Raw genomic sequence first — 57671 nt, 5'->3', positions numbered from 1 at the left:
TGCCAGCTCTGCGCGGCGCCCCCGGACACCAGGGTCCAGTCGACACCGCCCGGATGCAGCTTGCCGACCAGTATCAGGCCGGTCTTGTAGCGGGAAGTCAGCTGGGCCATCTCGGCCGGATCCACCGCAGCAACCCGGGACAGGTCCGGCGGCTGCGTCGGATCCGGATAGACCACGCCGTAGCCCTGTGCAGCGGCCGATCTGGCCAGCGCGTCGAGCGAATCACCGTCCAGCAGGCTGCCGTCGGTGCCCTGCACCAGCAACAGCACGGGTGGCTTCACCCCGGCGGCGGGTGCGCCCAACTGGCCGACCAGGTGGTTGATCGCACCGCGGTCGAACGTGATCTGCAACGCGATGCCGTCGCCGGAGCGCTGGTACTGGTACTGGCTGACCAGCCCGCTGGCCGACTTCAGCGCATCGTCGTAGCCGGACTTGCCGCGCAGGTCCTGCCCGCCGGCCACGCGGGCCAGCACCTGGGCCAGCGCACTGGAGAACGTGCTATCCCGCTGGGCCTCGCTGGTGTCGGTCACCGGCATGACGACCGTGTACGGGGAGGAAGTCGCCTGCTGCTGGGCGAGTGCCGGCCGCAACCCGGCCAGACCGAACAGGAACAGGATGCAGATCAGGCGGGACAGGCGCATGGGGAGGGTTTGAAATCCGTTCGAATCGTCCGGGAAGTCTGCCCAATCCGGCCCCCAGCGTCTATCATTGGGCGTTTATCGACGCGGGTCCCTGCCATGTCCGACGCCCTCACCTACCGCGCCGCCGGCGTGGATATCGACGCCGGCAATGCGCTGGTCGAACGCATCAAGCCGCTGGTCAAGCGCACTTCCCGTCCGGAAGTGATGGGCGGACTGGGCGGCTTCGGCGGCCTGTTCAACCTGGGCACCCGCTACAGGGAGCCGGTGCTGGTGTCCGGTACCGACGGCGTCGGCACCAAGCTGAAGCTGGCGCAGACCCTGGGCCGCCACGACACCATCGGCATCGACCTGGTCGGCATGTGCGTCAACGATGTGCTGGTGCAGGGTGCCGAGCCGCTGTTCTTCCTCGACTATTTCGCCACCGGCAAGCTGGACGTGGACACCGCCGCGGCCGTGGTCGGCGGCATTGCGAAGGGCTGCGAACTGGCCGGCTGCGCGCTGATCGGCGGCGAAACGGCCGAAATGCCAGACATGTATCCGCCGGGCGAATACGACCTGGCCGGCTTCACCGTCGGTGCAGTCGAGAAGGCCGAGCTGATGGACGGCAGCGCCATCGTCGCCGGCGACGTGGTGCTGGGCGTGGCTTCGTCCGGGCCGCATTCGAACGGCTATTCGCTGGTCCGCAAGATCCTCGAGCGCGCGGGCAACCCGCTGGACCTCGACCTGGGCGGCACCGCGCTGGCCGACGCGCTGATGGCGCCCACCACCATCTACGTCAAGCCGATGCTGGAACTGCTGCGGACCGCGCCGGTACACGGCATGGCGCACATCACCGGTGGCGGGCTGAAGGAAAACATCATCCGCGTGGTGCCAGAGGGCCTCGGCCTGGCGCTGGACGCCTCGACGATCGTGCTGCCGCCGGTATTCGACTGGCTGATGCGCGAGGGCAACGTGGCCCGCGAGGAGATGTGGCGCACCTTCAATTGCGGCGTGGGTTTCACCGTGATCCTGCCGCGCCAGGCCGTGCCCGCCGCCTCCGCCCTGCTCGACAGGCACGGACTGGCCTCGCGCGTGATCGGCGAAGTCGTGCCGGCGCAGGGCGACGAACGCGTGCACATCGGCTGATCCCACGAGCCGGCCAACCTCCGGCCCGCGGAGCAACTTCACCAACATGACGACACCCTTCCGTATTGCCGTGCTCGCCTCCGGGCGCGGCAGCAACCTTGCTGCCCTGCTGGCCGCCCGCGACCGTGGCGAACTGCCGGTGGAGTTCGTGCTGGTTGCCAGCGACAAGGCCGATGCCGGGGCGCTGGCCCTGGCGGGGGAGGCCGGGGTGCCGACCCTCGCTCTCTCGCCCCGCGACTACGCCGACCGCGCCAGCTTCGACCACGCCCTGTTCGAACGGGTCGCCGGGATGAAGCCGGACCTGCTGGTACTGGCGGGCTTCATGAGGATCATCGACGGCGCCGCACTGACGCCCTGGGCCGGACGGATGATCAACGTCCACCCGTCGCTGCTGCCGAAGTACCGCGGCCTGCATACCCATCGCCGTGCACTGGCCGCCGGCGACACGGAGCACGGCGCCAGCGTGCATTTCGTCACCGCCGAACTCGACGGCGGTCCGGTGATCGCGCAGGCGCGCATGCCGATCGAACCGGGCGACGACGAGCAGCGGCTGGCCGAACGGCTGCTGGCGCTGGAACACCGGCTGCTGCCCGCCGTGGTGGCGGACATCGCCGCCGGGCGCATCGCACTGCGCGACGGGCGCGTCTGTCTCGACGGCCAGGCGCTTGCAGCGCCGCTCAACTTGCGTGGCGGCACGCTCGCGCGCTGAACGCCAGCGCCCGGACACTCACCGTCGCAACCGAACGTTCAGGTGCGCCACTTAGACTCTGGCGCATGACTCCTGCCCGCTCCCCTATCGCGACGCGCTTCGCGCGTACCGCCCTCGCCGCCCTCGCGCTCGCCGCCGGCACCGCCGCCGCAGCCACCGCACCAAGGCCCTTCACCGCCACCTACCAGGTTCAGCAGGACGGCCAGACCATCGGCAAGGCCACCGTGACCCTGACAGCCGTGGGCAAGGACGAATACACGTACCGCAATCGCTCCCGGGGCACGGGTGGGCTGGCCGCGCTGATCGGCGCCAACACCGAGGAGACCACCCGGTTCCGCTGGCACGACGATGCTCCCGAGACGGTGACCTACGACTACGCGATGGACTCCTCGTTCAAGCGCAAGCACCGTCATCTGCAGGTCGACTGGGCCAGCAACCAGGTCACTGTGGACGAGGGCAAGGGGCCGATCCATTACGCCGGCACCGCGGGCATGGTCGACCGCAACACCCTGCCGCTGGCCCTGGGCCTGGCGCTGCGCGATGGCGACAAGCAGGTGGTGCTGCCGGTCGGCGTGAAGCAGCGCGTTGAAAAACAGCAGTATGCCGTGCAGGCCACCGAGCGGCTGGCGGTGCCAGCCGGAGAGTTTTCCGCCGAGCGGGTCACCCGCACCGATACGGACAAGCCGTTCGACGCCTGGTACGTGCCGGCGAAATTCCCGGTGCCGGTGAAGCTGGCCCAGGCCGATGGCGGCAACCTGACCCTGCTGCTGGAAAGCTTCCACTCGCCCTGAGGCGTGGCGAGACGAGAAAAAGGCCGGGGCATGCCCGGCCTTTTTCCTGCACAACCCGTTTCGTCAGTTGGGCAGGCGACGGATCCGCGCACCCAGCACACCGAGCTTCTCCTCGATGTTCTCGTAGCCGCGATCGATGTGGTACACGCGGTCCACCGTGGTATCGCCCTCGGCCACCAGTCCGGCCAGCACCAGGCAGGCCGAAGCACGCAGGTCGGTCGCCATGATCGGCGCGCCACTCATCTTGGGCACGCCCTGGATGATCGCCGCATTGCCTTCCAGCCGGATGTCCGCCCCCAGACGCTGCAGCTCGTGCGCGTGCATGAAGCGGTTCTCGAACACCGTCTCGGTGATCACGCCCACGCCCTCGGCCACGCAGTTGAGCGCGGTGAACTGAGCCTGCATGTCGGTGGGAAAAGCCGGGTACGGCGCGGTCACGATATTCACCGCCTTCGGGCGGCGACCACCCATGTCCAGCTCGATCCAGTCCTCACCGGTGCTGATGTGCGCGCCGGCTTCTTCCAGTTTCGACAGCACCGACTCCATCGTGCCGGCGCGGGCACCGCGGGCGCGCACCTTGCCGCCGGTCATCGCCGCACCGACCAGGAAGGTGCCGGTCTCGATGCGGTCGGGCAGCACTTCGTACTCGGCGCCGTGCAGGCGCTCGACGCCGTGGATCACCATGGTGGCGGTGCCGGCACCCTCGATCTGCGCCCCCATGGCGTTGAGGCAGTGGGCCAGGTCCACCACTTCCGGCTCCTGCGCCGCGTTCTCGATGATGGTGGTGCCGCTGGCCAGCGCCGCGGCCATCATCACGTTCTCGGTACCGGTGACGGTGACCATGTCCATCGCGATGCGGGCGCCCTTCAGCCGCTTGGCGCGCGCCTTGATGTAGCCGTTCTCGACGACGATGTCCGCCCCCAGCGCCTGCAGGCCGCGGATGTGCTGGTCGACCGGCCGCGAGCCGATCTGGCAGCCGCCCGGCAGCGACACCTCGGCCTGGCCGAAGCGCGCCACCAGCGGCCCCAGCACCAGGATCGACGCGCGCATGGTCTTCACCAGGTCGTACGGCGCGAAATAGCGGTCGGCCGGACGCGGGTCCACATGGATCTTCATGCGGTCGTCCAGCACCAGTTGCACCCCCATCTGGCCGAGCAGCTCCATCGTGGTGGTGACGTCGTGCAGATGCGGCACGTTGGAGATGGTCACCGGCTCGTCGGCGAGCAGGCAGGAGGCGAGGATCGGCAGTACGGCGTTCTTGGCGCCGGAGATACCGACCTCGCCCTGGAGCGGCTGCCCGCCGCTGATGAGGATCTTGGCCATGAGGTTCCTTGCGAAAATGGTGATGCGGGAGTCGCGCGCCGATCTCCTAGGATCGCGCCGCGGCCTCCTGCGGCGTGAGGGTTTTCAGGGCCAGCGCGTGGATCGCCCCGCCCATCAGGTCGCCCAGCGTGGCGTAGACCAGTCGGTGCCGGGCCAGCGGCAGCTTGCCGGCGAACTGCTCGGCCACCACCGTGGCCTCGAAGTGCACGCCGTCGTCGCCACGCACGTCTGCCCGGGCACCGGGCAAGCCGCTCTCGATCAAAGCCTGGATCCGCTCTGCGTCCATCTGGATTCCACTGTCCGGAGGGCGTCGTCTGGACGGGGGCGCCGGGTCCCGGCGGCGTCCAACGCGCTGTCATAAGAAGGTAAACTGCAAGACGGCCATGGTAATGGAAAGTCGCTGGCGCAGAAATGACGGCATGTCATTCAGCGTGCGGCTGCGAAGCTACACCGTGGACTTTGCCCCGACCCCGCACCCTGGCGCCGCCGCCGAAGGACCCATGAACGCACGCATCGCACCATCTGCCGAGATCTCCGTCGATCCGGACGCCATCGCGCGCAGCGCCCGCACGGTGATCGCCACCGAGGCGGCCGCGATCCGGGCGCTGGAGCCGCGCGTGAATGGCGATTTCGTCCGGGCCTGCCGGCTGATCCTGGGTTGCCAGGGCCGCCTCGTCGTCAGCGGCATGGGCAAGTCGGGCCACATCGGGCGGAAGATCGCCGCCACGCTGGCCTCCACCGGCACCCCGGCCTTCTTCGTCCACCCGGGCGAAGCGAGCCACGGCGACCTGGGCATGATCACCCCCCAGGATGTGGTGCTGGTGCTGTCCAACTCCGGCGAGACCGACGAACTGCTGTTCATCCTGCCGGTGATCAAGCGGCAGAACATCCCGCTGATCGCGATCACCGGCAACCCCCAATCCTCGCTGGCCGGCCAGGCCGACGTGCACCTGGACGCCAGCGTATCCACCGAAGCCTGCCCGCTGGGCTTGGCGCCGACCGCAAGCACCACCGCCGCGCTGGTGATCGGCGACGCGCTGGCGATCGCTCTGCTGGAAGCCCGTGGCTTCACCTCGGAAGACTTCGCCCGCTCGCATCCGGCCGGGAGCCTCGGACGCCGGTTGCTGCTGCACATCAGCGACGTGATGCATACCGGTGACGGCATCCCCCGGGTCGGCCCGGACGCCAACCTCACCCAGGCGCTCATGGAAATGACCCGCAAGCACCTGGGCATGACCGCCGTGGTGGACGCCGACGACCACCTGCTCGGCGTGTTCACCGACGGCGACCTGCGTCGCGCCCTGGACGACGATGGCGTGGACCTGCGCGGCGCTACGGTAGCCGGCCTGATGAGCCGCTCGCCGAAGACCATCGCTGCGGACAAGCTGGCGGTGGAAGCGGCCCAGCTGATGGAGAAGCACCAGATCCACGCCCTGCTGGTGGTCGACGAGCAGCAGCGCGTGGTCGGCGCCCTCAACATCCACGACCTGCTGCGCGCCCGCGTGGTCTGATCCCTGCCAGACAAGCGACGCGCACGTGACCGGATACCTTGCCGACCTGTCCTCCGACCTGCTTGCCCGGGCCGCCCGCATACGCCTGGCCGCCTTCGACGTGGACGGCACACTCACCGACGGCCGACTGCACTACGGCGAGGACGGCCGGGAAACCAAGATCTTCCATGTGCATGACGGCCTCGGCCTGAAGCGTCTGCAGGCCAACGGCATCGAGGTGGCGATCGTGACCGCCCGCATCAGCCACGCAGTCACCCTTCGTGCCGAGGAGCTGGGGATTGCCCATGTCTACCAGGGACAGGGCGACAAGCGGACCTGCCTGGGCGACCTGCTGGACGCGCTGCACCTGCAGCCGGAACAGGCCGCCTTCGTCGGCGACGATCTGCCCGACCTGCCGCCCATGGGCCTGGCGGGCCTTGCCGTGGCAACCGCCAACGCGCACCCGTGGGTCGTCGAGCGCGCACACTGGCAGACCAGCCGCCGCGGAGGCGAGGGTGCCGCGCGCGAGGTCAGCGACCTGCTGCTGCTCGCCCAGGGCAAGGCGGATGCCGAGCGGGAACGCTGGCGATGAGCCCGGGGCGCTGGTTCCGCGACCGTCGCCTGGCGACGGCCATCGTCGTCGTCGGCCTGTTCGCCGGCGCGACCGGCCTGCTGCGCTGGTGGATGGCACCCGAGCCGGCCCCGGACCAGTTCGTGGGACCGCCGCGGTCCGGCTACACGCTCACCGAATTCCAGCTGTCCAGCTATGCCCGTGACGGCCGCCCCGCCTTCAACGTGAAGGCGCCCCGACTGGAACGGCGTGAGGGTGACGAGTCGCTGTATATCAATTCGCCGGTATTCGACCTGCCCTCCAACGAGACCGGGGTACCCGACTGGCGCGGCGAATCGCTGTACGGATGGGTGGACAAGGGGGGCGACCTGCTCAAGCTGCAGGGGCCGGTGCACATGCATCGCGAGGCCTTCGACGACACCCCGGCCGCCCGGCTGGACACCGAGGACGCCACCATCTGGCCCAAGCAGAACCGGATGGAAACCGCCGCCCCGGCGCACATGGCGCAGGGCGACCTTACAATGAGCGGGGTAGGCATGCGCGCCGACCTCAACGACAAGCATCTGGAGTTGCTCAATGACAGCCAAGGGTCATTCCCGCCACGCAAGCGCCGCTAGCCGGTGGCGCCTGCCGGTCGTGCTAGCGGTATCGCTCATGCTGCCGGGAATCGGCCTGGCCAAGCAGAGCGATCGCGACCAGCCGATGAACTACACGGCCGTCTACACCGAGGCCTTCCAGAAGCCCAACTCCGTCAGCACGCTCAAGGGGAAGGTCCAGATCACGCAGGGCACCATGCACCTGAGCGGCGACCTAGCCAAGATCTACCTCGACGGTGACTCGCAGATCTCCCGGGTCGTGGTGACCGGCCATCCGGCACACATCCAGCAACTGGACGACAGCGGCAACCTGATGACCGGCGAAGCGGCGACACTGGACTACGACAACGTGCACGGCATCGCCGTGCTGACCACCGATGCGGTGGTCAAGCAGCAGGGGCGGGGGCAGTTCTCCGGCGACAAGCTGACCTACGACACGCAGACCAGCCAGATCACCGGCGAGTCGAACGGCCAGGGCCTGGTGCACGGCACCTTCCTGCCGAAGCCGCACCCGCCCAAACCGGCTGCCGCGCCCGCTGCCACGGCACCCGCCGCGCCCGCTCCGGGCACCTCCGCCCCCATGCCGGCGGCGGCCGCCAGCAGCAAGCAGCCCTGACCGATGCTGTCCGCAGAAGGCCTACAGAAGCGATTCCGCGCGCGCCAGGTGGTGCGCGATTTCGGGTTCTCCATCCGCCAGGGCGAGGTGGTGGGCCTGCTCGGCCCCAACGGTGCCGGCAAGACCACCTGCTTCTACATGGTGGTCGGCCTGATCGAGGCCGACGGTGGCTCGATCAAGCTCGACGGCAAGGACATCACCGGCCTGCCGATGCACTCGCGTGCCCGGCTGGGCATCGGCTACCTGCCGCAGGAACCCTCCGTGTTCCGGCGCCTGAGCGTGGCCGACAACATCATGGCGGTGCTGGAGCTGCGCGAGGGACTGACCGCGCGCGAACGCGCTGCCCAACAGGAAGGCCTGCTGGAAGAGCTCAAGATCAGCCACATCGCCGACCAGAAGGGCATCAGCCTGTCCGGCGGCGAGCGGCGCCGGGTGGAAATCGCCCGGGCATTGGCCGCGGAGCCCCGCTACATGCTGCTGGACGAACCCTTCGCCGGCGTCGATCCGATCTCGGTGGGCGAGATCCAGCGCATCGTGCGCCACCTGAAGGAGCGCGGTATCGGCGTGCTGATCACCGACCACAACGTGCGCGAGACGCTCGGCATCTGCGACCGGGCCTACATCCTGAACGAGGGTGAGGTCATGTCTCGCGGCACGCCGGCGCATATCCTCGCCGACGAAAAGGTGCGGGACGTCTACCTGGGTCGCGAATTCCGGCTTTGACCGCCGGCCGGGTCGCAGGGAATTGACCTGGGACAGATCGGGGCGCCCCGGCGGCACCTCAAGGCTGTTCGACTCCCCGGGGTGGGGTTAGGATGAAAGCCAGTTCCAAGGCCCCCGGTCGGTATGAAACCCGGACTCCAGTTCCGACTCCATCAGCAGCTGACCCTGACGCCGCAACTGCAGCAGGCGATCCGGTTGCTGCAGCTCTCGCAGCTGGAGCTGGAAGCCGAGCTGCGTCAGATCGCCGAGGGCAACCCGCTGCTGGAATTCGAGGAAGAGTCGACGGAGGAATCCATCGAGTCGGCCGACGAGGACGTTTTCCGCACCGACACCGGGCTGGGCTCCACCAGCGCAAGCAGCGCCTCCAGCGAGGAACACGACTCCGGCGAACCGCCCGACTGGGCCGATGGCGATGGCGCCGGGGAGTCGCCGATGGACTTCTCCTCCGTCGGTTCGGCCAGTGGCAGCGGCAACCGGGACGAGGATTTCGAACCACAGAACGCCGCCGCCGAAACGATGCAGGAACACCTGCTCTGGCAGCTCAACCTGTCCGGGTTCACCCCGCGCGAGCGCGCCATCGCCACGGTCATCATCGACGCGCTGAATCCGGACGGATACGTCGCGGAAACACCCGAAGCCCTTCTGGCCGCCCTTCCCGCCGATCTGCAGGCTACCGCCGAGGAAGTCGAGGCCGTGCGGCGCCGGGTGCAGGATTTCGACCCGGTCGGCGTGGCCAGCCGCGACCTGCGCGACTGTCTCAGGGTGCAGCTGGAGCAGTTCGACGATGGCACCGCGCAGCGCGAACTCGCGCTGCGCATCGTCGACTCGGAGCTCGAGCTGCTTGCCCGCAACGACATCGGTCGACTCGCCCGCAAGCTGCGCGCCGGCGAGGACGAAGTCGCCGCCGCCGCCGCACTGATCCGCAGCCTGGATCCTCGCCCGGGCGCGGCACTGGACACCACGCCGGTCGAGTACGTCGCTCCCGACGTCTACACCTTCAAGGAAGGCGCCCGCTGGAGGGTGAGCCTCAATCCGGAATGCCAGCCGCGGCTGGGCCTGAACCAGCATTACTGCAGCCTGATCGCCAAGGCGCGCGGCGAGGATGCGAGCTGGATGCGCGGCCAGCTGCAGGAAGCGCGGTGGCTGATCAAGAGCCTCGAGTCGCGGGCCGAGACGCTGCTCAAGGTCACCGAGGCGATCGTGCGCAGGCAGAGCGCCTTCCTCGACTACGGCCCGGAGGCCATGCACCCGCTGGTGCTGCGCGAAGTGGCCGAGGAGGTGGGCATGCACGAATCGACCATCTCGCGCGTGACCACGCGCAAGTACATCCACACGCCACGCGGTACCTTCGAGCTCAAGCACTTCTTCTCCAGTGGAGTCTCCACCGAGGACGGCGGCAGCGCATCGTCCACCGCCATCCAGGCGATGCTGCGCAAGCTGGTCGAATCGGAGGATCCCCGCAAACCCCTTTCCGACCAGGCGCTCGCCGAGGAACTGCACCGCAAGGGCATCCAGGTGGCGCGCCGCACGGTTGCCAAATACCGGGAGGCCATGCGCATACCCAGCTCCAGCGAACGTCAGCGCGCCGGCTGAATCCTCGCCGCGCGCTGCGCGGAACCTCGAGGACCTCAAGGCGTCTGAACCACTGGACGATAACGAGATGACTGTGGATGCACCCCGGATGACCGGGCGCCGCATCGATCCACGCCGCGCAAGCGGCCGTACCAAAGGAGGCGCAACATGCAATTCCAACTCAGCGGTCAGCACGTCGAAATCACCGAGGCCATGCGCGCGCATGTCACCGGCCAGCTGGACCGCCTCAATCGCCTCGACGACCGATTGACGAGCATTTCCGTGGTGCTCTCGCTGGACAAGCTGCAGCAGAAGGCCGAAGGCACGCTGCACACCTCTTCCGGCGCCCTGCTCCACGCCGAGGCCTTTGAGCAGGACATGTACGTCTCCATCGACAAGATGTTCGACAAGCTGGTGACCCAGCTGCGCAAGCACCGCGACAAGGTCTGCGACAAACACAAGGCCGAGGCCCGCCGCGACGACCGCATGGTCGGCTGACCCGCGGCACCGCAGTCCCGACCAGGCCCGCCCTGCCAGGGCGGGCCTTTTTGCTGCGTGGCATCCGGTCCGCCTGCGCTGGCGGCCAAGCTGGCACAATAGGCCGCGCACCTGGCCGGCCACCTGAGGCCTTCCTGCCGGGGCAGAGGATCCGACGACGTGGACCGGCTCACCGCCCGACAACTCTACGATGGCGTGCACGAGCGCATGGGACTGCGCTGGGTGTCCGGCATGCGCGGCGAAGGCCGCGTGCTCGAGCGGGGCGTCACGCAGACGCGCCGCCCATCGCTGGTCGGCTATCTCAACGTGATCTACCCGAACAAGATCCAGATCATCGGCACCGAGGAGCTGAAGTACCTCGACGAACTGGACTCCCGCCAGCGCTGGGAGGCGATCAACAAGATCGCGGCCTACCAGCCGGTCGCGCTGATCGTCACCAAGGACCAGACGATCCCCTCCGACCTGCGCGAGGTCGCCGAGGAGACCAACACACCGTTGTGGATCAGCTCCAAGCGCGGCCACGAGCTGCTGACCTGGATGCAGTACCACATGGCGCGCATGCTGGCGCCGCGGATCACCCTGCACGGGGTGTTCCTGGAGGTGTTCTCGATCGGCGTGCTGATCACGGGTGAATCCGGTTCCGGCAAGAGCGAGCTGGCACTCGAGCTGATCAGCCGCGGCCACCGGCTGGTTGCCGACGACGCCACCGAGTTCACCCTGATCGCGCCGGACGTGATCGACGGCACCTGCCCGGAGCTGCTGCAGGACCTGCTGGAAGTGCGCGGCCTGGGCGTGCTGAACATCCGCGAGATGTTCGGACACACAGCGGTCAAGGCCTCGAAGTACCTTCGGCTGGTGATCCACCTCAAGCCGCTGCGCGAAGGCGAGGACACCGACGCGCTCACCCGCCTCACCGGCGACATCGGCCACCGCGAGATCTTCGAGGTACAGGTGCCGATGATCACCATCCCGGTGGCGCCCGGCCGCAACCTGGGCGTGCTGGTGGAGGCGGCCGTGCGCAACCACGCGCTGAAGACCAAGGGACTGGACCCCGCGCAGACCTTCATCGACCGCCAGGCGCACCAGATGCGCCGCCTGCCCCCCTGGTGACCCGTGGATACGAACGAAACCACCGCCATCGCCGAGGCCGGACCGAACGCCGTGCATCTGGTCGTGCTCACCGGCATGTCCGGCGGCGGCAAGACCGTGGCGCTGCGCGCGCTGGAGGACCTCGAGTTCTACTGCGTGGACAATCTGCCGGCGAGCCTGCTGCCGCGACTGGTCAACGCCGTGCTGGAGGACCGTGGCGGACGCCGCATGATGCGCATCGCGGTGGGTGTGGACGCGCGCAACCGCGAACACGACATCGAGATCATGCCGAGCGTGCTCTCCGAGCTGGCGGAGGCCGGTGTGCAGGTGCACCTGCTGTTCCTCGATTGCCGCGACGAGGTGCTGATCAAGCGCTATTCGGAGACCCGCCGGAGGCACCCGCTGGCCATGCGCAACGTGTCGCTGGCCGACGCCATCGCCGCCGAGCGGAGGCTGCTGCGTCCGCTGATGGGCATTGCCGAGAAGGTGATCGACTCCAGCCAGCTCAACGTGCACCAGCTGCGACGACTGGTCGCCACCGACTACGCGCGGGCCACCGAAGGGCTGACGGTGATGTTCCAGTCGTTCGCCTTCAAGCGCGGACTGCCGCTGGACGCCGACTTCGTATTCGACGCCCGCTGCCTGCCGAACCCGCACTGGCAGCCAAAGCTGCGACCGCTGTCCGGCAAGGACGCGCCGGTGCGCGAGTTCCTCGAAGCCGACCCGCTGGTCGCCGAGTACGTGGACGACACCGTACGTTGGCTGGAGGCCTGGCTGCCGCGCTTCGAAGCGGACGACCGCAGCTACGTGACCATCTCGATCGGCTGCACCGGCGGCCGCCACCGTTCGGTCTACCTGGTCGAACGGCTGGCCGAGCATTTCCGGGCCCGCCACCAGGGCGTGCTCACCTTCCATCGCGAACTGGAGTGACGGCGATGAGCGTGGGCGTCCTGCTGATGACGCACGAGGCGGTCGGCCATGCGCTGATCTCCGCGGCCCGGCACGTCATGCCCAGGTTGCCGCTCAAGGTGGACGCCGTGGAGATCCCCGCGGATGCCGACACCGAGGTCATGCGCTCGCTCACCGCCCGTCACGCCCGCGCACTCGACGAGGGCGACGGCGTGCTGGTGCTTGCCGACCTGTACGGTGCCACGCCCTGCAACATCGGGCTTTCGCTGGCCTCGCTCGGGGTCCATCTTCGCTGCGTGTCGGGACTGAACCTGCCGATGCTGCTGCGCGTGCTCAACTATGCGGACAGGCCGCTGGACGAACTGGTGGAAATCGCCGCCAGCGGTGGCCGCGGAGGGATCTTCATCGACCATGCTTGAGAAAGAAATCGTGGTATCCAACCGGCTGGGCCTGCACGCCCGCGCCTCGGCAAAGCTGGTGCAGCTGGTGCAGGGCTTCAAGTCGACCGTCTGGCTGATCAGCAAGGGACGCGAGATCAACGCGCAGAGCATCATGGGCGTGATGATGCTCGCCGCCGGTATCGGCACGACGCTCACCGTGCGCACCGAGGGGCCGGACGAGCAGCAGGCCCTCGATGCCGTGATCGACCTGTTCGACCGCAAATTCGACGAAGGCGGCTGATATGCCCCGACCCCGTACCACACGCAGTGTGCAAGCCCGTCAACACGTCGTTGGCCGGGCTGACACGCGCGTGTCACGGTTCGAACCGGTCATGGACCGACCCACCCAGGGAGGGAGCCAGGCATGAGGCAGAGTCTGCCGGGAACCATCGCCGCCCGGGGCATGTGCCTGGGGCGTGCGCGACTGGTGCAACCGAGCCGCTATGCGGTGGACAACCGCCCCCTGGGGGAGGACGAGGTCGGGGCGGAACTCGACCGCCTGCACCTGGCACTGGAGACCGCCCGCCAGGAGTTGCGCGACCTGCGCACCAAGCTGCATGGAGCACTGGCGCGCGAGGTGAACGAGTTCATCGACGCGCACACCCTGCTGCTGGACGACCCCGAACTGCTGCGCGGGCTGGACGACATGATCCGCATCGGCCACTACCGTGCCGGTGCCGCGCTGAAAAAGCAGCGTGACCGCATCGCGGCCGTGTTCGAGGCGATGGACGACCCCTATCTGCGCAGCCGGCGCGAGGACGTCGACCAGGTCATCAACCGGGTGATCTCCGCGCTGCAACGCCAGACCACCGCCGAGGAGCGCAAGCTGGCCGCCCGCGTCGGCGAGATCCTGATCGCCGACACCATCGCACCGGGCGACATGGCGCACCTGGCCGGCCATGGCCTGCTCGGCGTGGTGGCGAGTTCCGGCAGCCCGTATTCGCACAGCGCGATTCTCGCCCGCAGCCTCGACCTGCCGATGCTGGTGGGTACGCGCGACGCGTTGTCGAGCATCCACGACGACGACCTGATCCTGCTCGACGCCGAACAGGGCGAGGCGATCGTCCATCCCACCGCGCAGGACCTGGCCCGCTACCGCGCCTGGCAGCGCGAGGCGGCACAGGAAGGTCGGCGCCTCGCCAAGCTGGCCAACGCGCCGTCACGCACCCGCGACGGCATCGACGTCCGGCTGCTGGCCAACGCGGAGTCCGCTGCCGACGTGGCCATGGCCCGGGCCCGCGGCGCCGACGGCGTCGGCCTGTACCGCACCGAATTCCTGTTCCTGCGCCACAAGGGGTTGCCCAGTGAGGACGAGCAGTTCATCGCCTATCGCGACCTGGTCATCGGCATGGGCGGCCTGCCGGTGACCATCCGCACGCTGGACCTCGGCGCGGACAAGGCCGATGCTGCCGGCATCGCGCTGCGCGGCGAGGACAATCCCGCGCTCGGCGTGCGCGGCGTGCGGCTGTCGCTGCGCCACCCGGCCGTGTTCACCACGCAGATCCGCGCGATCCTGCGCGCCGCCTGCTATGGCCCGATGCGCGTGCTGGTTCCGATGGTGACCCAGCCGGACGAGATGATCGCCGTGCGCACACTGTTCAAGCTGGCCCGGCAGGAACTGAAGCAGGAGGGCGTGGACCTGCCGGAAAAGCTCCCGCTGGGTGCGATGATCGAAGTGCCCGCCGCGGCGATCAACGTGCGAGCCCTGCTCGAGCATGCCGACTTCCTGGCCATCGGCACCAACGACCTGGCCCAGTACGTGCTCGCCGCCGATCGCGGCAACGATGCGCTGGAGAACGTCTACAACCCGCTCAATCCGGCGCTGCTGCGGCTGATCTGCCATGTCATCAGTGCCGGCCGCCGCGTGCGCAAGCCGGTCAGCCTGTGCGGCGAGATCGGCGGCGACGTGAACTTCACCGCGCTGCTGCTGGCGCTGGGCCTGTGCGAGTTCAGCATGCATCCCAGCCAGTTGCTGCTGGTCCGCGACCGCCTCGGCGAACTCGACCACGACACGCTGCGGCGCATGGCGCCGAAGCTGATCCGCGCGCACACCCACGAGCAGGTGGAAGCCCTGCTGGCCTCGATCGACGCAACGCTCCCGACCGTGCCGGCCTGAGCGACAGAGCATTCAGAGCGTCCGCAGGAACGCCTCCATCGCCGCGCCGCGGTACTTCTGCCGGTGCAGCAGGATCGACAGCTGCCGGGTCAGGTCGAGGAATGGCGTGTGCAGCACCTTCAGACGCCCGGCGGCCACCGCATCGGTCACCGCCACCTCCGGCAGGCAGGCGATGCCCAGTCCGGCGACCACGGCCTGCTTGATCGCCTCGATCTGGTCCAGCTCCAGCACGGTCAGCCCGCCCGGCAGCTGGCCCAACGCCCGTTCGCTGAGCGCGCGCGTGGCCGAGCCCGGCTCGCGGAGCACCCAGCGCGCACCGGCGAAATGCTCGGCGGCCAGCCGCCGACGCCTTGCCAGCGGATGATCCGGGCGGGCGCATACCACCAGGCTGTCGGTGCGCCAGGGACGCACCTCCAGTTGCGGATGGGTCACCGGCCCTTCCACGCAACCCACATCGAGCGCGTGATCGAGCATCGCCGCGGCGATTGCCTCGGTGTTGGCCACCCGCAGCCGGATCGTCACCTGCGGGTGCGCCTCGACGAAGCGCCCCAGCAACTCGCCCACCCGGTAGTTGCCGACCGTGTTGCTGGTACCCACCCGCAGCTCGCCGCCCAGCATCGCGTCGCCGGCGCCATGGCGACCGAACTCGGCGTAGCGCTCGAGCAGCTCCTGCGCCAGCGGCAACAGCTCCCGGCCACGGGGGTTGAGGTGCAGGCGCCCCCGCTCGCGGTCGAACACCGGTGCAGCGAGCTGATGCTCCATGTCGCGCAGGGCCATGCTCGCGGCCGGCTGGGTCAGGTGCAGGTGCTCAGCCGCCGCACGCACGCTGCCGAGCGTGGCGACCTGGACGAACACCTGGAGCTGACGCGGGCTGATGTTGATCATCAGGAAATCTTATACACCAAGTAAGTTATTCGAAGTTTTTCTGAATACGATGCCGGAGGATCATGGCGCCATCGAAACCGGAGCCTTGCCGTGACCACCTCCCACTCGCCCGCCGCCACCGCGCCGGCCAGCAGCGCCTCCCCCACCCTGCTCGAACGCCTGCCAGGCCTCGTGCTCACGCTGGTGATCGCCATCGCGGCCTATCTGCTCGGCCAGCATTTCCGCCTCGTCGGCGGGCCGGTGATCGGCATCGTGCTGGGTATCCTCGTCGCCAACCTCATCAGCCTGCCGACGCGGGTACGGCCGGGCATCCAGTTCGCCTCCAAGCAGGTGCTGCAGTGGTCGATCATCGCCCTCGGTTTCGGCCTGAGCCTGGACCAGGTGGCCAAGACCGGACTGCAGTCGCTGTCGGTGACCCTGGTGACGATGAGCGTGGCGTTCGTTTCCGCCTGGGCGCTCGGCCGCTGGCTGCGCGTGCACGACGACCTGAAGATCCTGATCGGCGTAGGCACTGCGATCTGCGGCGGCTCGGCGATCGCCGCGGTGACGCCGATCCTGCGCCCGGACGAGCACGACACCGCGTTCGCGATCTCCACCATCTTCCTGTTCAACCTGGTCGCGGTGCTGCTGTTCCCGTTGCTCGGCCATCTGCTGCACCTGTCCGACCTCGGCTTCGGCATGTGGGCCGGCACGGCGATCAACGACACCTCGTCGGTGGTCGCCGCCGGCTACAGCTACAGCCGCACGGCCGGCGACTTCGCCACCATCGTCAAGCTGACCCGCGCCACCCTGATCATCCCGGTGTGCATCGCGCTGGCGATCGCCGTGGCGGTGCGCGAGAAGCGTCGCGGCGGCAGCGACTTCAAGCTGTCGCGCATCTTCCCCTGGTTCATCCTGTGGTTCCTGGTCGCCTCGGCCGTGCGCTCGGCCGGCTTCGTACCGGCAGCGCTGCAGGGCCCGCTGCACGAGGCGGCCGAGTTCCTGATCGTGGTCGCACTGACCGCGGTGGGCCTGTCGGCCAACCTGCGCCGCATGGCATCGACCGGCGTGCGTCCGATCCTGCTCGGCCTGGGCGTGTGGGCGGCCGTGGCGGTGAGCAGCCTCGCGGTGCAGCTGGTGATGGGCCAGCTCTGAGCCGCGGCTAGCGGCTGCGGAACACGACGGGGCGGTGCCGATCGCACGGCCCCTCGGCGCGCAGCCAAGCCTCGCCGGCCACCACCTCGGTGCAGGGTCCGAGTGTGCACAGGCGGATCGGACGACGCTCCGCCTCCCCACGCAGGCGATCGAGTACCCGGCGCAGCAGCGCGCCCGAGACCGGCGTGTAGAGATAGAACACGGTGCCCCCGCCCAGGTCCGCCTCGCAGAGGTCGCCCTGCACGAACGCGGCGCGGTCCAGCCCGAGATCAGCGGCGCGGGCCCGGGCGGCCACCACGTAGACCGCCTGCCATTCGATACCGATGCAGCGTGCCGGCGTGCAGATCGCGGCCAGCAGGGGCATGTGCCCCAGGCCGGCACCCAGATCGATCAATACGTCGTCGGAGCCGAGTCGCAGTTGTTCGAGCGAATCGAAGATGTGCCGCGCGGGCGTCGGCTGGTAGAACACCATGTCCTTCCCCAGCGGCTGCAGGCCCTTTTCGCCGGGGGCGAGGTCGAGCACCCCGCCGATGAGCGCGTCGAGGGCGTCGTAGCGGTCGCTGGATGGCGCCTGGCCGACACCTGGCGTCGTGCCGGCGCGGACCAGGCCGAGCAGCGCGTCGCGCCCGCTGCCGCGTCGTATCGACTCGCGCACCGCCCCATGCAGTGCATGGTCGACCGCCTGCAGCCGCGCCTCCAGCACATCGAACCGCTGCGGCAGCGTGCGATCGCCCGATGCGTCGACCGCGGTCCGCCACCCGTCGAGCTGGTCAAGCACCTCGTCGCGCTCGCGCCAGCGAGCGGACTCGGTCAGCCGGGCGTCCCGCTCGATCCGGTCCAGCCAGCCGGCAAGCGGCTCGTCCTCTCGCGGTACGGCGTCATCCGCCATGTGCGGCACAAGGCGGGCTCTACGCCCGACCCTGCTCCACCAGGGTCAGCGCCACCTTGTCGCGCAGGTAGACAGGCAGGGCCTGCTCGGGCGGCAGCAGATGGCCGAGCGCGGCCTCCTGCACGGCCAGCCGCGCCACGTGCGCGGCCTGGGGGTAATGCGCGCCGCCCGCGGACACCAGCCGCTTGCCGGCGAGACGGTCGGCGATCGCCACGTGATACGTGGCCCAGCCGCTGCCGACTACCTGCCACGCCTCGGCATCCGGCAGGACCAGCGCGTCGGCCGTGGTGACACGCTCCTCGTCCAGCGGCACCAGTCCGCCCCGGGCATCGCGGCGATAACAGCCGGCATAGACCTCGCCCATGCGCGCATCGATCACGGCAAGGATCGCCGCATCGCCGTCGTCTTCCGGCGCTTCCAGCGCAAGTGCCGCCAGCGAGGACACGGTGATCACCGGACGATCCAGCGCCAGCGCCATGCCCTGCGCCAGCGAGATGCCCAGCCGTACGCCAGTGAACGCGCCCGGACCACGCCCCACCGCGATCGCGTCCAGCGCGTGGCGGCCGAGGCCGGCCTCGGCCAGCAGGGCGTCGGCCATCGGCAGCACCAGCTCGGCATGCCGACGCGGTGCCAGCTCGCTGCGTGCGATCAGGCTGTCGCCGTGCACCAGCGCGACGGAACAGGATTCGGTGGAGGTTTCGAGGGCGAGCAGGTTCATGAGCGCTCCATGATAGCGGGGGTGGCGGCGTACCAGTCGATCCGGCGGGTCAGGTACATGGTCAGCGCCACCGCCGCGAGCAGCACGAACGAGCCGATCAGCAGCGCGTACTGTTCGGCCGCGATCAGCCCGTAGAGGATCGCGTAGACCAGTGCCAGCGCCGCGCCGAGGATCAGGCCCGCCCGGCGTGCGCGCAGCACCGCCGCGGCGTAGCCGCCGACGATGCCCACCACGCTGAGCGCAGCCACCGCATAGGCCGCGGCGAAGGCGATCTGCTCGGACAGTGCCAGCAGCACCACGTAGAACGTCGCCAGCGCGGCACCGACCATCAGGTACTGCACCGAGTGCACGCGCAGCCGCCGCAACACCTCGACCAGGAAGAACGCCAGGAAGGTGGCCCCGATGAACAGCACGCCGTACTTCCCGGCACGCAGGTTGCGCTGGTAGACGTCCACCGGCTGGTAGAGCTGCACGCCGAACGCGGCATCGCGCAGGGCGCTCTCGACACTGCCGTCGCCCTCGCGCCAGTGCTGGCCGAAGCTGCGGTTGAGGTCGAGCACCCGCCAGTGCGCGTCGAAGCCGTCCGCTCCGACCGCACGCTCCATCGGCAGCGCCGCGCCGGTGAAACTCGGATCCGGCCAGGGTGCCTTCACGTGCACATCGGTGGTGCGCGCCAGCGGCAGCCAGGCCATCGAGCCGGTGCCGGCCAGGTGCAGGGTCATCGAGAAGGTGATCGGCTGGTCGCCGAGCGCATCGAGATCGAGCGGTATCACCACGCTGGCCAGCCCGCCCAGGTGACGGGCCGATGAGCGGAAGCGCGCCGGCAGACCGTTGATCTTCAGCTCGTCCACGCCTTGCAGGCCACGCAGGTCGCCGAGTGGCAGCTGCAGTTCGGCCTGCTGCCCCTGCCAGGTGCCGCCGGCCTCGCGGCGGAACTGCGCCAGGTCCTGCGCCGTGAAGCGCCCGGCCAGCTTCACCGTGGAGGCGAACGCCGGCACGCGGTAGATGCCGTACTGGCGCACGTCGACCCGCAGGGTGGAATCGATCTGCGCCTCGTCGGGCAGCACGATCTCGGTGCCGCCGCGCCAGCGCGGTAGGCCGCTGCTGTCCGGTTCCGCCGGGATCCGCAGCGGCACCGCCAGCACCAGTCCCCCGAGTACCTGCCGGCCGCCCCAGCCCTGCGCCACCTGCGCCGCCGCCTGGTCACGCATCTGCTCGCGCTCGGCGACCAGTCCGCGCACCTGCGCCAGCGGAATCAGCATCACCAGCGCCAGCAACCCGATCCCGGCCCCCCTGGCAGTGACCGTCTGTGTCCATCCACGCATGATCCATCCCTCCCGCAAAGCCTGCATGGGAACAGCCCGATCGGGCACGGCCGGGGCCATCCGTGGCAGGGAGAAGACCACTCGCGGGCGGCTTGCCTGCGCGCCAAAAACGAAGGGCCGCCCGAAGGCGGCCCTTGCGAGGCGAACCGTGCCGAGGCTCAGCCCGGCATTTCCTCCAGCTCCATGCCCTTGGTCTCGCGCACCGCCGACAGTACGAAGAACAGCGAGATCAGCGCGAAGGCGGCATACAGGCCGTAGGCGAAGGTCAGGCCGATCTGCGCCAGCGCCGGGAAGGTGGAGCTGATCACGAAGTTGGCCAGCCACTGTGCCGAGGCCGCCACCGCCAGCGCGATCGCGCGGATGCGGTTGGGGAACATCTCGCCCAGCAGCACCCACACCATCGGACCCCAGCTCAGGCCGAAGAACACCACGTAGGCATTGGCCGCCACCAGCGCCACCGGGCCGATCGAATGCGGCAGCACCAGGTCGGCACCCGTGCCGGTGGCCTGCGAGAAGCACCACGCCATCACGCCGAGGGTCACCGCCATGCCGGCCGAGCCGACCACCAGCAGCGGCTTGCGGCCGATCTTGTCGACCAGCGCGATCGCCACCAGGGTCACCAGCACGTTCACCACCGAGGTGGCCACGGTGATGGTGAACGAGTCGGCCTCGCTGAAGCCCACCGAATGCCAGAGCGTGGACGAGTAGTAGAAGATCACGTTGATGCCGACGAACTGCTGGAACACCGACAGCAGGATGCCCACCCACACCACCGGCAGCAGGCCGGCGGTCGGACCGCGCAGGTCGCGCAGGCGCGGGCGGTATTCCATCTTCAGGCTGTGCGCGATGTCGCCCACTTTCTTGTCGAGCGCGCTGTCGCTGCTCATGCCGAGCACCTGGCGCAGTACGTCCTTGGCCTCGGCCAGCCGGCCCTTGGCGACCAGGTGGCGCGGCGACTCCGGCACACCGAGCACGAGACCGCCGTAGATCAGCGCCGGGATCACCGCCACCAGGAACATCCAGCGCCAAGCGGCCAGCCCGAAGGCCAGCTTGTCCGCCGCGCCGCCGGCCGCACCGGCCAGCCAGGCATCGCTGAGCAGGGCGACGAAGATGCCGAGCACGATCGCCAGCTGCTGCATCGAACCGAGACGGCCACGCACCCGCGCCGGCGAGACTTCGGCGATGTAGGTCGGTGCGATCACCGACGCCACGCCGACACCGATGCCGCCGACTAGGCGCCAGAAGATCAGGTCCCACACGCCGAAGGCCAGCCCCGAACCCAGCGCACTGATCGCCAGGAACAGCGCCGCCACCTGCATGGTGCGCACGCGGCCGAAGCGATCGGCCAGCGAGCCGGCGTACCAGGCACCCGCCGCAGACCCGAGCAGGGCGCAGGACACGGTGAAACCGATCTCGCCCGCATTCAGTGCGAACGCGCCGCGCACCGCATCCACCGCGCCGTTGATCACCGCGGTGTCGAAACCGAACAGGAAGCCGCCCAGCGCGGCCGCCGCCGCGATCACCACCACGCGCAGCGTGGCGTGCTGCTCGGCGTCGGCCGAGGTCTCCGTCGTTGCCATCGTTGTTCCCACCCCTTTGTGTGAAGTCCGGCCGATTCTGCGATGCGCGCCCGGCGCCTTCGGCCTGAATACGTATGCATCCCGCACCGCACAACGATCCGTGCGGCCAAGCCCTAGGTTAGCCCGTTTGCGCCTGCGCGAAGAACGCGCGCACGTCGATCACCTCTCGCGTGCGCGGCATCGGCGGCAGGCTGGCCAGGAACAGCTTGCCGTAGCCCTTGCCGAGCAGGCGCGGATCGCACAACACGAGCACGCCGCGATCGTGCACGTCGCGGATCAGCCGGCCGGCGCCCTGCTTCAGCGCGATCGCCGCGCTGGGCACCTGCCACCCCATGAAGGGATTGATGCCGGCCTGCTCCAGCGCCTCCAGCCGGGCAACCAGCACCGGATCGTCCGGCGCGGCGAACGGCAGCTTGTCGATCACCACCACGCTGAGCGCCTCGCCGGCGACGTCCACGCCCTCCCAGAAACTCGCCGCGCCGAGCAGCACGCCATGGCCGCTGGCGCGGAACTCTTCCAGCAGGCGGTGCCGCGGCGCCTCGCCCTGCACGAACAACGGCCACGGCACGCGGCTGCGCAGCAGGTCGGCCGCGCGACGTAGCGCGCGGTGCGAGGTGAACAGCAGGAACGCGCGGCCGTTCGAGGCCTCCAGCACCGGCAGCACGGCCTCGATCACCTGGTCGGTGTAGTCGCGCGCGGCCGGGTCCGGCAGGCCCGGCGGCAGGTAGCACAGCGCCTGGCGCACATAATCGAACGGACTTTCCAGGCTCAGCGTCTGCGGATCCTCCAGCCCCAGCTGCCGCGCGAAGTGGCCGAAGTCGCCACCGACCGAGAGCGTGGCGGAGGTATGGATCCACGCCGCCTGGGTGCGCTCGCGCATCGCCCGCAAGGGCGCGGCCAGGTCCAGCGGCGTGGCGTGGATGGCGAAGCCGCGCGGGAACAGCTCGTACCAGCGCACGTCGACGCCGCGCGCCTCGCCGGCCTGGCCTTCGACGACGCGCTCCAGCCGCTCGCTCAAGCTCAGCGAGCGCTCGTAGACGTTGGCGAAGCCGCGCGAGCGGTCGGCCTGCGAGGCGAGCTGGTCGGACAGCGTGGCGACCAGCTCGACCAGGTCGCGCAACCCGTCGCGCACCACAGCGCGGCTGTCCAGCTCGGCGAACGGACCGCGTGCGGGCAGCGCCTCCATCGCCGCGCGCAGCTTCTTCAGCGCCTCCTGCAGGGCTTCCACCGGTTCCAGCAACAGGCCGATCGCGCCGGTGATGCCACTGCATTCGGTGAGCGCGTCCTGGCCCAACTCGGACAGCTGCCGTGCGCTCACGCTCTGCGAGAAGAATTGACCCGCCAGCTCGGGCACCTGGTGCGCCTCGTCGAGGATGAAGGCCTGCGCGCCGGGCAGGATCTCGCCGAAGCCTTCCTGCTTGAGTGCCAGGTCGGCGAACAGCAGGTGGTGGTTCACCACCACAAGATCGGCATCCTGTGCCTCGCGGCGCGCCTTGATCACGTAGCAGTCGTCGAAGAACGGACACTCCGCGCCGAGGCAGTTTTCCGGCGTGGAGGTGGCCCGCGGCCACAGCGGCGATTCCTCCGGCACCTCGGCCAGCTCCATGCGGTCGCCATGGCGGGTGCGCGCGGACCACTGGCGGATCGCCGCCAGCTGGTGCGACTGGGCCGGATCCAGGCTGCCGCCGTCGCGCACGGTCTGGTCGAGCCGGTACAGGCACAGGTAGTTGGCGCGGCCCTTGAGCAGGGCCGTCTTCACCCGACTGCCGAGCACCGAGCGCACCCGCGGCAGGTCGCGGAAGAACAGCTGGTCCTGCAGCGCCTTGGTGCCGGTGGAGACGATCACCCGCTCGCCGGACAGCAGCGCCGGCACCAGGTAGGCGAAGGTCTTGCCGGTACCGGTGCCGGCCTCGGCGATCAACGTCTCGCGCTCGGCGATGGCGTGCGCGACCGCCCGCGCCATATCCTGCTGCGCGGCGCGCGGGGCGAAGTTGGGCAGCTCGCGGGCGAATGGGCCGTCGGCGCCGAGCAGCGCACCGACGTCGTCGGGCGCGGCGTCATCGGGATCGATCATCCGCCAAGTATGGCCGAGGGGCTGCGGCGCGGCGAGCACGCGAACGCTACGATTCCATCGAGCCAGAGGGAGCGATGCCGATGCGGGATGGACTGCTGGGGATCGTGTGGTTCCCGGTCCGCGACGCGCTGTGGGAAAGCGTGCTTTTCCAACTTGGCCGCGCAGGCCTGCTGGCGATCACGCTGGGACGCTTTCCCCGCGGACGCTCGCTGCAACACCACGCCGACCGGATCAGCTTCGCCGGGGTGATCGTGCTGGTGCTCGGCTGGCTGGCATGGGCCGCGTGCCCCCCACCACGCCTGATCCGACTCAGAAACGGTTGATGCCGGGCTTGTGGCATGCCTGCACCTGCTGGCGCGCAAGGGCAGCACCGGCGTTGTCGCGGGCGTGCAGGCGAACCTCCACCACGGTCTGCCAGTTGCGCGCGCACAGCGGACCGAGCTTCGGCCCCAGCGACCACGACTTCTGCGCCAGCTTTTCGGCGTCGGGAAGATCCTGCAGGCGCACCGCCAGTTCGGCACGGTCCTGCAACAGGTCGGGCGATTCGGGGCTCAGTTTCAACGCCTGATCGAGCTTGCCGGCCGCCTGCCTGAAATTGCCCGAGCTCGCATCGGCCTGGGCGGCATCCTGCAATGACGCTACGCCCGGATCGCGCAGCGGGCTGACGTCGATCACCGACTGCTCGCGCTCACCGGCGGCGCGGATCGCATTGACCATCGCCTGCGGCGAGGGCAGTGGCGGCGATGGCGGTGCGGGCGGGTTGTCGGCGAAGCAGCCGGCCAGCAACACGGCGGCGGCGACGGGGAGGACACGGTGGATGCGATACGCGGACATGGCTGCGGCTTAGTGGCTGGGTGCTGGCGCGGGTTGCGACGGCGGATTGTTGTTGTCGCCGACGCCGAAGAAGTTGCCGACACGCTGCCAGAAGCAGCTGTCGACCTCTGGCGGCAGGCTGCCGGCGACCACCGGCAGCTGGCGCGCGCCGCTGCATTGCGGATCGGTGCGCTTGCCGTCGGCGGGGTTGATCCAGGCCATCTCCAGGCCGGGGCCGGGCTCAGCCGACAGCGGACGGGTCGGCAGCCGTGCGAACAGGTTGCGCCAGATGCGCAGACCGCCGGTGGCGCCGAACAGCCCGGTCGGCTTGTTGTCGTCGCGGCCCATCCAGAACACCGCCAGACGGTCGCCGGTGAAGCCGGCGAACCAGCTGTCGCGCGTGTCGTTGCTGGTACCGGTCTTGCCGGCCGCATTCAGCCAGGCCAGCCCGGAGTCGCCGATCGAATGCGCCGTGCCGAACACCGCTACCTGCTGCATCGCCCAGGTGATCAGGCGCACCGCCGGCTGGTACTCGCCGGGACCTTCCTGCACCTCGTAGCGCTTGATGGTGCGGCCGTTGCCGTCGACCACGCCACGCACGGCGAGCAGCGGCAGGGCGTGGCCATCGGAGGCGAGGTATTCGTAGAGCTGCGCCAGCTGCAGTGGCGCCATGTCCTGTGCGCCGATCAGCAGCGAGGGACTGGGATTGATGCCCTTGAAACCGAACGACTCCAGGAACGCCTGGATCCGCGGCAGGCCGACCTCGAGTCCCAGATGGATCGTCGCCAGGTTCCACGAATGCGCCAGCGCATCGACCATCGGCAGCATGCCGTGGCTCTGGTTGTCGTCGTTGTGCGGCTCCCACATCGAGCCGTCCGGCTGGCGCATGCTGACCGGGCTGTCGTCCAGCAGCGTACCGAGGTTCCAGTGCGCCGGATCGGTCAGCGCGACCAGGTAGACAAATGGCTTGATGGTCGAGCCGACCGGGCGCTGCGCGTCCATCGCACGGTTGAAGCCGGGGTCGCCGGGGGTCTTGCTGCCAATCACCGCCAGCACGCTGCCGGTATGCGCGTCGGTCACCACGCCGGCGGCCTGGATCGCGTTGCCCCGCTTGCCCAGCGACTTCACCGCCTCGGTGACCGCCTTTTCGGCATACAGCTGCGCGGCCGGATCGAGCGTGGTGAAGATCGACAGGTTGCCCGCACGCAGGGTGTCGTCGTCGAAGTCGGCGCGGATCTGCCGTCGCACCAGGTCCATGAAGGCCGGGAAGCGGTTGTGCGGCAGCTGCGCGTTGTCGGCGATGCCCAGCGGCGTGGCTTCGGCCGCCTTGGCCTGCGCCGCGGTCATCAGGCCGGTCTTGGCGAACTGCTCGAGCACCAGGTTGCGTCGCGCCAGCGCGTGCTCGGGATAGCGCCGCGGATCATAGTAGCTCGGGCCCTTGACCATGCCGACCAGCAAGGCGATCTCCTGCGGTCGCAGCTCTTCCAGCCGGCGGCCGAAGTAGAACTCCGCCGCTGCGGCAAAGCCATGCACCGCCTGGCTGCCCTGCTGGCCGAGGAACACCTCGTTGATGTACGCCTCGAGGATGCGCGACTTCGGATAGTGCGCCTCGATCAGCAGCGACAGGATCGCCTCGTTGAACTTGCGGGTGAAGTTCTGGTTCCGGTCCAGGAACAGGTTGCGCACCAGCTGCTGGGTCAGCGTCGAACCGCCCTGCACCGTGTGACCGGCGCGCAGGTTGGCGAACGCCGCACGCAGGATCGCGGTGAAGTCGATGCCGATGTGGTGCTTGAAGTCGCGGTCCTCGACCGCCTGCAGCCCGCTCACCAGCAATGGCGGTACGTCGGCCAGGTGCACGATGCGGCGCTCTTCCTGCTGCGCGCCATACACGGTCGCGATGCGTGCCGGGTCGAGATGCGCTTCCTTCAGCGGCTTGCCGCTGCCCGCGTCGACCACCGACGCGACCACGCCCCGCCCCATCGTGACCACGATGCGCTTGGGCAGCTCGCCGCCGTCCGGGCCGGCGTAGCCGCGCGAGGAGATCGTATAGCGTCCGCCATGTTTGCCCCAGCGTCCGGGCAACTCGCCCTTGCCGTCCTCGCTGTAGCCGGCGAAGGTCAGCTCCAGCTCCAGCGCCGCCGGCGTCATCGGCTCGCCGGCCTCGAGTTGCAGCGGGCGCGCGAAGACCCGCGTGGGTACCGCGAACACCAGGTCGTTGAAGCGGTCCTGCACGCGCTTGTTGAGCACCAGTGTGTAAGGCAACAGGAAGCCGAAGAACAGGCCCACCCCGATCCAGAACGGAATGCGCACCCACGGCCAGGCGGTGCGGACGAAGGATTGCAGTCGGGTCACAAAGGCCAACGCGAGGAATTCCCGGGGAAAACAGGGATCGATGATAGGCCCTCACCCCCGGCGCAAATATGAATGCCCGCCCCGCGGGCGGGGCAGGATGCGGGCACGACGCAGGCGATCCGCGGGCGGATCAGCGCGCCAGCCCCCAGCAGCCGGCGTCCGGCCGGAACGGCCGCGGCTGCACGCCGAGCAGACGCACCAGCGCCGTGTTGTCGGCCACCAGGTCCTCGTCGAGGCGTGCCAGCGGACCGCGCAGCTTCGGTGCCAGACGCGCGGCCAGATGCAAGGCGACGCCCGGTACCGGCAACGGCACCGTGGCAACCGCCAAGCTGTCGCGCACGCGGGCGAACATCTGCGCTGCGGTCAGGCGCTCGCCGCCGCCGATGGGCAGGATCCCGCCGCTTGCCGCCGCCGGATCCAGCGCGGCGATGCTCGCCATGGCAATGTCGTCGGCGTGCACGGGCTGACGGAGTCCGCGCCCCGCCGGCAGCGGAAACAGATGGAGCCGCGCAGCGCGCCGGGCGATCGGGGTCAGGCTGCGGTCGAGCCCGGCACCGTAGACGATGGTCGGGCGCAGCACCATCCACGCCAGTCCCCGCGCCGAGCATGCATCCGCCAGCGTCTGCTCGCCCTCGTGCAGCAGTCGCGCGATCTCCCGTTCGGCGGCCACGACGGAGTCGCGCTTGGTCTGCGCACTCATCGAACTGGTGGCGACGATGCGCGGAGACCCGCGCAGCGGCGCCTGCGCCAGCCACTGCGCGAATGGCAGCAGCGGCCCGTAGCTGACGATGCCGGACAGCGCCGGCAGGTCGCGTGGCATCGCATCGGGCAGGCCACCTTCGATCCAGCGCACGCCGGACTGCGCCGGCTGCGACCGGCGGCTCAATGCAAGCACATCGTGTCCGGCTTCGCACAGCCGCGGCAGCAGGAAACGGCCGATCTGGCTACTGGCGCCCAGCACCAGGAGGGTCATGCGATCACCGCCCGGCGTTGTTCAGGCGCGCGGTCAGCTCGGCCAACCGGGGATGCTGTGGCGCCAGCTTGCGCACGCGATCCAGCGATTGCGAGGCACCGGGGCGGTCGCCGCTGTCCAGCTGCTGCTCGGCGCGATCCAGCCAGGCTTCGGCGAGGCGATGGCGCAGTTGGCCCTGGTTCGGATCGCCCGGCGACAGATCCGCCAGGTTGCCGAGCATATCGCCAGCGGTGGCCAGGCGCCCGCCCTGCAGCGCCTGGTTGAACAGCTGGATCACCGTCGCCGGCAGGTTCTGCAGGCCATCGCGCGCGGCCTTGTCGTTGCCGTCGATGGCCAGCGCGCTGCGGTACAGGTCGTAGGCGCTCTGGCCCGGCGGCAACATGATGTCGCCCCGCTGCGCGGCCTCTTTCGCCTGCTGCACCAGCGAACTGACCTGGGCCTGTTGTGCCGGGGTCAGGCTGGGCTGCAGCAGCGCGCCGGACGCGTCGTCTTTCGCCGGCGCCGCCGGAGAGGCGCTGGCTGTTCCACCGGCGGCGCCGGTCGGCGCCGCCCCGGCTTGCGCAGCCGGGGCCGACGATCCGGCCGCAGCCGGGGCTGCCTGGCCCAATCGTGCCCGGGCGGCAGCCAGGTCGGCGGACTTCGGCGCCAGCGCCTGGGCCTGGTCGAGCAGGGCCCTGGCCTGGGCGTCGTCACCGCTGTCGATCGCCGCATTGGCCTGCACGGTGAGCGCCTGCACCACCTTGCCCAGTCCCGACTGGGCAGCCGGGTTGTTCGGGTCCAGCGTCAGCGCCTTCTGGAAATACGCCAGCGCGGTGTCGTCGCCGGAACCGCTGATGCGACCGGCGCGCAACGCATCCATGCCCTGGGTCACCGCCTGGTTCACCGCATCGTCGTGGGCGCGCTGCACCTGGGCCTGCTGTGCGCGCAGCGACGGCAGGTCACCATAGCGCGGCAGCAGCGAGGCGAGCTTGTCGATCGCCGTTCCAGCGGTGGCCGCGTCGCCGGCATCCAGCGCCTTGCGCGCCAGATCGGCGTAGGCCCCGCCGACCTGGTCCAGGCCGTGCGAGGCCACCGCGTTGCCGGGGTCGGCGGCGAGCACCTGCGCGAACAGCGCCGCGGCGCCGTCGGGACCGTCCAGCTTGCCTTGGGCCAGGGCGTCGCGCGCCCGTTCGACCAGGTCCGAGGCATGCATGTGGGTGAGGCGCGCCTGGGCGATCGCGCGGTCCAGCTGGTCGACGTCGGTACCGCCGCCGAGCAGTTCGCGCGCGGCCGAAGCGGATTGCGTGGCGGCATCGAGGTCGCCGGCACCGAGCTGCTTCTGGCCCTGGGCCAGCTCGGCCTGGCCGACGGCACGCAGGCCGTCGAGCGCGCGGTCGTTGTCCGGCTCGAGCGCGCGCGCGGCCTGGAACAGTTCGCGTGCGCTGGTGCCGTCGGTACCGTCCAGATGCCCGGCCTGCAGCGCGGCATTGGCGCGGGAGAGCACGTCGTTGAAGCTGGTACGCGGCACCATGCCTCGCAGCGTGTCCTGGTTGAGCCAGGCCACCGTCGCCAGCCCCACCACCACGAGCAGGGCCAGCGGCACCAGCCAGCCGCGCTTGCGGGCGGGCTGCTGTTCCGGTTCCGCTTCGAGCTGGCGGCGCGCACGCGACGAAGCCGCCGCGGCGCGATGCGACGGCGCTTCCACGTCCACCCGGGGCAAGCCATCGTCCGGAGCCGGCGGCGCGGGTGCCGGACGATCCAGATCGTCGAGATTGCCCAGGGTGGGTTCGGTGCGCCCTTGCGGGCCGCGCGGGTCGTTGCGTCCGCTCATCGTGAGTCGCCAGGTCGATAACCGCCGAAGCTTAGCATCCGACCCCGGCCGGGCCGCCCGGGTTCGGACGGCCATTCAACTGCCAGCCGGCTCAGCGTGCGCCGACCCGGCGCGCATCCACCACGTTGGACAACGCCACCAGCTTCGCCAGCAGGTGCGAGAGCTGCTCGTAGTCGCGCACGCGCAGGGTGAAACGCATCTCCACCTCGCCGGTGCGCACGAACATGCGACTGGACGAGGCGATAATCGGGATGTTGGCGTTGCTGATCACCGCGGTGACGTCCTTCTGCAGGCCCTTGCGGTCGTAGCCGTGCAGTTCGATATCGACCTGGTAGGCCTGCGCCGGCACCCGCCCCCAGCTCACCTCGATGACCCGGTCCGGATCGCGCCGGGCGAGGCGGGCAAGCGCGGGGCAATCGGCGCGATGCACCGACACGCCGCGCCCGCGCGTGACGAAGCCGCGCACCGGGTCGCCCGGCAGCGGCTGGCAGCAGCGCGCCAGCACGGTGAGCAGGTTGCCGATGCCTTCGATGGTCAGCGCGCCCTGGTCGATCGTCGGCACCCTCGACGCCGCTGGCGGAGGCGAAGCCGGCTCCGGCGGTTGCGCCGCCTCCTGCAGCAGGCGGGCGATCTGTCCCGGCGCCACTTCGCCCAGTGCCAGCGCGATCAGCAGTTCGTCGTGGGTCTTGAGATGAAAATGGGCCGGCAGCGCGGCGAGATCGGCGTTCGGCAACGCCAGGCGCTTGAGCTCGCGCTCGAGCATGGCGCGACCGGCGGCGAGGTTGGCGTCGTGGGCGATGCGGCGGAACCAGGCGCGCACCTTCTCGCGCGCCCGCGCGGTGTTGAGGTAGCCGTGGTGCGGCGAGAGCCAGTCGCGGCTGGGCTCGCCGACCTTGGTGGTGAGGATCTCCACCCGGTCGCCGCTGCGCGGCTGGTAGCTGAGCGGCACGATGCGCCCGTTGACCTTGGCGCCGCGGCAGCGGTGCCCGACCTCGGTGTGCACGTGGTAGGCGAAATCCAGCACGGTGGCGCCGTGCGGCAGGTCGAACACCTCGCCCTTGGGCGTGAGCAGGTAGACGCGATCCTCGACCAGTTCGGTCTGCAGCCCGGCAGCCAGCTCGCCCTCGCCGTCGGCACGCGGCTCGAGCAGCCGGCGCATCCAGGCGATCTTCGCCTCGAATTCGGCGTCGGCACCGCCACCTTCCTTGTAGCGCCAGTGCGCCGCCACGCCGAGCTCATTGGCACGATGCATCTCGTGGGTGCGGATCTGCACCTCCAGCGTCTTGCCATGCGGGCCGATCACCGCGGTGTGCAGCGAGCGGTAGCCGTTGGCCTTGGGCCGCGCGACGTAGTCGTCGAACTCGCCGGGCAGGTACGGCCACAGCGCGTGCACCACGCCCAGCGCGGCATAGCAGTCGGCCACGCTGTCGACCAGGATGCGTACGGCGCGGATGTCGTACAGGTCGGAGAAGGCCAGCGACTTGCGCTGCATCTTCTTCCAGATCGAGTAGATGTGCTTCGGCCGCCCGGCCAGGTCGGCACGGATGCCGGCCGCCTCCAGCGAGCGGCGCAGTTCGGCCAGCGACTCGCGGATGAACTGCTCGCGATCCTCGCGCCGCTCGTCCAGCAGCGTGGCGATGCGGCGGTAGGTATCGGGCTCGAGGTAGCGGAAGGCCAGGTCCTCCAGCTCCCACTTCAGCTGCCAGATACCCAGGCGGTTGGCCAGCGGCGCATGGATGTCGCGGGTGAGCCGGGCCAGCCGGACGCGCATCCCCTCATCCAGCGTCATCGCGGCGCGCATGCGGGCGAGCTGCCGCGCCAGCAGCACGAACACCACGCGCACGTCGCGGATGATCGCCAGCAACAGCCGGCGCAACCCTTCCGAACTCGCGGCACCGCCCGGCTGCGCATGCAGCGTCCACACTTTCTCCGCCGCCTGCTGACCGTCGACCAGCCGGCGCACGTCCGCCGGCAGTGCGGACTGATTCGCCTCGTAAACATCCGGCGCCGCCTGCGCCAGCGCGAACCAAAGCGCTGCGGCCTGGGTGGCGGTGTCGCAGTCGAGCATCACCAGCAGCTCAAGCACATCCACACATTCGGCCTGATCGACCGGTGAGGCGGTACAGGCATCCAGTGCCGCGGCGAGCAACGCCGGCACGTTCCGGGCGCGGGCGCGCCACGCGGCGAACGTGGAAACGGCGATGTCGGGAGCCTGGGCCATCGGGCGGAATCCTTGGATAACCGGTCCATTGTAAGGGTGGACCGGCAACGCGCCTTGACCGACGCTCAGCCGTCCACGGCCTCCAGCGCCCGCGCCAGCCGCTTGGCCGACACCGGCTCGGCGGTCTTCAGCTCCTGCGCGAACAGCGACACGCGCCACTCCTCGATCAGCCAGCGCAGCTCCTCCAGCCCATCGCGCCCCTCGGCGCGGTGGTTGAGGTAAGCGCGCCAGTAAGGCAGCACCTGCAGCATGCGCTGCTGGTCCCTGGCCGGGTCCTGGCGCAGGCGCTCGGCGCGCAGGCGCATCGCCTTCAGGTACCGCGGCAGGTGGCCGAGCCGCTCCACCGTCAGCTCGCGCGCGAAACCCGGTGCGAGCAGCGCATCGAGCTGCTCGTGCAGGTCGTCATAGCTGGCGCGCGCAAAGCCGATCAGCGGCGGCTCCAGCCACGGCTTCAGCTCGGCCTGCGCCTCGATGATCGGCTCGACCCGCTTGAGCCGCTCGATCGCCGCACCGAACAGCTCGCGCGCCGCCTGCGTGCGCAGCGCCTCGAATGCACCGGCGGTGCGCACGTCGAGCTCGTGGCGCTCGAGCAGGTCGGCGAAGCCGCCTTCGACCAGCTCCTCACGCAAACCGTCGACACTGCCCAGTGGCGCGTACTTCAGCGACAGTGCGTTGACGATCGGCAGGCGTCGGCGCGCCTGCTTCATGTCGCTGGCCAGCGCATTGCGCAGCAGCCGCACCACGCCGTCGCGATGCGCCTCGCTCGCCTCGTCGCGCCGTTCGAACACGCGCAGCGCCACCGCCTCGCCGAGATCCACCAGCGCCGGGAACGCCAGCAGGCCGCCGGCCGAACGCACCTCGGGCGGAATCTCGTCGAAATCCCAGCTGGCAACGTCTTCGCGCATCAGCTCGACGTCGGTCTTGCGCGAGAACGCCTCGCGCGCCTGGCCCTGCCACTGCGCGCGCAACGCGGCCAGATCGCGCGAGGCGGCCAGCGTGCGGCCGCTGTCGTCGTGCAGGCGGTAGCGCATGGAAAAGTGCGCCGGCAGCTCGACCGGGGCGAACTCGGCGGCGCTGATCTCCACGCCGGTGGTGCGCTTGAGGAACGTGGCCAGCGCCCTGGCCAGCGGCTCGTCGCGCGGCGCCTCGGCCTCGACGAAGGCGCGGGAGAAATCCGGCGCGGGCACGAAGTTGCGCCGCAACGCCTTGGGCAGGCCGCGGATCAGTTCGGCGACCTTCTCGGCCAGCAGGCCGGGCACCAGCCATTCGCAGCGTGCGGTCGGCAGCGCGTTGAGCATCGCCAGCGGCAGGTGCAGGGTGACACCGTCGGCTTCGTCGCCGGGCACGAAGCGATACTCCAGCCGGTAGCGCTGGGTGCCGATGTCCATCGCTGCAGGGAACGCCTTCGGGTCCAGCCCGGCGCCGCCGACCAGCACGTCGTCGATCGACCAGCGCAGCGCCGCCTGCTCGGCTGGGCGCGCGCGGCGATGCCAAGCCTCCAGTGCGCGGCTGCTGGCGATGTCCTCGGGCAGCTTGCCTTCGAAGAACGCGACCAGCTCGTCCTCGTGGCGGATCAGGCCCTCACGCCGCTGCTTGGCCTCGATGCCGCGCGCGTCTTCCAGCACGCGCTGGTTGGCGCGCACGAAGTCGACCTTCGCATCGATGTCGCCACGCGCCAGCGCCTCGCGCAGGAAGATCCGATGCGCCAGCGGCGGGTCCTGCGACTGGAAAGTCACCGCGCGCCGCTCGACCAGGTTCAGCCCGAACAGGCTCACCTGCTCATAGGCCACCACGCAGCCGCGCTTGCGCGACCAGTGCGGCTCGCGGCAGCTGGCCTTGACCAGGTGTGCGGCCTGCTCCTCGATCCACTGCGGCTCAACGCGGGCGCACATCATGCCCCACACCTTGCCGCCGATATCCAGGATCTGCGCGGCGAACACCCAGTTCGGCGGCAGCTTCGCCAGCGCCGAGCCGGGGAACACCTGGAACTTGCGCTCGCGCGTGCCGCGGAACACGCCTTTCTCGTCCTTGCGGCCGACCTGGGTCGGCAGGCCGGCGAGCAGGCTGCGATGGATGGCCTCGAACAGGCGGCTGGCGGCGGCCTCGTCGTCGACCGGTGTGGACGATGCCTTGGCCGGCACCGACGGCCGGCGACCACGATCCTGCACGGTCGCCCCGCCCTGCCCCTCTTCCGGCTTGCCGCCACGCCGCCCCGGTCGACCGGCCTCGGCCCGGCTGTGCCGGTCGCGCCCGTGCGGCGGAGCCGCAGCCTGGTCGCCTGGCGCTGCTTCGACGGCGGAACCCTCGCGGCTCGACCAGCCCATCTCGCCCACCACCAGCAGCAGCTGCCGGTGCAGCTCGCGCCACTCGCGCATGCGCAGGAAGGACAGGAAATGCCGCGAACACCAGTCGCGCAGCTTCGACTGGGTCAGCTCCTCGCTGGCGTCGTGGTAGGCGCGCCACAGGTTGAGCACGCCGAGGACATCGGACTTCGGATCGGCGAACACCGCATGCGCCGCGTCGGCCTGCTGACGCGCATCGGCCGGGCGCTCGCGCGGGTCCTGGATGCTGAGGAAGGACACCACGGTGAGCAGCTCGCGCAGGCAGCCGAGCCGGCGCGCTTCGACCAGCATGCGGGCCAGCTGCACGTCGATCGGCAGGCGCGCCAGGTCGCGGCCGATCGCGGTGAGCGTGCGCTTGTCGTCGATCGCCGAGATCTCCGCCAGCCGGCGGTAGCCGTCGGCCACCACGCGCGGATCGGGCGCCTCCAGGAACGGGAACTCGTCCACCTCGCCCAGCTTCAGGGCGAGCATGCGCAGGATCACGTTGGCCAGCGAGGAACGCAGCAGCTCCGGGTCGGTATAGGCGGCGCGGCCGGCGAATTCGGCCTCGTCGTACAGGCGGTAGCAGATGCCCGGGCCGATGCGACCGCAGCGCCCCTTGCGCTGGTCAGCGGCGGCCTGCGAGATCGGCTCCACGTGCAGCCGCTCGAGCTGGCTGCGCTGGCTGTAGCGCTTCACCCGCGCGGTGCCGGTATCCACCACGTAGCGGATCCGCGGCACGGTGAGCGAGGTCTCGGCGACGTTGGTGGCCAGCACCACGCGACGCTTCGGACCGGGCTTGAACACGCGGTCCTGGTCGGCGGCGGAGAGCCGCGCGTACAGCGGCAGAATCTCGGTCTCGCGGTACTGCCGGCGCGACAGCAGCAGGTGCGCGTCGCGGATCTCGCGCTCGCCCGGCAGGAACACCAGCACGTCGCCGGGGCCGCCGCCGAGGCTGCGGTCGGCGACGATCTCGTCGATCACCTGGGCGATGTGCTCGGCGCTGCCCTGCTGCACGTTCGACGGTAGGAGCGCCCCCTGTGCGCGACCGCTTTTCGGCACGGCAGGAGAAGCGTCGCGCACAGGGTGCGCTCCTACGGTATCGACCGGGCGCCAGCGCAATTCGACCGGGTACGCGCGGCCTTCCACCGACACCACCGGCGCGTCGCCAAAATGCTCGGCGAAACGCGCGGTGTCGATCGTCGCCGAGGTGACGATGATCTTCAGTTCCGGCCGCTTCGCTGCCAGCCGCTTGAGGTAACCGAGCAGGAAGTCGATGTTGAGGCTGCGCTCGTGTGCCTCGTCGATGATGATGGTGTCGTAGCTCGACAGCCACGGATCGCCCTGCGTCTCGGCCAGCAGGATGCCGTCGGTCATGAACTTCACCAGGCTGCGCTCGGACACCTTGTCGGTGAAGCGCACCTGGAAGCCGACCTGGTCGCCCAGCGTGGTGCCCAGTTCCTCCGCCACGCGGGCGGCGACCGAGCGCGCGGCCAGCCGGCGCGGCTGGGTGCAGCCGATCATGCCGGCCTCGCCACGACCGGCGGCCAGGCACAGCTTGGGCAGCTGGGTGGTCTTGCCCGAGCCGGTCTCGCCGGCGATCACCACCACCTGGTGCTTGCGGATCAGCTCGACGATGGCGTCGGCGCGGGCGGTGATCGGCAGCGATTCGTCCAGCCGGATCGCCGGCTTGGCCTCGACGCGGGCCTGGCGCGTGGCCGCGGAGGCGGCGATCGCCGCGGCCAACGCGTCGGCCTTGCGCACGTCGCCCTGGCGTTGAAGCCCGCGCCAGCGGCCGAGCAGGCGGCCGAAGTCGCGGGTGCACACGCCGTCCAGCGCCTGGCGCAGTTCGCGCAGGCGGGCGGCAGGGATCGGGGCGGAAGCGGTGGCGTCGGTCATCGGACCGCACATGATAGCGGCAGCCTATGGCCGGCATCGGGAGGTTTCATTTCCCGGCGACGGAAGCGGCGACTATGCTGGACTCCTGCAAGCAACGAACCCACCGAAGGAGCCCCTATGGCCATGAATATCGGTATTGCCAAGAAGGATCGCGAAGCGATCGCCAAGCATCTGTCCAAGCTCTTGGCCGACACCTATTCGCTGTACCTGAAGACCCACAGCTTCCACTGGAACGTGACCGGCCTGCAGTTCAACAGCCTGCACGCGATGTTCGAGACCCAGTACAACGAGCTGTGGCTGGCCGCCGACGAGGTCGCCGAACGCATCCGCACGCTGGACGTGTTCGCCCCGGGCTCCTACAGCCAGTTCGGCAAGCTGAGCGCGATCAAGGAGGAGTCCGGCGTCCCCGACTGGAAGGACATGGTCGGCCAGCTGGTGGAAGGTCACGAGATCGTGGCGCATACCGCCCGCGAAACCATCAAGGTGGCCGACAAGGCCGGCGACGAAGGTACCGCCGACATGGTCACCGGGCGCCTGAAGGAGCACGAGAAGACCGCCTGGATGCTCCGCTCGCTGCTGAAGTGAGCGAACTCCACCGGTGGAACGAAAAGCCCGCCCTCCAGCGGGCTTTTCGTTCTGGGCTTATTGCGGTCGGGTATAGCCGGATTGCAGATAACGACGGAGGGCCCGCAGGGTGACGACCGGCCCGGTAACGACGCCGCCTGCGATGGAGACGATCTGGCTGTCGAAGTAGAGGGCGCGCGGCACAGCCGGAACCCAGCCACGGCCATCCCGCCGGTAGCGCTTTCCTTCGAACCATTGCTCGACCTTCATCGCGTCGCCGGGCCCGAGAGGCATGCATCCGGGCTGCCCGGCGACCGCCGAGGGCAACATGCCGATCACTGCACCTTCCGCGATCGCAATCGGCAGTCCGGACCCCGTGAATCCGTGAACAATCACCGTCGCCGCGACGCACAACAAGACCAGGCCGGTGAAGAACCAGAGGCGGTAACGATCCCGCGCCTGCTCCCGCAGCGAAGCAATCGCAATGGGATAGCCATCTTGCTTCGACATACTGTCTCCCGTCGGCAAGGCGGTGGGCAGAACGCCCACCGCCGGTCCCTGCTTACCCCTTCGGGGCCGGCCCCTTCACCGCCGTGACGAAGGCCTCCGGCCGCACGTGTTTGGCGAACGCCTGCTGCACCTGCAGCGCGGTCATCTCCAGGTAGTGCTTCGCGGCGACCGTGGTCGCATCCAGCGGCTTGCCCTCGATCGCCAGACCGAGCAACTGCCCGCCGATACCACCGAAGCTGGATTCGCCCAGCGGCATCTGCCGCAACAGGATGCCCTTGGCGCGATCTAGGTCGGCCGGCGATACCGGCGTCGTCTGCATCTGCTTCAGGTCCTGCACCACCAGTGCGCTGGCCGCCTTCACCTTGTCCGGATCGGCGCCGTAGTCCACCGAGTAGGTGCTGCGGTTCCTGCCGTAGTCGAAGCTGGTACCGACGCTGTAGACCAGGCCGCGGGTATCGCGCAGGTCGTGGTAGAGGCGCGAGGCGTAGAAGCCGCCGCCCAGCACCTCGTTGCCGAGGTTCAGCGCATAGCGGTCCGGATCGTCGCGGGTGACGTCGATGGTCTGCGCCATCGTCACGCTGTCCTGGCTGGCGCTGGTGTCGGGCACGTGCAGCTGGCCGGCATGGTTCGCCGGCACCGCGGCGTAGTCCACCTCGGGTTTCGGCCCGCTCGCCTTCCAATCACCAAAGGCCTGCTCCACCACCTGCTTCACCTGCGCCGGATCGACCTTGCCGACCACCACCAGGGTGGTCATGTCCGGTCGGAACACCTGGGCGTAATACTGCTTCACCTTGTCCAGGGTCAGGCCCATCACGCTCTGCGGCGTGGCGTGGCGCAGCTCCGGATCGCCGGCCGGCAGCAGCGCCTGGTCCAGGCCGATCTGGGTCAGGAAATCCGGCGACTGCACCTGTCCGGCGACGAAGCCGGCCGTCTGCCGCTGCACGATCGGGAACGCCTTGGCCGGCAGCGCCGGGTGCAGCTCGGCATCGGCCAGCAACTTCATGCCCTCGGCGAAGTGGGTCGACGGCACCGCCAGCGAGAAGCTGCTGCCGGCGGACGCACGGGCGCTGATCGCGTCGAGCGCGGCCTGGTACTGCAGGCGGTCGAGGTGGGTGGTGCCGAACTGGAACAGTTGACCCAGCACGTCGGCGACGCCCTCCTCACCCTTGGGTGCCTGCAGGTCCTGGTTGGTCTGCACGCGGCCGAAGGCCACCACGGTGTTGCTGATCGCCTCCGGCTGCACGATCAGCCGCATGCCGTTGGCGAGGTGGTAGTCGACCGGGTGCAGCGAGGACTTCGGCACGCTCAGCTTGGCGAAGGCCTTGGCCGCCCACTCGGGCAGCTGCACCGGCTTGTCCGGGCTGGAGGCGAAGCTTTCCGCGCCGCCGAAGCCCTTGCCCGCAATCGGCTTGCCCGAGCTCTCCGGGGTCAGGATGGCGGTCACGGCATGGGCAGGATCGAAGGTCGCCCTGGCCAGCGCATCGACCTGCGCCGGGGTCACCGCCTCGATCGCCTGCCTGATCGCATCCGGCGAGTCGAGCCCCTCGAATGCCAACGCCTGCGACCAGGCGTTGGCCAGCCCATCCACCGAGTTCTTCTTGAATTCCAGCGCCGCGATCGCCTGGCGCTTGGCCGCATCGACCAATGCCGGATCAACGCCCTTGCTGGCCGCCTGCGCCAGGATCGAACGCATCCGTGCCAGCACCGGCTGCGGGTTGCCGCCACGCGGGAAGATGCCGACCGCCATGCCGAAGCCGGCCTGCGGCATGAACTGCGCGGCGAAGCCGCCGTAGAGCGCGGTGCCGTCCATGCCCATGCCGAACAGTCCGGCACGCTTGGACGCCAGCGCCTGGCCGAGCACCGCGGCCGTGGCGTAATCCTTCGCCTTCATGCCGGGCAGGCGATAGGCCAGGTACACCGAACCGTAGGGACTGTCGGTCGGCAGGGCGACCGCCTTGGCCTGCACGGGCTTGAAGGAAAATTCCGGCCGCGCCGGCAGCTGGCTGCGCGGGATGTCGCCGAACTCCTGCTTCACCCTGGCCAGCGTCGCAGCCGGATCGACGTCGCCGGCAATCACCAGGATCGCGTTGTTCGGCGCGTACCAGGTGTCGTGGAACCGCTTGAGCATCGCCGCCGACGTCTTGTCGAACGAGGCACGCGTGCCCAGCGGCGTGTGGCCGTAGGGTGTGCCGGCGAACAACTGAGCCTGCAACTGCTCGTAGGCCTTGTAGGACGGGTTGGACAGGTCGCGCGAGACTTCCTGCTCGATCGCGCCGCGCTCCTTCGCCCAGTCCTTCTCGGTCACGTCCACGCCGCGCATGCGCAGCGACTCGACGTGCAATGCCACGTCCAGGTCCTGCGACGGCGTGACGAAGTAGTACTGGGTGACGCCCTGGGTGGTATCGGCGTTGAACGCGCCGCCCATGTTCGCCGCGATCGCGGCGAGCTGGTCCTTGCTCAGTCCCGGGCTGCCACGGAACATCATGTGCTCCATCGCGTGCGCCGTGCCCGGGAACGCCGCCGGCACCTCGTCCGAGCCGACCAGGTAGTTCAGCTCGGTGGTCACCACCGGCGCCAGGGTATCGCGCACGATCACCACGCGCAGGCCGTTGTCCAGCGTGGCCCGGGTGACGTCGGCGGGGACCGCCGCGGCCTGAACCTGGCCGATCGCACCGGCCGCCAGAAGCATGCCGATCACGGCACTCATCGAACTCTTCTTCATCAATTCCTTTCCTTGTTTCCGGAACACGTCCGCACCCGTCGCCAGAACGCGGCGCGCGCAGGGCACCAGGCGAAACGACTTCGCCCGGGTATTCAACGCGGTCACGTCATGCCGACCCCACCCGCGCGGAACATCTGCAACAACTTGCGCGCAGGTGAGGTCCGGCTGTGCAGGCGCAGACCGCATCCGGCAGAAAAAGATCCTCCGCCTCCAGCAAAGGGGTAGCTAGTCGACCGGGCGCGATCGCACCAGCGCTTCCAGTGCATCGAGCAGGTCGCGGGCAACTGCGCTGTTGTGCGGCTCGGCGTGCTGCCGATCGTGGAGCACGCGTGCCGCCTGACCGGAGTCGCCCAGTTGCGCCAGCAGGACACTCATCGGGCAGGCCTCGAGCGTGGCGGCGTGCAGCGAGCGATGCCTGATCGACCACCACTGGAACGCGACCGCACCGATGCGCGTGGACAGCGGCGCGGACAGGTCGGGCATGCGCGTCTGGCGATGCCAGCACGGCAGCGCCTCGACCGGCATCGGGCGACCGAGGCCATAGCCCTGCCCGTAACGGGCGCCGAGCAGGCGGGCGACCTCGATCATGCCCACGTCCTCCAGCCCCTCCACCACCACATCGCAGCCGAAGTCGCGGCCCATCTGGATCACCGCGCTGACCAGGCTGATGGTCTGCGCCGGCTCGCTGCGCAGGCGCTTGAGCAGGTCCTGGTCGACCTTGATTGCGCTGAAAGGCAGGCTCGCCAGCCGGCGCAGGCTGCTGTAGCCGGAGCCCAGGTCGTCCATGGCCAGCTGCACGCCGAGATCGAGCAGGCGCTGCACGTTCTCGTCGCGCACCAGCTCGTCGAACTGCTGCGTCTCCAGGACCTCCAGCACCAGCCGGTGCGGCGCCACCCGGTGCGTGGCCAGCGCCTGCGCCACCCAGGATGCGCAGGCCGGCTCGGCCAGGGTCAGTGGCGGCAGGTTGATCGACACGTCGACCACCAGGCCTTCGGCCTGCCAGGCGCACAGTGCAGCGAGCGCGATGTCCAGCCCGCGCACGAACAGGCGGTCCAGCTCGACCTGGCGCAGTAGCGGGATGAACACGTCGGGGCCGACCATGGTCCCGTCCTCCAGCACCAGCCGCGCCAGCGCCTCCACCTTGGCCAGCTTGCCATCGCGCAGGTCCACGATGGGCTGCATCGCCATCTGCAGCCCGCCCTCGAACAGGCGGCGGCGATAGGCAACCGCCTGTTCCTGCGAGACCGGCGGCGGCGGGCGCGTGCCGCGCTGCCAGATCTCGCTCCAGCGCTGCTGCAGGTTGCGGGTGAACTGCTGCATCACCGTGCCGCCGAACTGGCGCGGGAAACGGCCGAGCACCACCAGCAGCGCCACCGGCTGCCCCTGCGCGTCCAGCACCGGCAGGTGGGCTCCGGCGCGGATCCCCAGGCGCAGCATGTGCTCGTCCAGTTCGCCCCAGCTGTCGACGCGGGTCGATCGCACGAGCGAGGCGGACGCATGCACCCGACCGGACTGCCAGGCACGTATCAGCAACGAATCGGAAGGCGGGCGCAGCGGTCCGATCTCGCCACCTTCGGCAGCGAACAATGCGGTTACCTGCGGCGCCAGCGGCCCGTCGCTGGCCTCCACGCTGAACACGCCCTCGGAACTCTGCCGCAGCACCAGCGCACAGGCGATGCCGGGCATCCGGGCAAGCTGGGCGAGCTCGCTGCCCATCGCATCCGTCCACGACCCCCACGAGGCAGGCAGCGCCTGCAGGACCATCTCGACGAACTGCTCGTTGGTCTCGGCCTGCGCCTGCAGCTGGATCTGCATGTCGTCGCGGATGCGCTGGTCCAGCAGCTGCACCACCTGGTAGCGCTCGCGGGCGAGCATCGGCTGGGCGTTGAAGTGGGCACTCAGCATGTCGCGATACACCGCCATCCAGTACATCAGCTGGGCACCGTCCACGCCGACCAGGGCGTGGATGCGTCCGAGCCGCCGGCTCTCTTCCTGCAGTCGTTCCCACGACAGGTCGCCACCGGCCAGTCGGCGCAGGTGTTCACCCTGGCGTTCGCGCAGGAGGGCGAGGTCGGCGGGGGCCAGCCCGTCGAGGATCTCGCGCGAATGCGGCTCGTCGCCCAGGCGCCGGTAGAACTCCTCGATGAAGGTCTGCTGCACGGCATCCGTCTGCGATGCCAGCTTGCGCAGCAGGCGCGAGGCGTCCTCGCCGTAGGCCTCGATGGACTGCTCGACGTGGGCATCCGCCGCCGGTGCCGTTCCGTGGCGAAGCCACCAGCGTCGGCGACTGCGTCGGTTCTGCTTGCACTGGTACAGCGCCTCCTCGGCATTGCGCAGCAGCAGGCCGCCTTCGGCGCCATCGTCGGGAAACAACGCGATACCCATGCTCTGGGAGACTTCCACCTGCAGGCCCGGTGCAAGTGACACCGGGTCGGCGAACGCCTCGCCGAGGCGGCCGGCGCAGGCATCCAGCTCTTCGTCGGTGAAGGCGGCCCCCCGGCTGGACAGCACCACGACGAACTCGTCGCCGCCTACGCGCGCCAGGAACTCGCCCGGCGCAAGCCGCTGGCGGATGCGCTGGGACAACTGCTGCAACAACTGGTCACCGCGACTCGGACCGAAGCTCTCGTTGACCACCCTGAAGTCGTCCAGGTCGATCTTGCCGACCGCCAGCGCCCGTCGCGCGGCCTGGGCGGCGGCGATCGCGCCCGGCAAGTGCCGATCCAGTTCGCGCCGGTTCGGCAGGCCGGTGAGGTCGTCGTGGAAGGCCAGGTACTCGAGCCGGTCGCGCAAGGCGCGGATCTCGTCGATGTTGCGCTGCACGCCCACGAAATGGGTCACCTGCCCCGCCTCGTCGCGCAACGGCGTGATCGCCAGCAGGTTCCAGAAGCTGCGGCCGTCCTTGCGGTAGTTGAGGATCTCGCCCTCGAAGCTGTCTTTGGCAGACAGGCGAGCGATGATCCGGGCGCGCATGCCCGGATCGGTCAGCTCGCCCTGCAGCAGACGGCAGTTGCGACCGAGGATGTCGTCCGGGCCGTACCCGGTGATCGTTTCGAAGGCGCGGTTCACGTAGACCGTACGCTGCTCGGCATCGGTGATGATCACCCCCTCCTTGACCGAGGCGAGCGCGCGCGCCAGCAGCGCCTGGGAGGCCAGCGCCTCGCGCTGCCCGCTGATGTCGACCAGGGTCCAGATCTGGTCGAAGCCCGCCCGCAGGAACGGAGCCCCCTCGATCCGCAGCCAGACCTGGTCGCCGTCGAGGCGGCGGGCCGCCACCTCCATCACCGCGCGCCCGTCCTTCGCGAACGCCTCCGCGATGCGCCCGGGCATGGCCTCGCCCTGCGCACGGTCGGCGTAGAGATCGATCGCGCGCGTGCCGAGCAGCGCCTGCGCACCGGCGGCCCCGAGCAGTTGGGCGGCGCGTTCGTTGGCCCGCGCCACGACCCGCTCACGCAGCAGCAGAACCCCCACCGTGGTGCTGTCGAGCATGGACTGGTTGAGCGCCTGGATCTCGCGTTCGCGGTGGACCAGGTCGAGCCGGTCCAGCCCCCTCGAGATGCTGCCGGCGATGGCTTCGAGCACCGTCCGCAGCTCGGTATCGAACATGTCCTCACGCAGGTGGTAGACGGTAAGCACCGCCCACATGCGGCCACCCCGGCGGATCGGCAGCGTGGCGCTGGCGCCGATCGCGAAGCGCGCGGCGCGCTCCCGCCAAGGAGCCAGAAAGCCGGCGTGGGCGAACGAGCGGTTGTAGTAGCCGCCCCCCTCGCGCCAGGTGCGCCCGGTGGATCCGCCGCCTTCCGGCAGCTCCGGATCCGCGCTGATCCGAAGACCCTCCATGTAGCCGATCGCCGGGCCGGCGCTGGCAAGGAACTCGAACCAGCCATCCGGTCCCGGCTGGCCGACCCAGGCCAGACACAGCCCCGCGTGCGCTACCGCGAGCTCGCAGACGCGCTGCAACAGCGGCAGGGCATCGTCGTAGGCGGAGGCGCACTCGGTGACCTCGGCCAGCAGGGCATTGAAGTCGGCCAGGCGGCGGCTGGCGGTTACGTCGGTCTCCACCAGCAGTGCCCCCTCGCAGCGGCCCGCGGCGTCGCGCCGTGGCGTGCTGGCCACCTGCACGATGGCGAAACCACCGTCCCGCCGGTAGTCCACCAGCATCCCGGCGAATGGCTGGCACGCAGCGATCGCCTCATGCAGGGCCTGCAGGGCCTTCCGGTCGGTGCGCTCGCCCAGCATCACCTCGCCGCGGAGGTGCCCGAGCAAGTCCTCGTCGCCGAGGCCCCCGAGGCTGCGGAAGCCCTCATTCACCCACTGGATGCGCCCGTCGAGATCGGTGATCGCCACCCCGACCGGCACCCGGGATGCCACCAGCGCCATGCGTCGCAGTTCCGCGCCATCGGCCTCCTGGCGCTCATGCTCCGCCGCCTGGTCGAACAGGAGACCGGCCACGCCGGCGCCCAGCTCCATCAGCTGGCGATGAAGCACGTCGGGCAGGCGACGTTCGAAGGAGGTCAACGCAAACGTGCCGGCCACTTCCCGCGAACGCAGTCGCACCGGGGCCGACCAGCAGGCGCCGATTCCGTGCTCCGCCGCCACGTCGCGCAGCGAGGCCCAGCGTGGATCCTCACGGGCATCGCTGACGAAGGCGGGTTCGCCGGTCCAGGCCGCGCATGCGCAGGAGCCGGAGTCCGGGCCCGGAACGACGCCGTCCAGCAGCGTCTGGACGGCGACGGGTACGCTGGGAGCGCTGACGAAGTGCAGCCGCCCGGAAGGCCCCAGCCGCATCACCGTGGCCATGGCGCCCGGCACGAAGGACTCGAACAGGCGGCAAGCCTCGTCCAGCCGCTCCGACAACGGTCCCCCGCGCGCCACCAGGTCGAGCAGCCGACGCTGCAGCTCCATCAGGCGGACCAGTTGTTCCCCGGACAGGTGCACCGGTTCGTGCGGTGGCTCCTGCATCGTTTGCATGCCTTTTCGACGATGGGACAGAGGATCGGCCCAGTGGGCGCGCGACGCAACGCCCGCGACAGGTAGCCGCCCCCGGAAGCGGCCGCCGGGCCTGAGGCGCGGCTGACCACGCGACCGCGGTTTTATTGGCCCGTCGCCCGGGTTTCGGTAAGCTCCGCGGGCTTTCCGGCCTTCGTCGTGGAGGCTTTCACGGGGATCTTTCTTGAGCGCCACCCAAGCCACGAACGACAGTCGCCATCCCCTGCTGGTAGCCCTCCTGCTTGCGGTTCTCGTGGCCGCCATGAACCTCGGCCTGTGGTGGTGGGGCAACCGACCGCATGGCCCAGACGACTGGCGCGGGCCGATCAACGGCTTCTCGGTGTCGTTCTTCCAGCGCTACCAGAACCCGCTCAAGCAGGACTTCCCCAGCGACGAGCAGATCGACAGCGACCTGAAGCTGCTGCGCAAGTACACCGGGCACATCCGCACCTACTCCACCCAGGAGAACCCGCAGGTCTACCGGCTGGCGCACCAGGACGGCCTGAAGGTGATGGCCGGCGCCAACATCGACACCCGCCGCGGCAACAACGAGCGCGAGATCGACCAGCTGATCGCGCTGGCCAACCGCTATCCGGACACCATCGACAAGGTGATCGTGGGCAACGAAGTGCTGTTCCGCGGCGACCAGACGCTGGACCAGATGATCCGCTACCTCGACCGCGTACGCGCCCACGTGCGCCAGCCGGTGTCGATCGCCGAGCCGGACTACATCTGGATCAAGTACCCGGAACTGGCCCAGCACGTCGATTTCATCACCATCCACCTGTTCCCGTTCTGGAACGGCATCGGCACCAGCGTCGACCCGGACCGCGACAACGCGCTGAATGCGGCGCTCGGCGCCTACGACAACATCCAGCGGATGTACCCGACCAAGCACATCGTGGTGGGCGAGATCGGCTGGCCGTCCAACGGCGACCGCCAGAAATACGCGCTGCCGTCGGTGTCCAACGAGGCGATCTTCATCCGCCACTGGCTCAACGCCGCCCAGGCGCGCCACATCGACTACTACCTACTGGAAGCGTTCGACCAGCCGTGGAAGGAGGCCCTCGGCGAAGGCCGTACCGGCGCCTACTGGGGCATCTTCAACGCCGACCGGCAGCCGAAGTTCCCGTTCACCGGACCGGTGGTGGAGGACACCTCGTGGCCGGCCAAGGCGCTGGCGGCCAGCCTGCTGGCGCTGCTGCCGATGATCTGGTTCGGCCGCCGCTTCAGCCGCTTCAAGCTGATGGGCCGGTTCTTCTTCGCCGCGCTGATCCAGCTGGCCTGTGGCCTGGTCGTCTGGTCGGCCACGCTGCCGTTCAATTTCTACCTGAGCTGGGTCGACTGGACCATGCTCACCCTGCTGTTCCCGGCGCAGATCGCGATCCTGGCGATCCTGCTGATCAACGGCTTCGAATTCACCGAGGTCCTGTGGCAGAAGGACTGGATCCGCAGCGCCGGCATGCTGCGCCCGGATCCGCCGGAAAAGCAGCCGTTCGTGTCGATCCACCTGGCCTGCTACAACGAGCCGCCGGAGATGGTGCAGGTCACGCTCGACTCGCTCGCCGCACTCGACTACGACAACTTCGAAGTGCTGGTGATCGACAACAACACCAAGAACCCGGACGTGTGGAAGCCGGTGCAGGCGTATTGCGAAAAGCTGGGCCCGCGCTTCCGCTTCTTCCATCTCGAACCGTGGCCCGGCTTCAAGGCCGGCGCGCTGAACTTCGGCCTGAAGGAAACCGACCCGCGCGCCGACGTGGTGGCGGTGATCGACGCCGACTACGAGGTGCGCCACGACTGGCTGTCCACCCTCACCGGCCATTTCCACGACCCGAAGGTGGCCGTGGTGCAGTGCCCGCAGGCGCATCGCGACTTCGAGCACAACCGCTTCCGCCGCATGACCGCGTGGGAGTTCGACGGCTTCTTCCGCATCGGCATGCACCACCGCAACGAGCGCAACGCGATCATCCAGCACGGCACCATGACCATGGTGCGGCGGAGCGCGCTGGAAGGCACCGGCGGCTGGTCGGAATGGACCATCTGCGAGGACGCCGAGCTCGGCCTGCGCCTGATGCACGCCGGCTACGAGCTGGTCTACGTCGACGAGCTGATGGGCAAGGGCCTGACCCCGGCCGACTTCAAGGCGTACAAGAGCCAGCGCTACCGCTGGGCCTTCGGCGCGATGCAGATCCTCAAGGGCCGCTGGAGCTGGATGGTGAAGAAGGGCCCGCTCTCAGCCGGCCAGCGCTTCCACTTCCTCACCGGCTGGTTCAGCTGGTTCGCCGACGCGCTGCACCTGATCTTCACCCTGATGGCATTGTTCTGGACCGCCGGTATGGTGGCCTTCCCGCAGTACTTCAGCCTGCCGATGCAGCTGTTCCTGATCCCGGTGATCGGCTTCTTCTTCGCCAAGGCGATCTTCGGCATCGTGCTGTACCGCGCCCGCGTCCCCTGCGGCTGGTACGACACGCTGATGGCCTCGCTGGCCAGCATGAGCCTGTCCCACGCCATCGCCCGCGGCATCCTGCACGGGCTGACCCGCGAGAAGACCTCGTTCGTGGTCACCGCCAAGAGCCGCCGGCTGGGCGAATCCGGCTTCGCCGCGTTCGCGCCGGTGCGCGAAGAGCTGCTGATGGCGATCGCGCTGGTCGGCTGCATCGTCGGCATGGCGCTGTCCTACGGCACGCGCTACATCGAGGGCACGCTGTGGATGTTCATCCTGGGCGCGCAGTCGATCCCGTATTTCTCCGCGGTGATCGGTGCCTGGATCGCGCACAAGGCCGGCGACAAGGCGGGCTGAGCCCGCCCGGGGCGTAGGGACATCGGCCATGGAGTGGCGCGTCACCTTCAAGCCGTCCGCCAACGGTATCTGCCGACGGCCCCCGCCGGAGTCCCGAAGCGGCGGCGCCGCCGCCGGCCGTTCACCCCGCCGGAACCCGGCGCTGGCTAAGCTGCGCGGACCCTCCCCGCGACCGACAGGAGTCCCCGCCCTGACCCCGTGGCACCGCATCCGCCGCCTGGCCATCGCGCTCCTGCTTTTTGCCGGCGCCACGGCGGCGCATGCCGGCGTGAAGCTGGTGGTCGATGGCGTGGACGATCCGCTGAAGTCGGCGGTGATCTCCGGGGTGGAGCTGTCGCAGTACGCCACGCGCGAGGTCAGCGCCGCCCAGGTGCGCCGGCTGTACGCCCGCGCACCCGACCAGGTGCAGGCGGCGCTGCGCCCTTACGGCTATTACGAGGCCACCGTCGATGCCGACCTCGCCCAGCAGGGCAACGACTGGCGCGTCACCCTGCACATCAAGCCGGGCGAACCGGTGAAGATCACCGCCGTGCACGTCGACCTCGATCAGGCGGCGCGGGCGATCGCGCCGATCCGGCGCGCGGAACGGGCGATCGAACAGCTGAAGGGGCAGACCCTCAACGACGGCGCTTACGACGCCGCGCGCGACGCGCTGAGCGGCCAGCTCACCGCGAACGGCTTCCTCGCCGCCAAGCTGCTCACCCATCGCGTCGAGGTGACGCGCGCGGACCGCAGCGCGGTGATTCGCCTCGCCTGGGAGGCCGGCCCGCGCTACCGCTTCGGTCCAGTGCAGTTCGAGGGCTCGCAGTTCCGCGACGGCTTCCTCGACCGCTACGTGCCGTTCAAGCCTGGCGACTATTTCTCGCAGGACAAGCTGCTCGACCTGCAGCAGGCGCTCAACGGCGCCGACTACTTCTCGGTGGTCAACGTGCAGCCGGACGTCGACGATGCGAAGGACGGCACGGTGAACGTGCGCGTGCAGCTGGTACCGGCCAAGCGCACGGTCTACACCGGCGGCCCGTTCATCGGCACCGACACCGGCTTCGGCCTGCGTGGCGGGGTGGAAAAGCGCTGGGTCAACCGCCTTGGCCACAAATGGAAGAACGAACTGGTGGTGGCGCAGCGGCTGAAGACGCTCTCCACCTTCTACTCCATCCCCCGCCCCGGCAAGAACCAGCACAGCCTGAACTTCGGCGCCAACTACCGCGACGCCAACACCGACACCTCGCAGTCGCGCACGCTGGAGCTGGTCGGCAACGACACCCGGCTGTGGCACGGCTGGACGCGCACGCTGGGGGTGCACGCGCTGTCCGGCACCTTCACCGTGGGCAAGCGCAGCGGCGAACCCGACAACGCACCGGGCGTCGACCACGGCCGCAGCACGCTGGTGTTCGCCGAAGCCTCGCTGGGCCGCAAGCGCGGCGACAACCCGACCTTCGTGCGCAAGGGCTGGTCGATCAACCTGGCCGTGCGCAGCACCGCCGGCACGCTGCTTTCGGACACCCGCTTCGCCCAGTTCACCGTCGATGCGAAATGGATCCGCGCCTTCCTCGGACGCAACCGGCTGATCCTGCGCGGCAGCGCCGGCATGACCACCACCGGCAACTTCGATGCGCTGCCGCCGCAGCTGCGCTTCTTCGCCGGCGGCGACCGCTCGGTGCGCGGCTACGGCTTCCAGTCGATCGGTCCGACCAACAGCTATGGTCGCGTGATCGGCGGTCGCAACCTGCTGGTGGCCAGCACCGAGGTCGAGCACTACTTCACGAGAAAATGGGGTATTGCCGCCTTCGTCGACGCCGGCAACGCCTTCACCGGCACCGACTACCGGCCGAAGATCGGCGCCGGCCTCGGCGTGCGCTGGCTGTCGCCAGTGGGGATGATCCGTGTCGACTTCGGCACGCCGGTGCACAGTCGCGAGAAGCACGGCATCGAGCTGCACATCGTGATCGGACCGGACCTGTGAGGAGGCGCGCATGATCGACACAGCACGCCCCGCCCGTCCCCGCCGCCGCTGGCTGCGCGCACTGGCGTTCGGCCTGCTCGCTGTCGTGCTGGCGATCGCGCTGGCGCTGGGCTGGCTGCTCGGTACCGGGAGCGGCCTGCGCTTCGCCATCGCCCGCGCCAGTGCCGCGACGGGCGGCGCACTGAGCGTCGCCCGCGCCGAAGGCCGCCTGCTTGGCCCGCTGACGGTGCAGCGCCTGCGCTACCGCGACAAGCAGGGGCTGGACGTGCAGGTCGCGCGGGCGCGGCTGGATCTGTCCCTCGCTGCCCTGCTGCGCAAGCGCCTGCACGTGCTGGAGCTGGACGCGGACGGCATCGCGTTGGCGCTGCCGCCACCCTCGCCGCGACCTGCGGCGGGCAGCGGCTTCGACCTGCAGCCGCCGCTGGATGTGCAGGTCGACCGCCTGCATACCGGCCAGTTGCGCATCACTCGGCAGGGGCAATCCATATTCGCCGCCGACCGCATCGACCTCGCCGGCCGCTGGACCGGGCGCGGCATCGCGCTGCGGCAGTTCGATCTGGCCGGCCCGGATGGCGAGGTGCACCTGTCCGGCGAACTGGCCTCGGCCGACTATCGCGGCCAGGGCCAGGGCCGCTTCCGCTGGAAGCTCGGCGACACCACCTGGAGCGGCCAGCTGCAGGCCCGCGGCGATGGCCACACGGCACAGCTCGAACTGGCCCTGGCCAGCCCGGCCGCGGCCACCCTCGAAGTGTCGCTGGAGCAGCACGGCGACTATCCATGGACCGCCACGCTGCAGGCACCGCGCTTCGATCCCTCGCCCATCCTCGGCCCCGGAGCGCTGCACGCGCTGGCGTTGTCGCTGAAGGCCAGCGGCGATCATCGCGGCGGCCGCATCGACGGCACCGTGCAGCTGAACGACACCACCTTGCAGCTGCAGCCGCTGCGCGCGCGTCTGAGCGACAGCCTCGACACGCTGCAGCTCGAGCAACTCGCCCTTGCCTCGCCGCAGATCCCGGGCTCGCTGCAGGCCAGTGGTCTGGTGCAACTGTCCGCAACGCCGCTCAGCGCCGATCTGAAGGTGCAGTGGAAGGGCGTCACGCTGCCGAAGGAGCTGGTCGGCCAGGTGCTGGCCACGGATGGCTCGCTGAGCGCCAAGGGCAGCACGGAGCACTTCCAGGCCCATGGCGACGTCTCACTCGGACCGCCCGGGCAACCGGCCCACCTGGCCGTCGACCTGGCCGGCACACCGGCCTCGATCGCGCTGCACACGCTCGCCCTGAAGGAGAAAAACGGACAGCTGGTCGCCAGCGGCACCGTCAACCTGCAGCCGTCCCTGGGCTGGCAGTTGGACATGCAGGCGCAGCATTTCGATCCCGGCGAAGTGGTCGCCGGCTGGCCCGGCGCCATCGACGCCGAGCTGCATACGCGCGGCCGGCGGCAGGTGAACGGCTGGGAAGGCTCGCTGGCGCTGCAGCGGCTGACCGGCACGCTGCGCCAGCGGATGCTGCGAGGCAAGGGCACGCTGCACCTGTCGCCCCGCGGGGTGCTGGACGGCACGCTGGACCTCTCCTCCGGCAACAGCCGCCTGCACGTGGCGGCCAAGCCGGGCGCGCAGAACGACGCCGAGCTGCGGCTGGCGATCGCCTCGCTGTCCGACTGGCTGCCCGACGCCAGCGGCCACCTGCAGGGACATCTGGTCGTGCGTGGGCTGGCGCCGCGGCTGAGCGTCAACGGCACGCTGCAGGGCGACCGGCTGGGCTGGCGCCAGGATCGGCTGGACCACCTGCAGCTGGTCGTCGGCCTGCCCGACCTGAGCCGACTGGCCGGCAAGCTCGACGTGCAGGGCCAGGGCCTGCTCGCAAGTGGGCTGGCGTTCGACCGCCTGCACCTGCTGGCCGAGGGCAGCGAGGCGACTCACCGGCTTGCCGTCGATGCCACCGGACGCCAGTTGAGCGGCCGGCTGGCACTCGACGGCTCGCTGCGCAACGGTGCCTGGACCGGCACCCTCCGCACGCTCGACCTGGCCCCGGAGGGCCTGCCTCGCTGGCAGCTGCAGCAGGCCACGGCACTGGCCTACCGCGATGGCGGCTGGCGGGCCGGCGAACTGTGCCTGTCTGCCGGCGAGCCGCTGCTGTGCGCCTCGGCCAGCCAGGACCGGGCCGGCACGCTCGACGCCAGCTACCGCCTGCACGCGCTGCCGCTGGCGCTGATTCTCAACGCCGCCGGACTGGCTGACCTGCCGATGCGCGCCGACGGCACCCTCGAGGGCGACGGTGCGCTCGAACGCAAGGCCGACGGCACGCTCGATGGCCACGCAACGATCCGCTCCGCCCGCGGCGCCATCAACTACAGCGACCACGGCGATCATCCGCTGCTCGCCTACCGCGACCTCGCCCTGGACGCCCGCCTTGTCCCCGGCAGTCGGCACGCCACCGTACACGCACTGCTCGACGGCGGCGGCCACGTCGATGGCCAGGTGACGATGTCCGGTCCCGGGCAGACGCTGGCCGGCAACGTGGACGTGCAGCTCGGCCAGCTCGGCTTCGTCGAACTGCTCACCACCGAACTGGCCAACGTGAAGGGCTCGCTGGCCGGGCGCTTCCAGGTCGGCGGCACACTCGCCTCGCCCAAGCTGGCCGGCAGCGCGACCGTCGATGGTCTCGCCGCGGAGATCCCCGCCGCCGGCCTAAAGCTCGCCGACGGCCACCTGACGCTGGCGGCCGACGACGCCCGGCAGCTGCATCTGGACGGGACGCTGCGTTCGGGCAAGGGCACGCTGGGCGTGCGCGGCACGGTCGGCTTCGGCACCGACGCATCCACCGAACTGGTGTTCCAGGGGCAGCAGGTCACCGCCGCCGACATTCCCGCGGCGCGGGTGGTGGTATCGCCCACGCTGGTGCTCAAGCAGGACGCACAGGGCATGGACGTCACCGGCCGCGTCGCGCTGGACAGCGCCGACATCGACGTCTCGCGCCTGCCCGGCGCGGGCGCCACGAAGGCGTCGCCCGACGTGGTGGTGATGGACGAGCGGCAGCAGGAGGCGAAGGCGAAGGCCATGCCGATCAGCGCCACCGTGGCGGTGGACCTGGGCGAGCGCACCCACCTGGTCGGCATGGGACTGGACGGCAACCTGCGCGGCCAGCTGGTGGTACGCGAGCGTCCCGGCCGCGCCACCACCGGCCAGGGTCAGGTCGACGTCTCCGGCACCTACCGGGCCTACGGCCAGAATCTGTCGATCGAGCGCGGCCAGCTGCTGTTCGCCACCACCCCGATCGACAACCCGCGGCTGGACATCCGCGCGGTGCGCCGGCTCAACCCGAACGCGACCGTCGACGAGGGCCAGAAGGTCGGCCTCTACGTGTCCGGCACCGCGCAGCGGCCGGTGCTCAGCGTGTTCTCGCAGCCGGTGATGGAGCAATCCGATGCGCTGTCCTACCTGATCACCGGCAAGCCGCTGTCGGAGGTGAAGGGCGGCGAGGGCTCGATGGTGAATTCCGCCGCACAGGCGCTCGGCTCGGCCGGCGGCGACCTGCTGGCCAAGCGCATCGGCTCGCAGCTCGGCGTGGACGACATCGGCGTGTCCAGCAGCGACGCACTCAACGGCAGCTCGGCGTTCACCGTCGGCAAGTACCTCTCGCCGCGGCTGTACCTGAGCTACGGCGTGGGGTTGTTCGAACCGGGCCAGGTGATCACCCTGCGCTACCGGCTGAGCAAGCGCTGGAGCTTCGAGGCGCAAGATGCCACGACCTTCAGCCGCGCCAGCTTCAACTACCGGCTGGAGCGCTGACGCCACCGGCGCATGCGTCGTCGGTCATGCTGCAGGGCCCGGAAAGGGAGCGTATGGTGTGGGGATTTTCCCACCCGGAGTTCTCCGATGAAGCCCACCCGCTGGATGCTTGCCACCGCTGTCTGCGCCGCGCTCGCCGCGTGCGGTCATTCCGAAGCCCCCTCGTCGAAGGCCCCCGCCCCGGCAAGCACCGCGCCGAAGACCGCCGCCGCGCCCGCGCCGGCACCGATCGGCATCGACCTGGCCGGCATGGACAAGTCCAAGCCCGCCGGTGACGGCTTCTTCCAGTACACCAATGGCACCTGGTTCAAGGACACGCAGATTCCGGCGGACCGCTCCAGCACCGGCTCGTTCCTCAAGCTCTACGAATTGGCCCAGAAGCGCACCGCCGAGCTGATCCAGAAAGCCGGCGAGGGCAATCCGGCCGCCGGCTCGAACGCGCGCAAGATCGCCGACTACTACGCCGCGTACATGAACACCGATGCGATCGAAAAGGCCGGCCTGAAGCCGCTCGAGCCGGAGCTGTCGGCGATCGAAGGCATCAAGTCCCGCGCCGACCTGGCCAAGGTGCTCGGCAGCCGCCTGCGCGCCGACGTCGATCCGATCAACGCCACCAACTTCCACACCAGCCACCTGTTCGGCCTGTTCGTCACCCAGGGCCTGGAAGACCCGTCGCAGAACATTGCCTACCTGCTGCAGGGCGGCCTGGCCCTGCCCAGCCGCGACTATTACCTGTCCGATGACGCCGCGACCAAGACCACCCGCGACCAGTACCACGCGTATGTCGTGGCCCTGCTCAAGCAGGCCGGCGACAAGAACGCCGAGGCCGAAGCGAACACCATCCTCGCGCTGGAAACCAAGATCGCCAAGGCACAGACCAGCCTGGTCGACAGCCAGGACGTGCACAAGGCGAACAACCTGTGGCCGACCGCCGACTTCGCCAAGAAGGCTCCTGGGCTGGACTGGCCGGCCTACTTCAAGGCCGCCGGCCTCGACGGCGTGAAGACCATCGACGTGTGGCAGCCGGATGCCGTCACCGGCCTGGCGAAGCTGGTCGGCAGCGAGCCGCTGTCCGCCTGGAAGACCCTGCTGCGCTTCCACACCATCAACAGCAGCGCGAGCCTGCTGCCCAAGGGCTACGCCGACCTTGCGTTCGGCTTCTACGGCCACGACCTGCAGGGCATCCCGCAGCAGCGCCCGCGCGCCAAGGATGCGATCGACGCCACCAGCACCGACCTCGGTGATGCGGTGGGCCAGATCTACGTGAAGAACTACTTCCCGGCCTCGTCCAAGGCCGAAGTCGAAACGATGGTGAAGAACATCGTCAACGCCTTCGACCAGCGCATCGACACGCTGACCTGGATGACTCCTGCCACCAAGGGAAAGGCCAAAGAGAAGATCAAGACGCTGCGCGTCAGCGTGGGCTATCCGGATACCTGGCGCGACTACAGCTCGCTGACGGTCAAGCCGGACGATGCGCTAGGCAACCACCTGCGCGCCGTGGAACTGGAGTACCAGCACCAGCGCGCCAAGATCGGCCAGCCGGTCGACCGCGGCGAGTGGTGGATGACCCCGCAGACGGTCAATGCGGTGAACCTGCCGCTGCAGAACGCGCTGAACTTCCCGGCGGCGATCCTCGAGGCGCCGTTCTTCGATCCGAAGGCCGACCCGGCCGCCAACTACGGCTCGATCGGCGCAGTGATCGGCCACGAGATCAGCCACAGCTTCGACAACACCGGCGCCGATTTCGACGCGCAGGGCAAGCTGGCCAACTGGTGGACGCCGGACGACCTCAAGCACTTCGAGGCCGCGGGCCAGAAGCTGGTCAAGCAGTACGACGGCATACGAGATCCTGCCGGGCCTGCACGTGAACGGGCAGCAGACACTGGGCGAGAACATCGCCGACGTGTCCGGCCTCACCGCCGCGCTGGCCGCCTACCACGCCTCGCTCGGCGGCAAGCCGGCGCCGGTGATCGACGGCCTGACCGGCGACCAGCGCTTCTTCATCGCCTTCGGCGAGACCTGGCGCTCGAAGACCCGCGATGCCGCCGCCCGCGTGCGCGCGGCGACCGACGTGCACGCCCCGGCGCAGTTCCGCGCCGAGACCGTGCGCAACATGGACGACTGGTACAAGGCGTTCGACGTGAAGCCGGGCCAGACGATGTACCTGGATCCGGACCAGCGCGTGAAGATCTGGTAAGGCCCGACCGGCCGTGACACCCCCGGGGCGCGACGGCAACGTCGCGCCCTTTTTCGTCCCCGTCGCGTCGGGCCGGCCGGGTGGCGTTACACCCGCCGGAACAGGCTGACGCGGCGTCCGATCGCCGTCACCGTCCAGCCGAAGCGGGCCGCAATCCAGCGCAGCGACGCTTCGGAATGAAAACCGACGTGGGTCGGATCGCGGTGGTAGTGCCAGCGGGCGAAGTCGGCCATCGGCGGGCGCAGTTCGGTCATCAGGCCGAGCCAGCCGCCGGGCTTCAGCAGCGCATCGATGCGCGTCAGGTCGCGCAGCGGATCGTGCATGTGCTCGAGCACCTCGGTGCAGGTGACGAAGTCGTAGCGTGCGTCGAGCAGGGTGTCGTCGGCCGCGAAGAACGGGTCGTAGCCGACGGCGGGAAAGCCGGCATCGGTGAGCATCGAGGCCAGCGCTGGCGCCGCGCCGCAGCCGTAGTCCAGACCGCGCGCACCGGGCGCGAGGCAGGCGATCAGTGGATCGGCGAGCTGACCCAGGAAGCGCCGGTAACCCGGATCATCGACGCGGTTGTCGTGCGTGCCGTAATACGCGCGCTCGGCCTCGGCATCGAGCCAGGTCGCGCGATCGCGGCTGACCAGGTCGCACCTGGGACAGTGCCGGTAGACGCCGGTAGCCTCGCGCCACGGCGCACCGGTCGCCGCCCCGCACAGCGGGCAAGCGACCGGCACCTCAGCGGATGCCGAGGCCATCGATGCCGGTGGCGTCGGCCTCGAAGCCAGCCAGCGTGGCGAAGCGGCGGCCGCGCTCGGCGTAGTCCTTGAACTGGTCGAAGCTCGGCGCGCCGGGCGACATCAGCACCACGCCGCCCGCGGGCGTAGCGGCACGCCCTGCCTCCACCGCCGCGGCCAGGTCAGCCACGCGCGACACCGGGCAGGCGACGTTGCCGGCGACGAGCGCCGCTTCGATGCGCGGACCGTTCGCCCCCATGCAGACGATCGCCCGCGGCGGATGCGCCTGCACGTGCGTGACGAACGGCGCCCAGTCCACGCCCCGGTCGTAGCCGCCCACCAGCACGCTGATCTCGCGCCCCGGCAGGCTCTCCAGCGCCGCCACCACCGCCGGAGGCGTGGTGGCGATGGAATCGTTGATCCAGTCCAGCCCATCCCGCCGTCCCAGCGGCTGCAGCCGGTGCGGCAAAGGGCGGAAGGTGGCCAGCGCCGGCGCCGCGGCCAGCGCGTCGTAACCGAGCAGCTCCAGCGCGGCCAGCGCGGCGCTGGCATTGAGTGCGTTGTGCAGGCCGGGCACGCCGAGCTGCGCCACCGGGAAGACCTCGCGCTTGCCGCGGCGGATGAAACCGTCGGCGACATGCCAGCCATCCGGCTCGCCGAACAAGCGACGGTCCGCGTGCGCGGTCGTCAGCGCCAACAGGTTGGCCTGCTGGCCGTTCACCAGCAGGGTGCGTGCCCGGTCGCCGAGCCTGAGCTTGTCAGCCACGTAGCGCTCGCGCGAGCCGTGCCAGTCCAGGTGCTCCTCGTACAGGCTGGTCACCACGGCCAGCTCCAGCGGGCCGGCCTCACCGGTCTGGAAGCTGGAAAGCTCGATCGCCCACAGATCAGCCGACTGGCCATCCAGCTCCAGCAACGGCAAGCCGATGTTGCCGGCCAGCGCGGTGCGAACATCAAGACTTCGCGCAAGGTGAGCCAGCAACGCGGTGGTGGTGCTTTTGCCCTTGGTGCCGGTGACCGCGACCACGCGGGCGTCCGGATGCCCGCCGAACCACAGCGCGGTGCCGGAGGTGAATACCGTGCCCTGCGCCTGCGCCGTGGTCACTGCCGGCTTGTAGATCGAGATGCCCGGCGACTTCACCACCACGTCGCAGGCGGACAGCGCCACCGCGTCAGGCTCGATGCCATGCACGGTCAGCGCCGGATCGAAG

At 69.7% G+C, this 57671-nt stretch carries 41 protein-coding genes and 1 pseudogene (2 of these 42 running past the window's edge); 22 read left to right on the top strand and 20 right to left on the bottom strand.

Features of this window, described 5'->3' with window-relative positions; genetic code table 11:
• Positions 1-641, bottom strand: the 5' portion of a protein-coding gene (locus ATSB10_RS18810; RefSeq protein WP_063674230.1) for a DUF2066 domain-containing protein. 349 nt of this gene lie to the left of the window's left edge; the window shows 641 of its 990 coding nt (coding positions 1-641); it begins with the start codon at positions 639-641; the stop codon falls past the left edge of the window.
• Between the two features lie 96 nt (positions 642-737).
• Here ATSB10_RS18810 and purM point away from each other — a divergent pair, with 96 nt between their 5' ends.
• The 3 genes from purM to ATSB10_RS18795 all read left to right on the top strand — a co-directional run bounded on the left by purM (position 738) and on the right by ATSB10_RS18795 (position 3266).
• Entirely contained in the window at positions 738-1766 is a 1029-nt protein-coding gene (gene purM / locus ATSB10_RS18805; RefSeq protein ID WP_063674228.1) for a phosphoribosylformylglycinamidine cyclo-ligase, read from the top strand.
• Positions 1767-1812: 46 nt separating this feature from the next.
• On the top strand, positions 1813-2475 hold the full coding sequence (gene purN / locus ATSB10_RS18800) for a phosphoribosylglycinamide formyltransferase (RefSeq protein ID WP_063674226.1): 663 nt from the start codon (positions 1813-1815) through the stop codon (positions 2473-2475).
• A gap of 65 nt (positions 2476-2540) precedes the next feature.
• Positions 2541-3266, top strand: coding sequence for a DUF3108 domain-containing protein (locus ATSB10_RS18795; protein ID WP_083966298.1), 726 nt, complete (start codon positions 2541-2543; stop codon positions 3264-3266).
• Between the two features lie 63 nt (positions 3267-3329).
• On the opposite strand, the gene murA is transcribed toward ATSB10_RS18795, so the two are convergent.
• Together murA and ATSB10_RS18785 are read right to left on the bottom strand one after the other, a co-directional pair.
• Positions 3330-4589, bottom strand: a complete 1260-nt coding sequence (gene murA / locus ATSB10_RS18790; protein WP_017462141.1) for a UDP-N-acetylglucosamine 1-carboxyvinyltransferase — start codon at positions 4587-4589, stop codon at positions 3330-3332.
• 46 nt (positions 4590-4635) lie between these two features.
• Complete coding sequence (locus ATSB10_RS18785; protein WP_017462142.1) at positions 4636-4875, bottom strand: BolA family protein; 240 nt, start codon at positions 4873-4875, stop codon at positions 4636-4638.
• A gap of 214 nt (positions 4876-5089) precedes the next feature.
• Here ATSB10_RS18785 and ATSB10_RS18780 point away from each other — a divergent pair, with 214 nt between their 5' ends.
• The 12 genes from ATSB10_RS18780 (at position 5090) to ptsP (ending at position 15209) form a co-directional block, all read left to right on the top strand.
• Positions 5090-6100 carry a KpsF/GutQ family sugar-phosphate isomerase gene (locus ATSB10_RS18780; RefSeq protein WP_063674589.1) on the top strand — a complete coding sequence of 337 codons (1011 nt, stop codon included), beginning with the start codon at positions 5090-5092 and terminating at the stop codon, positions 6098-6100.
• A 25-nt stretch (positions 6101-6125) separates the two neighbouring features.
• On the top strand, positions 6126-6671 hold the full coding sequence (locus ATSB10_RS18775; RefSeq protein ID WP_063674225.1) for a KdsC family phosphatase: 546 nt from the start codon (positions 6126-6128) through the stop codon (positions 6669-6671).
• Positions 6668-7267 (top strand): LPS export ABC transporter periplasmic protein LptC, encoded by a 600-nt coding sequence (gene lptC, locus ATSB10_RS18770; RefSeq protein WP_063674223.1) that lies wholly within the window; start codon positions 6668-6670, stop codon positions 7265-7267. Before ATSB10_RS18775 ends, lptC begins: the two co-directional genes overlap by 4 nt.
• 37 nt (positions 7268-7304) lie before the next feature.
• Complete coding sequence (gene lptA / locus ATSB10_RS18765; RefSeq protein ID WP_083966297.1) at positions 7305-7862, top strand: lipopolysaccharide transport periplasmic protein LptA; 558 nt, start codon at positions 7305-7307, stop codon at positions 7860-7862.
• 3 nt (positions 7863-7865) lie between these two features.
• Entirely contained in the window at positions 7866-8585 is a 720-nt protein-coding gene (gene lptB / locus ATSB10_RS18760; RefSeq protein ID WP_017462147.1) for an LPS export ABC transporter ATP-binding protein, read from the top strand.
• 123 nt (positions 8586-8708) lie between these two features.
• Entirely contained in the window at positions 8709-10178 is a 1470-nt protein-coding gene (locus tag ATSB10_RS18755; RefSeq protein WP_063674219.1) for an RNA polymerase factor sigma-54, read from the top strand.
• A 147-nt stretch (positions 10179-10325) separates the two neighbouring features.
• On the top strand, positions 10326-10655 hold the full coding sequence (gene hpf, locus ATSB10_RS18750) for a ribosome hibernation-promoting factor, HPF/YfiA family (RefSeq protein ID WP_017462149.1): 330 nt from the start codon (positions 10326-10328) through the stop codon (positions 10653-10655).
• A 207-nt stretch (positions 10656-10862) separates the two neighbouring features.
• Positions 10863-11765: an HPr(Ser) kinase/phosphatase gene (gene hprK / locus ATSB10_RS18745; RefSeq protein WP_052329382.1), complete on the top strand. Its 903-nt coding sequence runs from the start codon at positions 10863-10865 to the stop codon at positions 11763-11765.
• 75 nt (positions 11766-11840) lie between these two features.
• On the top strand, positions 11841-12674 hold the full coding sequence (rapZ, locus tag ATSB10_RS18740) for an RNase adapter RapZ (RefSeq protein WP_236886568.1): 834 nt from the start codon (positions 11841-11843) through the stop codon (positions 12672-12674).
• Positions 12675-12679: 5 nt separating this feature from the next.
• Positions 12680-13072 carry a PTS sugar transporter subunit IIA gene (locus ATSB10_RS18735; protein WP_063674218.1) on the top strand — a complete coding sequence of 131 codons (393 nt, stop codon included), beginning with the start codon at positions 12680-12682 and terminating at the stop codon, positions 13070-13072.
• The gene (locus tag ATSB10_RS18730; RefSeq protein WP_063674216.1) at positions 13065-13334 is read left to right on the top strand and encodes an HPr family phosphocarrier protein; all 270 of its coding nucleotides are present in this window, start codon (positions 13065-13067) and stop codon (positions 13332-13334) included. The genes ATSB10_RS18735 and ATSB10_RS18730 overlap by 8 nt, the downstream gene beginning before the upstream one ends.
• A 123-nt stretch (positions 13335-13457) precedes the next feature.
• The gene (gene ptsP / locus ATSB10_RS18725) at positions 13458-15209 is read left to right on the top strand and encodes a phosphoenolpyruvate--protein phosphotransferase (RefSeq protein WP_063674214.1); all 1752 of its coding nucleotides are present in this window, start codon (positions 13458-13460) and stop codon (positions 15207-15209) included.
• 12 nt (positions 15210-15221) lie between these two features.
• On the opposite strand, the gene ATSB10_RS18720 is transcribed toward ptsP, so the two are convergent.
• A complete protein-coding gene (locus ATSB10_RS18720) occupies positions 15222-16094 on the bottom strand; it encodes a LysR family transcriptional regulator (protein ID WP_063674212.1) in 873 nt (290 codons plus the stop codon).
• A gap of 90 nt (positions 16095-16184) precedes the next feature.
• On the opposite strand from ATSB10_RS18720, the gene ATSB10_RS18715 reads away from it, so the two are divergent.
• The gene (locus tag ATSB10_RS18715; RefSeq protein ID WP_063674209.1) at positions 16185-17228 is read left to right on the top strand and encodes a YeiH family protein; all 1044 of its coding nucleotides are present in this window, start codon (positions 16185-16187) and stop codon (positions 17226-17228) included.
• A 7-nt stretch (positions 17229-17235) separates the two neighbouring features.
• Here ATSB10_RS18715 and ATSB10_RS18710 read toward each other — a convergent pair whose 3' ends face one another.
• From ATSB10_RS18710 to yoaA, 5 genes are all read right to left on the bottom strand, one after another.
• Positions 17236-18117, bottom strand: coding sequence for a methyltransferase domain-containing protein (locus ATSB10_RS18710; RefSeq protein ID WP_063674207.1), 882 nt, complete (start codon positions 18115-18117; stop codon positions 17236-17238).
• 19 nt (positions 18118-18136) lie between these two features.
• Entirely contained in the window at positions 18137-18835 is a 699-nt protein-coding gene (gene tsaB, locus ATSB10_RS18705; protein ID WP_063674206.1) for a tRNA (adenosine(37)-N6)-threonylcarbamoyltransferase complex dimerization subunit type 1 TsaB, read from the bottom strand.
• Complete coding sequence (gene creD, locus ATSB10_RS18700) at positions 18832-20160, bottom strand: cell envelope integrity protein CreD (protein ID WP_063674587.1); 1329 nt, start codon at positions 20158-20160, stop codon at positions 18832-18834. The genes tsaB and creD overlap by 4 nt, the downstream gene beginning before the upstream one ends.
• A 158-nt stretch (positions 20161-20318) precedes the next feature.
• Positions 20319-21740 (bottom strand): sugar porter family MFS transporter, encoded by a 1422-nt coding sequence (locus ATSB10_RS18695; protein WP_063674205.1) that lies wholly within the window; start codon positions 21738-21740, stop codon positions 20319-20321.
• Positions 21741-21858: 118 nt separating this feature from the next.
• Positions 21859-23814 carry a DNA repair helicase YoaA gene (gene yoaA, locus ATSB10_RS18690; RefSeq protein ID WP_063674586.1) on the bottom strand — a complete coding sequence of 652 codons (1956 nt, stop codon included), beginning with the start codon at positions 23812-23814 and terminating at the stop codon, positions 21859-21861.
• Between the two features lie 80 nt (positions 23815-23894).
• Between yoaA and ATSB10_RS18685 the strand changes: the two genes are divergently transcribed.
• A complete protein-coding gene (locus ATSB10_RS18685; RefSeq protein WP_083966295.1) occupies positions 23895-24137 on the top strand; it encodes a hypothetical protein in 243 nt (80 codons plus the stop codon).
• On the opposite strand, the gene ATSB10_RS18680 is transcribed toward ATSB10_RS18685, so the two are convergent.
• From ATSB10_RS18680 to hrpA, 6 genes are all read right to left on the bottom strand, one after another.
• The gene (locus ATSB10_RS18680; RefSeq protein WP_063674203.1) at positions 24124-24648 is read right to left on the bottom strand and encodes a tetratricopeptide repeat protein; all 525 of its coding nucleotides are present in this window, start codon (positions 24646-24648) and stop codon (positions 24124-24126) included. The genes ATSB10_RS18685 and ATSB10_RS18680 overlap by 14 nt on opposite strands.
• Positions 24649-24657: 9 nt before the next feature.
• Positions 24658-26988, bottom strand: a complete 2331-nt coding sequence (gene mrcB, locus ATSB10_RS18675) for a penicillin-binding protein 1B (protein ID WP_063674202.1) — start codon at positions 26986-26988, stop codon at positions 24658-24660.
• A 121-nt stretch (positions 26989-27109) separates the two neighbouring features.
• Positions 27110-27952, bottom strand: coding sequence for an SDR family oxidoreductase (locus tag ATSB10_RS18670; RefSeq protein WP_063674201.1), 843 nt, complete (start codon positions 27950-27952; stop codon positions 27110-27112).
• A gap of 4 nt (positions 27953-27956) precedes the next feature.
• Positions 27957-29762: a tetratricopeptide repeat protein gene (locus ATSB10_RS18665; protein ID WP_063674200.1), complete on the bottom strand. Its 1806-nt coding sequence runs from the start codon at positions 29760-29762 to the stop codon at positions 27957-27959.
• A gap of 91 nt (positions 29763-29853) precedes the next feature.
• Positions 29854-31983, bottom strand: a complete 2130-nt coding sequence (locus ATSB10_RS18660) for a RelA/SpoT family protein (RefSeq protein ID WP_063674199.1) — start codon at positions 31981-31983, stop codon at positions 29854-29856.
• A 65-nt stretch (positions 31984-32048) separates the two neighbouring features.
• Positions 32049-36203, bottom strand: coding sequence for an ATP-dependent RNA helicase HrpA (gene hrpA / locus ATSB10_RS18655; RefSeq protein WP_063674585.1), 4155 nt, complete (start codon positions 36201-36203; stop codon positions 32049-32051).
• 117 nt (positions 36204-36320) lie between these two features.
• Here hrpA and ATSB10_RS18650 point away from each other — a divergent pair, with 117 nt between their 5' ends.
• A complete protein-coding gene (locus ATSB10_RS18650) occupies positions 36321-36788 on the top strand; it encodes a Dps family protein (RefSeq protein WP_063674198.1) in 468 nt (155 codons plus the stop codon).
• A gap of 57 nt (positions 36789-36845) precedes the next feature.
• On the opposite strand, the gene ATSB10_RS18645 is transcribed toward ATSB10_RS18650, so the two are convergent.
• From ATSB10_RS18645 to ATSB10_RS18635, 3 genes are all read right to left on the bottom strand, one after another.
• Complete coding sequence (locus ATSB10_RS18645; RefSeq protein ID WP_063674197.1) at positions 36846-37277, bottom strand: hypothetical protein; 432 nt, start codon at positions 37275-37277, stop codon at positions 36846-36848.
• A 52-nt stretch (positions 37278-37329) separates the two neighbouring features.
• The gene (locus ATSB10_RS18640; RefSeq protein WP_063674196.1) at positions 37330-39999 is read right to left on the bottom strand and encodes a M16 family metallopeptidase; all 2670 of its coding nucleotides are present in this window, start codon (positions 39997-39999) and stop codon (positions 37330-37332) included.
• A gap of 225 nt (positions 40000-40224) precedes the next feature.
• A complete protein-coding gene (locus ATSB10_RS18635; RefSeq protein ID WP_169816733.1) occupies positions 40225-44970 on the bottom strand; it encodes an EAL domain-containing protein in 4746 nt (1581 codons plus the stop codon).
• 202 nt (positions 44971-45172) lie between these two features.
• On the opposite strand from ATSB10_RS18635, the gene ATSB10_RS18630 reads away from it, so the two are divergent.
• From ATSB10_RS18630 to ATSB10_RS18615, 4 genes and pseudogenes are all read left to right on the top strand, one after another.
• Positions 45173-47791 (top strand): glycosyltransferase, encoded by a 2619-nt coding sequence (locus tag ATSB10_RS18630; protein WP_063674194.1) that lies wholly within the window; start codon positions 45173-45175, stop codon positions 47789-47791.
• A gap of 28 nt (positions 47792-47819) precedes the next feature.
• The gene (locus ATSB10_RS18625) at positions 47820-49754 is read left to right on the top strand and encodes an autotransporter assembly complex protein TamA (RefSeq protein WP_236886459.1); all 1935 of its coding nucleotides are present in this window, start codon (positions 47820-47822) and stop codon (positions 49752-49754) included.
• A gap of 10 nt (positions 49755-49764) precedes the next feature.
• Positions 49765-53541, top strand: a complete 3777-nt coding sequence (locus ATSB10_RS18620) for a translocation/assembly module TamB domain-containing protein (protein WP_063674193.1) — start codon at positions 49765-49767, stop codon at positions 53539-53541.
• Between the two features lie 87 nt (positions 53542-53628).
• Positions 53629-55741: pseudogene (locus ATSB10_RS18615) on the top strand (M13 family metallopeptidase).
• An 86-nt stretch (positions 55742-55827) separates the two neighbouring features.
• Here the strand turns inward: ATSB10_RS18615 and ATSB10_RS18610 are convergent.
• Positions 55828-56463 carry a class I SAM-dependent methyltransferase gene (locus tag ATSB10_RS18610; RefSeq protein ID WP_236886458.1) on the bottom strand — a complete coding sequence of 212 codons (636 nt, stop codon included), beginning with the start codon at positions 56461-56463 and terminating at the stop codon, positions 55828-55830.
• A 1-nt stretch (position 56464) separates the two neighbouring features.
• Positions 56465-57671: the 3' portion of a UDP-N-acetylmuramoyl-L-alanine--D-glutamate ligase gene (gene murD / locus ATSB10_RS18605; protein ID WP_063674583.1), read on the bottom strand. Its footprint extends 149 nt past the window's final position; 1207 of the gene's 1356 nt are visible here — the last part of the coding sequence; its start codon lies beyond the right edge, outside the window; the stop codon is at positions 56465-56467.

It is taken from the genome of Dyella thiooxydans, assembly GCF_001641285.1.
GTDB classification, from domain to species: Bacteria; Pseudomonadota; Gammaproteobacteria; order Xanthomonadales; family Rhodanobacteraceae; genus Dyella_A; species Dyella_A thiooxydans.
Note: the sequence above shows the minus strand (reverse complement) of the source record. Positions and strands in the feature narration are given on the sequence as shown.

Coding starts and splice junctions, on each gene's coding strand:
- purM (WP_063674228.1), top strand. CDS start 738: ATGTCCGACGCCCTCACCTACCGCGCCGCCGGCGTGGATATCGACGCC.
- purN (WP_063674226.1), top strand. CDS start 1,813: ATGACGACACCCTTCCGTATTGCCGTGCTCGCCTCCGGGCGCGGCAGC.
- ATSB10_RS18795 (WP_083966298.1), top strand. CDS start 2,541: ATGACTCCTGCCCGCTCCCCTATCGCGACGCGCTTCGCGCGTACCGCC.
- murA (WP_017462141.1), bottom strand. CDS start 4,589: ATGGCCAAGATCCTCATCAGCGGCGGGCAGCCGCTCCAGGGCGAGGTC.
- ATSB10_RS18785 (WP_017462142.1), bottom strand. CDS start 4,875: ATGGACGCAGAGCGGATCCAGGCTTTGATCGAGAGCGGCTTGCCCGGT.
- ATSB10_RS18780 (WP_063674589.1), top strand. CDS start 5,090: ATGAACGCACGCATCGCACCATCTGCCGAGATCTCCGTCGATCCGGAC.
- lptC (WP_063674223.1), top strand. CDS start 6,668: ATGAGCCCGGGGCGCTGGTTCCGCGACCGTCGCCTGGCGACGGCCATC.
- lptA (WP_083966297.1), top strand. CDS start 7,305: ATGCTGCCGGGAATCGGCCTGGCCAAGCAGAGCGATCGCGACCAGCCG.
- lptB (WP_017462147.1), top strand. CDS start 7,866: ATGCTGTCCGCAGAAGGCCTACAGAAGCGATTCCGCGCGCGCCAGGTG.
- ATSB10_RS18755 (WP_063674219.1), top strand. CDS start 8,709: ATGAAACCCGGACTCCAGTTCCGACTCCATCAGCAGCTGACCCTGACG.
- hpf (WP_017462149.1), top strand. CDS start 10,326: ATGCAATTCCAACTCAGCGGTCAGCACGTCGAAATCACCGAGGCCATG.
- hprK (WP_052329382.1), top strand. CDS start 10,863: ATGGGACTGCGCTGGGTGTCCGGCATGCGCGGCGAAGGCCGCGTGCTC.
- rapZ (WP_236886568.1), top strand. CDS start 11,841: ATGTCCGGCGGCGGCAAGACCGTGGCGCTGCGCGCGCTGGAGGACCTC.
- ATSB10_RS18735 (WP_063674218.1), top strand. CDS start 12,680: ATGAGCGTGGGCGTCCTGCTGATGACGCACGAGGCGGTCGGCCATGCG.
- ATSB10_RS18730 (WP_063674216.1), top strand. CDS start 13,065: ATGCTTGAGAAAGAAATCGTGGTATCCAACCGGCTGGGCCTGCACGCC.
- ptsP (WP_063674214.1), top strand. CDS start 13,458: ATGAGGCAGAGTCTGCCGGGAACCATCGCCGCCCGGGGCATGTGCCTG.
- ATSB10_RS18720 (WP_063674212.1), bottom strand. CDS start 16,094: ATGATCAACATCAGCCCGCGTCAGCTCCAGGTGTTCGTCCAGGTCGCC.
- ATSB10_RS18710 (WP_063674207.1), bottom strand. CDS start 18,117: ATGGCGGATGACGCCGTACCGCGAGAGGACGAGCCGCTTGCCGGCTGG.
- tsaB (WP_063674206.1), bottom strand. CDS start 18,835: ATGAACCTGCTCGCCCTCGAAACCTCCACCGAATCCTGTTCCGTCGCG.
- creD (WP_063674587.1), bottom strand. CDS start 20,160: ATGCGTGGATGGACACAGACGGTCACTGCCAGGGGGGCCGGGATCGGG.
- ATSB10_RS18695 (WP_063674205.1), bottom strand. CDS start 21,740: ATGGCAACGACGGAGACCTCGGCCGACGCCGAGCAGCACGCCACGCTG.
- yoaA (WP_063674586.1), bottom strand. CDS start 23,814: ATGATCGATCCCGATGACGCCGCGCCCGACGACGTCGGTGCGCTGCTC.
- ATSB10_RS18685 (WP_083966295.1), top strand. CDS start 23,895: ATGCGGGATGGACTGCTGGGGATCGTGTGGTTCCCGGTCCGCGACGCG.
- ATSB10_RS18680 (WP_063674203.1), bottom strand. CDS start 24,648: ATGTCCGCGTATCGCATCCACCGTGTCCTCCCCGTCGCCGCCGCCGTG.
- ATSB10_RS18670 (WP_063674201.1), bottom strand. CDS start 27,952: ATGACCCTCCTGGTGCTGGGCGCCAGTAGCCAGATCGGCCGTTTCCTG.
- ATSB10_RS18665 (WP_063674200.1), bottom strand. CDS start 29,762: ATGAGCGGACGCAACGACCCGCGCGGCCCGCAAGGGCGCACCGAACCC.
- ATSB10_RS18660 (WP_063674199.1), bottom strand. CDS start 31,983: ATGGCCCAGGCTCCCGACATCGCCGTTTCCACGTTCGCCGCGTGGCGC.
- hrpA (WP_063674585.1), bottom strand. CDS start 36,203: ATGACCGACGCCACCGCTTCCGCCCCGATCCCTGCCGCCCGCCTGCGC.
- ATSB10_RS18650 (WP_063674198.1), top strand. CDS start 36,321: ATGGCCATGAATATCGGTATTGCCAAGAAGGATCGCGAAGCGATCGCC.
- ATSB10_RS18645 (WP_063674197.1), bottom strand. CDS start 37,277: ATGTCGAAGCAAGATGGCTATCCCATTGCGATTGCTTCGCTGCGGGAG.
- ATSB10_RS18640 (WP_063674196.1), bottom strand. CDS start 39,999: ATGAAGAAGAGTTCGATGAGTGCCGTGATCGGCATGCTTCTGGCGGCC.
- ATSB10_RS18635 (WP_169816733.1), bottom strand. CDS start 44,970: ATGCAAACGATGCAGGAGCCACCGCACGAACCGGTGCACCTGTCCGGG.
- ATSB10_RS18625 (WP_236886459.1), top strand. CDS start 47,820: ATGGAGTGGCGCGTCACCTTCAAGCCGTCCGCCAACGGTATCTGCCGA.
- ATSB10_RS18620 (WP_063674193.1), top strand. CDS start 49,765: ATGATCGACACAGCACGCCCCGCCCGTCCCCGCCGCCGCTGGCTGCGC.